This is a genomic window from Cryptobacterium curtum DSM 15641, from assembly GCF_000023845.1.
Lineage (GTDB): Bacteria > Actinomycetota > Coriobacteriia > Coriobacteriales > Eggerthellaceae > Cryptobacterium > Cryptobacterium curtum.
Genome location: NC_013170.1, coordinates 634,386 through 692,056, shown reverse-complemented (window position 1 = coordinate 692,056; position 57,671 = coordinate 634,386). Strand labels below are relative to the sequence as shown.

49 protein-coding genes and 3 tRNA genes (2 of these 52 cut by a window edge) are annotated in these 57,671 nt (G+C 50.5%); 8 read left to right on the top strand and 44 right to left on the bottom strand.

Translation table 11 applies throughout. The features are described from left to right. The 3 genes in view from CCUR_RS02910 to CCUR_RS02900 are tightly spaced (at most 12 nt apart) and all read right to left on the bottom strand, a layout consistent with a single transcriptional unit that may run on beyond the window. A protein-coding gene (locus tag CCUR_RS02910; protein ID WP_012802993.1) for an O-antigen polysaccharide polymerase Wzy family protein crosses the window boundary here: on the bottom strand, window positions 1–1,844 show its 5' portion. Its footprint begins 22 nt before the window's first position; the window shows 1,844 of its 1,866 coding nt (coding positions 1–1,844); it begins with the start codon at window positions 1,842–1,844; the stop codon falls past the left edge of the window. Between the two features lie 12 nt (window positions 1,845–1,856). Continuing rightward, a complete protein-coding gene (locus tag CCUR_RS02905; protein WP_425358080.1) occupies window positions 1,857–2,720 on the bottom strand; it encodes a LicD family protein in 864 nt (287 codons plus the stop codon). Then, window positions 2,717–3,772 carry a glycosyltransferase family 2 protein gene (locus tag CCUR_RS02900; protein WP_012802991.1) on the bottom strand — a complete coding sequence of 352 codons (1,056 nt, stop codon included), beginning with the start codon at window positions 3,770–3,772 and terminating at the stop codon, window positions 2,717–2,719. The genes CCUR_RS02905 and CCUR_RS02900 overlap by 4 nt, the downstream gene beginning before the upstream one ends. Before the next feature lie 109 nt (window positions 3,773–3,881). Here CCUR_RS02900 and CCUR_RS02895 point away from each other — a divergent pair, with 109 nt between their 5' ends. After that, window positions 3,882–4,754: a LicD family protein gene (locus tag CCUR_RS02895; RefSeq protein WP_012802990.1), complete on the top strand. Its 873-nt coding sequence runs from the start codon at window positions 3,882–3,884 to the stop codon at window positions 4,752–4,754. 89 nt (window positions 4,755–4,843) lie between these two features. Here the strand turns inward: CCUR_RS02895 and CCUR_RS02890 are convergent, their stop codons facing one another. The 6 genes from CCUR_RS02890 to CCUR_RS02865 all read right to left on the bottom strand — a co-directional run bounded on the left by CCUR_RS02890 (window position 4,844) and on the right by CCUR_RS02865 (window position 12,556). Then, the gene (locus CCUR_RS02890; RefSeq protein ID WP_012802989.1) at window positions 4,844–6,403 is read right to left on the bottom strand and encodes a lipopolysaccharide biosynthesis protein; all 1,560 of its coding nucleotides are present in this window, start codon (window positions 6,401–6,403) and stop codon (window positions 4,844–4,846) included. Between the two features lie 73 nt (window positions 6,404–6,476). Continuing rightward, window positions 6,477–6,896 (bottom strand): glycerol-3-phosphate cytidylyltransferase, encoded by a 420-nt coding sequence (gene tagD, locus CCUR_RS02885; protein ID WP_012802988.1) that lies wholly within the window; start codon window positions 6,894–6,896, stop codon window positions 6,477–6,479. A 365-nt stretch (window positions 6,897–7,261) separates the two neighbouring features. After that, on the bottom strand, window positions 7,262–9,103 hold the full coding sequence (locus CCUR_RS02880; protein ID WP_012802987.1) for a polysaccharide biosynthesis protein: 1,842 nt from the start codon (window positions 9,101–9,103) through the stop codon (window positions 7,262–7,264). Window positions 9,104–9,329: 226 nt separating this feature from the next. Beyond that, window positions 9,330–9,404 (bottom strand) — tRNA-Glu (locus tag CCUR_RS02875). Window positions 9,405–9,521: 117 nt separating this feature from the next. Continuing rightward, complete coding sequence (eutH, locus tag CCUR_RS02870) at window positions 9,522–10,730, bottom strand: ethanolamine utilization protein EutH (protein WP_012802986.1); 1,209 nt, start codon at window positions 10,728–10,730, stop codon at window positions 9,522–9,524. Further along, window positions 10,721–12,556 (bottom strand): phosphotransferase, encoded by a 1,836-nt coding sequence (locus tag CCUR_RS02865; protein WP_012802985.1) that lies wholly within the window; start codon window positions 12,554–12,556, stop codon window positions 10,721–10,723. The genes eutH and CCUR_RS02865 overlap by 10 nt, the downstream gene beginning before the upstream one ends. 448 nt (window positions 12,557–13,004) lie before the next feature. Here CCUR_RS02865 and CCUR_RS02855 point away from each other — a divergent pair, with 448 nt between their 5' ends. Both CCUR_RS02855 and CCUR_RS02850 read left to right on the top strand, forming a co-directional pair. Continuing rightward, a complete protein-coding gene (locus tag CCUR_RS02855; RefSeq protein WP_012802983.1) occupies window positions 13,005–14,660 on the top strand; it encodes a DEAD/DEAH box helicase in 1,656 nt (551 codons plus the stop codon). 263 nt (window positions 14,661–14,923) lie between these two features. Further along, entirely contained in the window at window positions 14,924–15,265 is a 342-nt protein-coding gene (locus CCUR_RS02850) for a NifB/NifX family molybdenum-iron cluster-binding protein (protein WP_012802981.1), read from the top strand. A gap of 440 nt (window positions 15,266–15,705) precedes the next feature. On the opposite strand, the gene rplT is transcribed toward CCUR_RS02850, so the two are convergent. The 19 genes from rplT to CCUR_RS02760 form a co-directional block, all read right to left on the bottom strand. After that, window positions 15,706–16,059 carry a 50S ribosomal protein L20 gene (gene rplT / locus CCUR_RS02845; RefSeq protein ID WP_012802980.1) on the bottom strand — a complete coding sequence of 118 codons (354 nt, stop codon included), beginning with the start codon at window positions 16,057–16,059 and terminating at the stop codon, window positions 15,706–15,708. A gap of 21 nt (window positions 16,060–16,080) precedes the next feature. Beyond that, entirely contained in the window at window positions 16,081–16,278 is a 198-nt protein-coding gene (gene rpmI, locus CCUR_RS02840) for a 50S ribosomal protein L35 (protein ID WP_012802979.1), read from the bottom strand. Window positions 16,279–16,281: 3 nt separating this feature from the next. Further along, on the bottom strand, window positions 16,282–16,872 hold the full coding sequence (gene infC, locus CCUR_RS02835; RefSeq protein WP_174249818.1) for a translation initiation factor IF-3: 591 nt from the start codon (window positions 16,870–16,872) through the stop codon (window positions 16,282–16,284). Window positions 16,873–17,132: 260 nt separating this feature from the next. Continuing rightward, window positions 17,133–18,545, bottom strand: coding sequence for a signal recognition particle protein (gene ffh, locus CCUR_RS02830; RefSeq protein ID WP_012802977.1), 1,413 nt, complete (start codon window positions 18,543–18,545; stop codon window positions 17,133–17,135). After that, window positions 18,535–19,689, bottom strand: coding sequence for a signal recognition particle-docking protein FtsY (gene ftsY, locus CCUR_RS02825; protein ID WP_012802976.1), 1,155 nt, complete (start codon window positions 19,687–19,689; stop codon window positions 18,535–18,537). Before ftsY ends, ffh begins: the two co-directional genes overlap by 11 nt. A gap of 3 nt (window positions 19,690–19,692) precedes the next feature. Next, on the bottom strand, window positions 19,693–23,247 hold the full coding sequence (smc, locus tag CCUR_RS02820) for a chromosome segregation protein SMC (RefSeq protein WP_012802975.1): 3,555 nt from the start codon (window positions 23,245–23,247) through the stop codon (window positions 19,693–19,695). 3 nt (window positions 23,248–23,250) lie between these two features. Continuing rightward, complete coding sequence (gene rnc, locus CCUR_RS02815) at window positions 23,251–24,090, bottom strand: ribonuclease III (RefSeq protein ID WP_012802974.1); 840 nt, start codon at window positions 24,088–24,090, stop codon at window positions 23,251–23,253. A 62-nt stretch (window positions 24,091–24,152) separates the two neighbouring features. After that, window positions 24,153–25,175: a phosphate acyltransferase PlsX gene (gene plsX / locus CCUR_RS02810; protein WP_012802973.1), complete on the bottom strand. Its 1,023-nt coding sequence runs from the start codon at window positions 25,173–25,175 to the stop codon at window positions 24,153–24,155. Window positions 25,176–25,443: 268 nt separating this feature from the next. Then, window positions 25,444–25,623, bottom strand: a complete 180-nt coding sequence (rpmF, locus tag CCUR_RS02805) for a 50S ribosomal protein L32 (RefSeq protein WP_012802972.1) — start codon at window positions 25,621–25,623, stop codon at window positions 25,444–25,446. Window positions 25,624–25,760: 137 nt separating this feature from the next. Next, window positions 25,761–26,324 carry a YceD family protein gene (locus CCUR_RS02800; RefSeq protein WP_041225204.1) on the bottom strand — a complete coding sequence of 188 codons (564 nt, stop codon included), beginning with the start codon at window positions 26,322–26,324 and terminating at the stop codon, window positions 25,761–25,763. A gap of 17 nt (window positions 26,325–26,341) precedes the next feature. After that, a complete protein-coding gene (locus tag CCUR_RS02795; protein WP_012802970.1) occupies window positions 26,342–26,818 on the bottom strand; it encodes an ATP synthase subunit B family protein in 477 nt (158 codons plus the stop codon). Window positions 26,819–27,322: 504 nt separating this feature from the next. Continuing rightward, entirely contained in the window at window positions 27,323–27,595 is a 273-nt protein-coding gene (locus CCUR_RS07705; protein ID WP_012802969.1) for a TetR/AcrR family transcriptional regulator, read from the bottom strand. 42 nt (window positions 27,596–27,637) lie between these two features. Beyond that, window positions 27,638–28,228, bottom strand: coding sequence for an MFS transporter (locus CCUR_RS07595; RefSeq protein WP_217189882.1), 591 nt, complete (start codon window positions 28,226–28,228; stop codon window positions 27,638–27,640). Then, a complete protein-coding gene (locus CCUR_RS07590) occupies window positions 28,198–29,193 on the bottom strand; it encodes an MFS transporter (protein ID WP_217189881.1) in 996 nt (331 codons plus the stop codon). The genes CCUR_RS07595 and CCUR_RS07590 overlap by 31 nt, the downstream gene beginning before the upstream one ends. 185 nt (window positions 29,194–29,378) lie before the next feature. After that, window positions 29,379–29,909 carry a pantetheine-phosphate adenylyltransferase gene (gene coaD / locus CCUR_RS02780; RefSeq protein ID WP_012802968.1) on the bottom strand — a complete coding sequence of 177 codons (531 nt, stop codon included), beginning with the start codon at window positions 29,907–29,909 and terminating at the stop codon, window positions 29,379–29,381. Then, window positions 29,906–30,472 (bottom strand): 16S rRNA (guanine(966)-N(2))-methyltransferase RsmD, encoded by a 567-nt coding sequence (rsmD, locus tag CCUR_RS02775; protein ID WP_012802967.1) that lies wholly within the window; start codon window positions 30,470–30,472, stop codon window positions 29,906–29,908. The genes coaD and rsmD overlap by 4 nt, the downstream gene beginning before the upstream one ends. 2 nt (window positions 30,473–30,474) lie before the next feature. Next, window positions 30,475–32,700, bottom strand: a complete 2,226-nt coding sequence (locus CCUR_RS02770) for an ATP-dependent DNA helicase RecG (protein WP_012802966.1) — start codon at window positions 32,698–32,700, stop codon at window positions 30,475–30,477. A 26-nt stretch (window positions 32,701–32,726) separates the two neighbouring features. Beyond that, complete coding sequence (locus tag CCUR_RS02765) at window positions 32,727–34,358, bottom strand: DAK2 domain-containing protein (protein WP_012802965.1); 1,632 nt, start codon at window positions 34,356–34,358, stop codon at window positions 32,727–32,729. Window positions 34,359–34,422: 64 nt separating this feature from the next. Next, a complete protein-coding gene (locus tag CCUR_RS02760) occupies window positions 34,423–34,770 on the bottom strand; it encodes an Asp23/Gls24 family envelope stress response protein (protein WP_012802964.1) in 348 nt (115 codons plus the stop codon). A gap of 270 nt (window positions 34,771–35,040) precedes the next feature. Here CCUR_RS02760 and rpmB point away from each other — a divergent pair, with 270 nt between their 5' ends. Then, window positions 35,041–35,232 (top strand): 50S ribosomal protein L28, encoded by a 192-nt coding sequence (gene rpmB, locus CCUR_RS02755; RefSeq protein WP_012802963.1) that lies wholly within the window; start codon window positions 35,041–35,043, stop codon window positions 35,230–35,232. A gap of 257 nt (window positions 35,233–35,489) precedes the next feature. Here the strand turns inward: rpmB and CCUR_RS02750 are convergent, their stop codons facing one another. The 14 genes from CCUR_RS02750 to CCUR_RS02685 form a co-directional block, all read right to left on the bottom strand. Further along, complete coding sequence (locus CCUR_RS02750; protein WP_012802962.1) at window positions 35,490–35,840, bottom strand: hypothetical protein; 351 nt, start codon at window positions 35,838–35,840, stop codon at window positions 35,490–35,492. Between the two features lie 72 nt (window positions 35,841–35,912). Further along, window positions 35,913–36,380: an SsrA-binding protein SmpB gene (gene smpB, locus CCUR_RS02745; RefSeq protein ID WP_012802961.1), complete on the bottom strand. Its 468-nt coding sequence runs from the start codon at window positions 36,378–36,380 to the stop codon at window positions 35,913–35,915. Window positions 36,381–36,383: 3 nt separating this feature from the next. Next, the gene (locus tag CCUR_RS02740; RefSeq protein WP_012802960.1) at window positions 36,384–37,619 is read right to left on the bottom strand and encodes a M20/M25/M40 family metallo-hydrolase; all 1,236 of its coding nucleotides are present in this window, start codon (window positions 37,617–37,619) and stop codon (window positions 36,384–36,386) included. A 128-nt stretch (window positions 37,620–37,747) separates the two neighbouring features. Further along, a complete protein-coding gene (locus CCUR_RS02735) occupies window positions 37,748–39,022 on the bottom strand; it encodes a S41 family peptidase (protein ID WP_012802959.1) in 1,275 nt (424 codons plus the stop codon). Between the two features lie 42 nt (window positions 39,023–39,064). Next, on the bottom strand, window positions 39,065–39,979 hold the full coding sequence (gene ftsX / locus CCUR_RS02730; RefSeq protein WP_012802958.1) for a permease-like cell division protein FtsX: 915 nt from the start codon (window positions 39,977–39,979) through the stop codon (window positions 39,065–39,067). Next, window positions 39,972–40,814, bottom strand: coding sequence for a cell division ATP-binding protein FtsE (gene ftsE, locus CCUR_RS02725; protein ID WP_012802957.1), 843 nt, complete (start codon window positions 40,812–40,814; stop codon window positions 39,972–39,974). Before ftsE ends, ftsX begins: the two co-directional genes overlap by 8 nt. 48 nt (window positions 40,815–40,862) lie before the next feature. Further along, on the bottom strand, window positions 40,863–41,840 hold the full coding sequence (locus CCUR_RS02720; RefSeq protein WP_012802956.1) for a transketolase family protein: 978 nt from the start codon (window positions 41,838–41,840) through the stop codon (window positions 40,863–40,865). Between the two features lie 4 nt (window positions 41,841–41,844). Further along, window positions 41,845–42,672, bottom strand: coding sequence for a transketolase (locus CCUR_RS02715; RefSeq protein ID WP_012802955.1), 828 nt, complete (start codon window positions 42,670–42,672; stop codon window positions 41,845–41,847). Between the two features lie 139 nt (window positions 42,673–42,811). Continuing rightward, the gene (gene prfB, locus CCUR_RS02710; protein WP_012802954.1) at window positions 42,812–43,906 is read right to left on the bottom strand and encodes a peptide chain release factor 2; all 1,095 of its coding nucleotides are present in this window, start codon (window positions 43,904–43,906) and stop codon (window positions 42,812–42,814) included. Window positions 43,907–43,989: 83 nt separating this feature from the next. Next, on the bottom strand, window positions 43,990–46,827 hold the full coding sequence (gene secA / locus CCUR_RS02705; RefSeq protein WP_012802953.1) for a preprotein translocase subunit SecA: 2,838 nt from the start codon (window positions 46,825–46,827) through the stop codon (window positions 43,990–43,992). Window positions 46,828–47,010: 183 nt separating this feature from the next. Next, window positions 47,011–49,734 carry an AfsR/SARP family transcriptional regulator gene (locus CCUR_RS02700; RefSeq protein WP_012802952.1) on the bottom strand — a complete coding sequence of 908 codons (2,724 nt, stop codon included), beginning with the start codon at window positions 49,732–49,734 and terminating at the stop codon, window positions 47,011–47,013. Window positions 49,735–50,205: 471 nt separating this feature from the next. Beyond that, window positions 50,206–50,282 (bottom strand) — tRNA-Glu (locus tag CCUR_RS02695). Between the two features lie 3 nt (window positions 50,283–50,285). Next, a tRNA-Gln gene (locus tag CCUR_RS02690) sits at window positions 50,286–50,359 on the bottom strand. Between the two features lie 360 nt (window positions 50,360–50,719). Beyond that, complete coding sequence (locus CCUR_RS02685; protein ID WP_012802950.1) at window positions 50,720–51,658, bottom strand: NYN domain-containing protein; 939 nt, start codon at window positions 51,656–51,658, stop codon at window positions 50,720–50,722. A gap of 388 nt (window positions 51,659–52,046) precedes the next feature. On the opposite strand from CCUR_RS02685, the gene CCUR_RS02680 reads away from it, so the two are divergent. Further along, the gene (locus tag CCUR_RS02680; RefSeq protein ID WP_012802949.1) at window positions 52,047–53,402 is read left to right on the top strand and encodes a CCA tRNA nucleotidyltransferase; all 1,356 of its coding nucleotides are present in this window, start codon (window positions 52,047–52,049) and stop codon (window positions 53,400–53,402) included. 169 nt (window positions 53,403–53,571) lie between these two features. Here CCUR_RS02680 and recN read toward each other — a convergent pair whose 3' ends face one another. After that, window positions 53,572–55,308, bottom strand: a complete 1,737-nt coding sequence (gene recN / locus CCUR_RS02675; protein WP_012802948.1) for a DNA repair protein RecN — start codon at window positions 55,306–55,308, stop codon at window positions 53,572–53,574. 236 nt (window positions 55,309–55,544) lie between these two features. Here recN and dtd point away from each other — a divergent pair, with 236 nt between their 5' ends. Beyond that, complete coding sequence (gene dtd, locus CCUR_RS02670) at window positions 55,545–56,027, top strand: D-aminoacyl-tRNA deacylase (RefSeq protein WP_012802947.1); 483 nt, start codon at window positions 55,545–55,547, stop codon at window positions 56,025–56,027. Between the two features lie 69 nt (window positions 56,028–56,096). Further along, window positions 56,097–57,038, top strand: coding sequence for an EFR1 family ferrodoxin (locus tag CCUR_RS02665; RefSeq protein ID WP_012802946.1), 942 nt, complete (start codon window positions 56,097–56,099; stop codon window positions 57,036–57,038). On the opposite strand, the gene CCUR_RS02660 is transcribed toward CCUR_RS02665, so the two are convergent. Further along, window positions 56,956–57,414, bottom strand: a complete 459-nt coding sequence (locus CCUR_RS02660) for an RrF2 family transcriptional regulator (protein WP_012802945.1) — start codon at window positions 57,412–57,414, stop codon at window positions 56,956–56,958. The genes CCUR_RS02665 and CCUR_RS02660 overlap by 83 nt on opposite strands. Window positions 57,415–57,630: 216 nt before the next feature. Here CCUR_RS02660 and CCUR_RS02655 point away from each other — a divergent pair, with 216 nt between their 5' ends. Continuing rightward, window positions 57,631–57,671: the 5' end (the start) of a YbaN family protein gene (locus CCUR_RS02655; RefSeq protein ID WP_012802944.1), read on the top strand. 355 nt of this gene lie beyond the right edge of the window; the window shows 41 of its 396 coding nt (coding positions 1–41); its start codon is at window positions 57,631–57,633; its stop codon lies beyond the right edge, outside the window.

Here is a 57,671-nt window from a genome sequence, read left to right as displayed (position 1 = left end):
AGTATGGCACTAACTAATGGAATACCAAATGAATTAAACGTTGCAGGCGTACCGCGCGCTGGATTGTCAACAAGATGTCCCGCACCAGCCTGAGAACCTACCGCAAGACCTGAGCTAGTAATCGTGTCGTGTAGAGGGACTTTACCTGATAGCCGAGGTGCAACTGTCATAAGCGAAGGGATATGAGTGGTGCAATCTTTTACCCACCCACGCATAGCAAACGCCACTAGTGCCGCAAGACAAATAATTAAAACTACAGCCAAAAGAAACCGTGTCGTAATCATAAAATCAATCCATTCACCGGCATAACCGCGCGGCATATGAAAAACAAGCTGTGACGATATAAGGGCAATCATACCCCAGAACCAACTGCGGCCAATCGAGCGTGAAAGCGCTCCTAAACAGAATGAAATAACGAAACTGCCAACGGCAATACCGCCATACCCAAAATCAGCATAGAGCTCAAGCAAATAAGATGATCCATATCCTTCGCCACCCAGATAGTTTGGATGCGCGAAATATGACATGGCATGAGCATATGAATTGCCATACAGGGCAAGATCAGGACTGTTTGCTGACCCTAAATCATGAAAGCCAAAAAACGTTGTTCCAATAAACCCTTGGGTGAAATTGGTAATCACGCCACCCATACTGTAGAACTTAAAACCGAGATCTTGAATCTGTCCATTTACATCGAAGCCATGCCCCAGAATGGTAAAGCTGACTCCCTGCTTATAAAGCGCATCGACAATTTGACGGGCGAAGGTAAATTCGGGGTTCGCTTTGTCAGAACGGATGTAGTCCATCATACCCAATGCGAAAATACCCACCGGTATCAAAATAACCGCCGCAATAACAACACGGCGCGTAATCCAGCGCTCATCAGTGTCGATAATCTGACGCAACACGCAGTAAAGCGCCGCGAACAAAACGTCGATAACAAAATCCGCACGCGACCCAATCATGAGCATAGGAATAGCCGTTATGATGAAGGCAGTTAGTGCAAGAGTAGCCGGGCGTCGACGTGGCAGCGTAGCCAAATATCCGCAGAGCATATAGGGCAGCATGACTTTCAGTAAGTCAATTGACCACGGCACGTAATCGCTTGTCGAAGTGAGATAGAATTCCTCGTAATGCATGCCGCGCATATGCACAACAAGAATTGCTCCTTCAGCAAGTGCTCCAACCAAGCAAACAATAAAAAGCAATGCCGTCGCAATGCGCAAACAGCGCACCTTTTCTGATGACGCCAGCGTATTCGTGAGGCCCGCTAGAGAAAAGCGTACAGACAGCAGACGGGCAGATTCATGACGAAATACCCGCCCATCAGCGTGAGTCTCAGCTGCACTTTCCCCTTGTTGATCGGCCTGCTGTAAAGCATCACATACGAGTGTTGGGCGTAATTGTGCGCGCTGTGCTACGCGGCGTTTGTTGTATGAGACACAGGCGCTAAACACCACATCACCGATAAAGCAACAAGCAAGCGAGATAAACAGTGCAGCAAGCGCAAAAAAAGTTGCTTCTGGTGAAGAAAGCTTCCACGTCAGCTTTTCATCAAATTCGGCAATAAGCGGGCGCGAGAGCAGAAAAAGGGCAATGCCAGCATGCAGAAATAAAAAAAGCAGACGATCGCGCAGATTCAGGCATGCATAGAGAACATTTGCCACAAACAAACACGCCACACCAGCAAGCATTACATCGAAATCAAAAAGATACCAACCAGCCGTAAAAATAATAATCGCTAAAGGAAGAAGAGCCGCCTGAAGAGAAACGGCTATTCCTCGTAAGCTGCCATGCGCTAGTGTAATGGTGTAGCGTTCACTTGTGTTTTTGCGGGCCTTCATAGATCAACCCACTTACAACACTTCGGAATTGTGGTAATTGCGCTCATCTATCGGAGGCGGAGACATATAGTCCTTGCCATAGATAATAGTAAGCACTTTATACATCTGAGCTGGTGCGGTGAAGGGCTCCCCTTCAAAAAGAATTGGTGCACCCTCCCCCATAGCCTCGCGCGGAAAAACCTCACGAAAACCCTGGGCAGCATACATATTGATACAGCGTGTGGATTCGTCGTATGGATACTTTCGCAGCGCATCTTCCATCTTCATAAAGATGCGATGATAATCGTGTCCAAATGGATGGATATACCGGCAAAGAAATCCCAGAATTGAAACAAGCTGATCTTGTGGAAAACCACGCTTACGTTTCGTATCCACCACATAGTCAAATTCTGTGGTGGCATCCATGACTTTCCAGAACATAAGACGCGCCTTATGCAGACAGCTTGCCAGGCCAGGTGCCGGAAATCCATCAAGCGGAATGATATCGATCCAAACATCTTGCTTGAGTTCAACATTTGCCGAACGATTGATGATCTGCATCTTCGATGAGGTAATTTTAGCCATTCCCTGTCGCGATGACTGATCATGATGGATGCTAATAACCTTTGTATCTTTATCAGTAAACTCAGCCTCAGCCAACTCTAAAAAGCGATCGTAGTCAGGTCGCGGCACGCCCAGGTCAACATCATCATCCCAGGGAATAAAGCCACCATGTCGCACTGCGCCAAGCAGGGTGCCGCCGATCATGTAATAACGAATGTCATGCTTTTTGCAAAACGCAACAAAGCGCTGCATTAAGTCAAGTTCGCAAAGCTGGAGTTCACGCAGCTTGCCCGTTGCAACATCTGCATACTCAGCTTCAGCCAACAGATTCACTTCCTTCCGCAGGCAATGCCCGCCAATAAGCCTGCACTCGTACCAATGCCATAGCTTACATGGATACAAGGAAATAGCAGTGGTAAAGCAAGAAAAACAGCAAAGCGACGATCGGTTTTCATAGCAGACCGCACCGCAAGAACGACGCAGAGAGCAAGGTATAGCACGACGCAGCCTACAAGGGGAATCCACCACGAAGTAATCGCAGCGCTCAGCGCAAGCACCAGCGCACCAACTACCATAACAAAGGGGGCAAAATGATAGGCATGAAGACATTTTGGCTGGATAAAAGCGGTACGGCCAACCCAGTATCCATTGCCATATTTTTGGTGCATCATGCCGCCGAGTGTATTGCGTGCCACCTGCGTTGAATGAATGCGTGCATCAAATCGGATACGAAAACCAGCCGTGCGAATGCGATAGCAGTAATCATTATCTTCAGTGCGTAACAGACGTTCATCATAAAGTCCCACGCGCTCGATAACTTCGCGTCGAAACGCCGGCAGAAAAACCGCTGAGGTATATTTCTTCTCACTCCCCTGCCGATAGTCAGCAACAGAACTGCCAAAAGCTGATTCTTCAGCCATCAACAGGGTACGAGTCCAAGGGGTATCGGGCGAAACGGTAGCCGGACGCGATCCGCCGCACACATACTCGCCTTCATTGAGCACGGTCACGTTCATCCGCACGAAATCCGACGGAATGCGCGCATGAGCATCGATACGCAAAAACGCATCGCCCGAAAAGGCACGCAGAGCAACGTTCCATCCCGCCGGAATAATACGCGCCGAATTATCAAGAACACGCACGCTCTTAAAGCCGTTATCCACCCCGGAATATGTTTGTGCAAACTCTTCCATTATGGCGCGGGTATCATCCGTTGAAGCGCTATCGACAAGGATTATCTCGATGTAAGAGCGCGGAAAATCCTGAGCAAGTACATCGGAGAGGATATCAGGGAGCGCATCATGCTCGTTATAAGCCACAATTCCCAGCGTTATCAGCCCAAGCGGCTCGCGCGCAGAATCTGGTGACGTTTGAATCGAATCCATATCTCCTCAGAACTTGGTATTCATTCCACGTAAGTGCCTATAATACTTCATGCAAACCACCTGATGCGAGTCTTCAGAGTATTTCCGCTCGCGCTGTGAAGGGAAGCATATGAGGAAACTAAAACTCGATGAAATTCGTGCTATTCAAATGGATATCCTGCTGAGGGTCGACAAGCTCTGCCAAGAAGAAGACCTTGCATACGAACTCGCGTATGGCACGCTTATTGGCGCAGTGCGACATCAGGGATACATCCCGTGGGACGACGACATCGATCTTATTATGCCCTATCCCGATTATCGCAAGCTCATAGACATCGTGAATAAACAAGGCACCGGTGGCATTCTTGACGGACGCTATCGCTTTGCGGCGGCACTTGTTGAGTCGGATTTGCCCTACCACGCTTCATTTATGAAAGTATACGACAACCGAACACGTGCCGAATCTTCAGCCTTGAGGAGTAGTCAAGGCTTTCGCGAAGGGGTATTTATCGATATATTCCCACTATCAGGACTTCCTACTAACGAAGCGGATCGGACCGAAGTGCTTGAGCGTTTTCGACGCATTAACGACGGTCGCTATTACTGCGTCACAAAGCCACAACGCTGGGAGTTTAATCCACTATATCCAAAACGAGCGGCAAAAAATGCATGGGGTTACTTAAGCGCCCGCTTTAAGCCCGCTTCTTGGTGGGTTGCTCGCTGCGCTGACGTACTCGAAAACTTACCAGCGCCAGATGATTCCCCCTGGACCTGCGTACTGCCCAGTTGGGGAGCAGACGGTAAAACCTTTCTTGAAGGAAACCCCTGGTTTCCCACGAAGCGTGTTTCGTTTGAAGGACACGACCTTCCTATCCCAGAAAACTATGATTTTATTCTACACCGTCAATATGGTGATTACCGAAAGCTCCCACCAAAGGAAGAACAGGTCACCAGCCATGATCAAGATTTTTATCTTCTGGAAGAAGGAGACTTGGAGTCGTAGTTCTTTCTGGGCTTACCTGCTTGCCCGACTTGCCACGATATCCCGTGTAATGGTCAAATTCAACAAGGTGAGCAGTGTGTTGTGTAGGTTTACCCCTGCGCTTTGTAAAACGGCAGTTTTGCTATAACGTGGTTAAAAATACGAGCAGCAATACCAAATGCCTCGCGGGCGGGTCGTGTTCGTCCAAACACCAGAACAACAACACCAGCCGTAATTACCATACCAACAAGGCCGTTAACTAAAAAGCCAACAATGCCCGTAAGAGCCATGTTGGTACACAGCCAGAATGCTGCAAGCATCGCGACAACGCAGACTAAAACGTAGAGGGAAAACATTCTGATATAAGCCCGCAAGGGCATATGAAAACCGTGACGATACACAGCCCACGCCTCATACACCGTTGAAATACCGAGGGACGATATCATCGAAGCAATAAGAACACCGGCCATGCCGTAAGGCTGCACCAGAATAATCGCTAACACCGGAAGAAAAATCGCCTCAAGAACCGCTTTCCATTTTGTGATCCAGTAGAGACCGTACGCACTTGTAAATGTCTCGCCTGCTGAACGCATTCCTTTTACAAAAAACAACAGCACAATAAGAATAACCAGGTAATCAGGAAGACACCAATCTGAACCGACCCACAGCGTAATAAAGGAATTGAAAGAGCACATCATTCCACCGGCGACCCCGCCGAAGACGAGGGCATTTACGAAAAACGCAGTTTGAAAAACTTCATACTGCCGCTGTTCGCCCTCACGCACTCCAAGATCGCCCACGCTGGCAATAATAGAATCAAATACTTTTGCAAGAATGCGCTCCATCGCCTGAATAACCAAAAGGTAATTCCCATAGAGCGACGTTGTCGCTAAGCCAACGAACGACGTGATAACCAGGTTATTCACGGGTGTTGAAGCAACACCGGCAATGCGGTGCATCATCAACCCCACAACATTTTTTTCGATGCTGCGCAAAATACCCCGGTCGAGCGGCTTGACGTCCTTTTCCTTAATGTAGGGATACATTCGGTTGGCCGTTAAGGCGATCACGATATTCTGGAAGAGTGTGGAAGCGATCATACAGATAAGAAACACCAGGTAATTATGGGTAATCACCAGTACGGCTATCTGGAACAGACACATAACTGTGAGAAATGAATACTGAATCAAATAGACAATGTAGCTCTTCTGATCAGCGTTAATCAGTGAGCCTTTATAGGAAAAGAAGTACGAGATACCGGTGTTGAGCACAAAGCAGAAGAAATATACCTCAAGCAAGGGGATATCAGGTGCATCAGCACCTAACAAGAGGCGCACATTGGGTGCCAAGATAATACCCAGCACAATAATGACGATGCCGATAACAATATATGCCCGCTTGAACAGGCGCATTAACGACTTAACAACTTCTTTATTGTCTGTTGCCAAAGGTTCGTATAACGCAAATACAATAGCGCTTCCCACGCCCAGATCGGCGAGAGTCAAAATAGTAAGCAGACTTGCAAACAGTGTTTCAAGTCCCACGAATTCTTGCGCAAGCGTCGCAACAAATACGGCACGTACGACAAAACTTGCAAGTGCATAGAGTGCCTGTCCGCCCCACGCAGCAAAAACATTTTTAAGCGAGTTGGCTACTCGCGAGGAAGCCACGTCAATACGCCTCACAGATCGGCTGCAGGCAAGCGCAAGCAATTATACAAGTAAGGCAATCAGGCAAAACCAATCAATCCTCAACAAGCGGTGACAAACCCTGCGAACCTAAATCGGCTTTAATCTGAGTTGTTGAAATCTCAGGAGTACGCGGAACATAGACAACTTCAACACCGGCTTCTTCCAGGAAGTTAAAGCGGTCTTTCCAATCGTCACCGATTACAAAGGTATCAATATGATACCGCTTGATGTCCGAAAGCTTTTGATCCCACGAAGTTTCAGGGATTACCAAGTCAACAAAGCGCACCGATTCGACAAGCGATTTACGCTGTTCGTAAGGAAAGTAACATTTCTTGCCTTTGGCTTCCCAATTGAATTCATCCGTCGAAACAGCAACGATCAGGTAGTCCCCCAACTCCCGTGCCCGTTTCAAGAGATTCACATGGCCGTAATGGAACAGATCAAAAGTCCCATATGTGATAACACGTTTCACGGCACTACCCTCCAAGTCTGACACCCAAGCACTTTCACATCATGCTTAAGGTAAGAGATCACTCTACTTGAGGAGAGGAAAAAAGCAACTGCACAAACTGAAAGAACAGACGACTTTGCAGCAACAGAGGCACTCAGCTGATAAATCTCCACTCTGACACCGTAGTGCGCAAACCTGAAAACAGGCTGAAAGAAATAGTTTAAGCAGATGGAGTTTGGAAACTAACCCGGTATACATGCTGTTGACCACGACGCCACCGAGAAAGGCACTAAACCCTCGACATTAGCACCCAGCTAAACCGTCCAAAACCCCGCAATGTTGACCACGACAGTCCCCAAGGAAAGCATCAGGCCGTTAGGCTGACGTTAATTTTTTGTAATCGTATACGTTGGAACAGCCTGTTCGAGTACACGCAAAGCGGTCGCGTCATCGGCACTCATTGATTCTTTCAGCGAAACAAGCTTCGCCTCAACCTCTTCAAAACTGACTTCTCGACCGGTGGAAATCATAATGCCTGATAGTTTGGTAGGAAGCGTATTTTCCTCATTCATCAGCAGCTCTTCGTACATTTTTTCGCCAGGACGTAAACCCGTGTAGACGATTTCGATATCTTTACCCACCTCAAGACCAGACAGCTGAATAAGCGCGCGTGCCAGATCGACAATTTTTACCGGCTCGCCCATATCAAGAATAAATATCTCACCACCAGTAGCCATACCACCGGCCTGTATAACCAAACGAGATGCTTCGGGTATGGTCATAAAGAAGCGCTCGATACCAGGATCAGTAACCGTTACCGGCCCACCTTCTTTAATCTGCTTTTTGAAAATGGGAATAACGCTGCCATTTGAACCGAGCACATTACCAAAGCGCACGGCAGCAAACACCGTATTGGACTTCTGCGCATAATGTTGGATGATCATCTCGCCCATGCGCTTGGTAGCACCCATAACTGACGTGGGGTTAACAGCTTTATCTGTTGAAATAAAAATGAAACGGGCAACGCCAAATTCATGAGCCAAGCGCACGGTATTAAGCGTGCCAAAAATATTATTTTGTATCGCTTCGCGTGGACACATTTCCATAAGCGGCACGTGCTTATGAGCAGCTGCATGAAAAACGGCAGCAGGATGATACTTTTCAAATACGTCACGCAGGCGCGATTCGTCGCAGATGTTACCAATCTCAACCTGAACATCAATGTCGTCGTACTGCTCTTGGATAGAACGCTTAAGCAAATAGGCATCGTTTTCCCACATGTCGAACACGACAATACGGGCTGGTGCCACCGGGCACATCTGACGACAAAGCTCTGAACCAATCGAGCCAGCGCCACCCGTAACAAGAATGGTCTTGCCCGCAATGTAACCGCTTACCAAGCGTGTGTTTAGCACAACCTCTTCGCGCCCGAGTAAGTCAGCTACATTAACATCACGCAGGGCAATATCATTGATCTCATCAAGTTTGAGCTCGCGTACGTTAGGTAACGTACGCAGCTGGCAAGTAGTTTGCGTGCAGATGGAATAGATGCGCTTGCGGTCGTTAATAGATGCCGACGGAATAGCTACGACAATCTGTTCGATACCAAAGCGCTCAACCAGTTCGATGATGTCTTCGCTGGTTCCTGCTACACGCACGCCATGCACACGCAAGTTGCGCTTCTTTTTATCATCGTCAACAGCGACAATAGGTTCGCCCGGCATCTGCGGGTCTTTTGATGCCATGCGCATAATTGCTAATGATCCGGTTTCGCCAGCACCAACGATAAGCGTACGAGGACGTTCTTCATCGGCATGAGCGCGCTCGATTTCACGACGTTTGCTGCGGAGAACGCGGAAAAACATGCGCGAACCGCCCACGAAAAACACCATGATAATCAGGGCAGCCACATACACGCGGATGGGAATCCATTGGCCAGCAAGCCAAAGGAACACTGCTGTTACTAGGGTAGAAAGCCCTACGGTGAATGTGATACGCAGGGCATCGTCGACCGAAGCATATTCCCATAAGTCGTTATACAGCCTGAAAGCGGCAAAAAAACCAAGGTTGATAACTACGGCGACACCGAGCAAGAAATAAATCTCATGAGTAGCAAACACTTCATCGGCAAGACCGGTGATAAGTGAAGCGAAGAAATACGAGAGGAACGTAGCGGCGATATCACACGCGATTAAAAGTGCCGTCCTCTTAGTGAAACGGATCTCCATAGCGTCTTCCCTACCTGTCGGTTTCAATGCGGGCAAGCTCTTATGCGCCTGCCGAGCCACATTGCCTGTGTGCTCAATAAGCATACATGCTGGTATTATACGCACTTAGCTGCACACGATCGAGAAGAGTTCTAGTACATCCGTCTGATATGCCACTTGTGCCGTATAGCTCGTACCATATAGATCCATGCAATGAAAAACCCGGGCGAACCCGGGTCTATTAGCATGGTGCCCCCACCGAGAATTGAACTCGGGTCTCAGCCTTGAAAGGGCCGCGTCCTAACCTCTAGACTATGGGGACGTATATTGATGTCTCTTACGAGACAGCCTGGCTATTATACGAGGATGTTATGCAACCTGACAAGAGGTTTCCTTATCATTCCCTGCTTCATATTTTGACCACATGTGTATCACTGCTCTACGCGCCAGCAGCTTCATCGAGTTTTTCGAGTTCTTCGGCCTTCTTTACCGCAAATACGTAGCTAAATGCAATCGCCGCAATACCGCCTGCCATCTTGCCTACCAATACCGGAACAATAAGGGTTGGCTGGAAATTCGCGGTAAACGAAAGATGATCGCCAAACAAAAAGGCGCAGCACACAGCAAACGAAATCACAATTACTTTATCACGTGCTTTGAGATCTTTGACCATCGAAAGCGCCGCCAGTACGTTAGCTGATGCCGCCAATAGACCCGCTGTTGCGTCAGAGGAAAGGCCAAATAAGCCACCGATTTTGGCAAGCGGAGCAGCAAGGTAGCGCTTGATTAAATACACAAGCGGGAACACGCCGCACAACATCATGCCAATAGCACCCGATACCTCAAGTGCTCTGAATTTATCGGCATCGTCAGCAATAATCGGTTCAAATCCGAAGCTTCCAAACAGCGTTGTAAAGATACCGGTAAAGTACTCAATAACCACCAGTACGAAAACAATCTTAAGGGCACTTTCCATGACCCTACCAAACACAATAAATCCCCTGATCATCGCATCAGGCTTGAACTTTAAGCCCGCTGCTAGGGTAAGACAGATAATAATCAACGGAATAAGATTTAAGCCGATCTGACTGAAGCTCAGCGCAAGCTGATAAGCCGCTTCAGCATTGGTAGACACCGCTTCGCGCACCACCGGATGACTAAAAGCGATAATAACGCTTGCAACAAGAACACCAATAGGAATAGCCAACAGCCCACTCATTACCCCAAGGGCAAGGTATTTACGATCGCGCTTAACCAGCATCTTTAAAGCAACAGGAATGGTAAACACGATTGTCGCACCAGCCATGTAACCAGTCATCATGGCCATAATCCAGCTTTCACGTGTCTGCGCAAGCGCATCGGCAAGCTGATAGCCACCCATGTCAACGGCGATAAAAGTAGTTGCAGCCATAGCAGGGTCGGCACCCAGGGCACTATATGCCGGACCAAAGACAGCACTCACAAAGGCGGTAAGATATGGTGCTGATGCCATAATGCCTGCCACCGGCAGAAAGATCGGGCCAATAGCATCAATGCCGGCGACAAATTCTTTACCTAATTCGCTTTCGGGTTTAATAACCGATGCAGCACACCCCACTAAGGCGCAAGCCATAATCAGATAGACAACCGCAGTGCCAATCAATTCCATAGTGTTCCCCTATTCGTTATTTCTCGTATGTTTTTTGAAGCAGTACGGCCGCCATCGCCTTTTGCTGCAGCAATAAGCTTTTCAGCACGGATTCCATAATCTTTGGCATAGCGGTACCACAGATACAAAAACTCGCCGACAGACTCCCCGCACATTTCCTTATAGAGCGCCCACACAAACCAATAGAAGCTGGCGATAGAAATGTAGGATACGCAGTGCACCAGTTCGTCAGGCGTCAGAGGTCGCTCAAAATAGAGCTCGAGCACCTCTATAGCCTCGTCGTAGCTGTAATCGCTGCAACAAATGAATACGCCGAGGTCACTTGCGTAATCAGACATGCCGGAATATTCCCAGTCAATAAGGTCAATACGATCCTTTCCCACTAAGAAATTCGGCGCATAAAAATCGTTATGGCAGAGTACCGGTGCAACACCTTGCGCGGAAACGACGTTATACAGACGCTGTGCTCGCTCAACCAGTTCGGGGTAATCGCGAAATGATGCAGCACGTCCCCTATCAAGTAAGGCAATCGTCTGCCGTGTCTTTTCGTTCAGATTGAACGTGAAATCAGATGTCACACCACACGAATGCAGTGTCCTCGCGATCTGCATCGCCTGTGCTACCTGTTCGTGATTATGATAATCAAGCATTTCACAATCAACGAGATAGTGCGAAATTTTCCAACCCTCAGTAGGGTCCTCGTAGATGAATGTCCCATCTATCCCCAGATCGGCAGCGACCTTCTGAGAAAATGACTCGCTTTTCCTACTGATAATTTCTTCGGTTCCAACCCCTGGATGACGGTACACATAACTGCCGCCCTGCGCAGAAAAGCGAAATGAAAGATTCGTAAGCCCCTGCTTAATTGGCTCGATATCCGAAATATCCTCACGCTTACAGTGCAGAACCGAGCAAATATGATCAAAAATAGCACTATCGACATTCGTCAGAAAATCGTGATCGAATGCCTGTACTTCCGCAAGCGAGTCGAATTCGTAAATCACCGTGGCATCGTAGGGCCGCATGACCATATCAAGTTCTTTAACGTGTTCACGATAAATGTCTTCCCACAATTTTGGTGCGGTTTCAGGAAGACGATAAATTGATTCAAGAATAGAAATGAACTGCTTGGAAAAGCGCCGGTCAAAATAGGCATGCCCCAACATACTCCACCCGCACGGACCGCCAATAGAAACCGACCGAATGCGATTGGCAGGCCCCAGCTCCATCACGTATTCATCGGTTGGACCATCTTGATACACGCCCGCATAATAGGCGCGATACACATAGGGTTCAAACACGTTTTCGGTAAAGTAATCGTCAGATGAACAAATGTAGGTATTTCCCAGTTGGTTGCGCACGAGCATGAGCGTCGAGTTGTTGTTGCGCTGTCGGTATTCTTCGTTCACGCGAATCTTAACGCCAAACAGATCCTCCAGATAAAAGAACGACTCCTTCATATACCCCACGACAACGGTGATATCAGTAATACCAGCCTGTTGCAGTTGGCGAATCTGGCGTTCAATAAGCACTTCCCCACGCACCATCAAAACGCCTTTGGGGCGCTCATAAGAAATAGGCGCAAACCGCGATGAAAGCCCCGCAGCCATAATGATGGCATTATCCACGCGATAGGTCGAAAGCTGTTTTTCTCCCGCAGGCGTTAATTGAAATGCGTTGATGAGTCCCGCTTCTTGAAGCGATCGATATGCTCGATTAACCGCCCCCAACGAAAGATGACGGCTGCGTGCGATATCCCGTTGTGTCTGCGGAAAATCCAGCTTCAGCGCAACTAAAACGTCGAACTCGCTTTTTGAAAGCTCCATGAGTCTTACCTTCCGACAAACTTTGGGGCCAGATACGCCCGCTGTTTTATGAAGGCACATACATTCTCTAACCGCGAAACGATATTGCTCGCAATTTTGAGCCAGCACTTTTGAGGAGCGCTGCGCATGGTTTTTAACGATACAGGCGATCGAATGCAGCACAGTATAGCAGGATGTTCACGAACATATATGAAAACCATTTTTGTGAACATTCGAGCGACAAAACATAAAAGCGCAGACGGTATGCTTATTCGATGCGTTTCAACACGAACTGAATCAGGTACTTCCCCGCTTCGCTATAGTGCTCGGTGCTGCTTGTATCGATTTCGCCTGTGAGTACGTGATTTCACCTATGGATACATCACGTAAATACCTTCACCGGCAAACGTCCAGAATCGCCGCTAAAGCACGTTTGTTTTATTCCCTTCTTTTAAAGGAAGCGTTATTCATGTCAAAAACTTTTCACGACCTCGGCCTTTCCGAGAAGGCCTTGGCCGCTGTTGACCTGCTAGGATACACCGACCCTACCCCCGTCCAAGAACAAGCCATCCCCGCTGTACTTGCTGGACGCGACGTTATCGCTGCCGCAAAAACAGGTACGGGTAAAACCGCTGCATTCAGTTTGCCGACGATGGATCGTCTTGGCCATGCGCGACATGGACAAGGACCACTTTTACTTATTGTTACCCCCACACGCGAACTCGCGCTGCAGATAGAATCGGTCTGTCGCACGATTGCCAAACGCAGCGGTCATCGAGTTACCTGCGTTGTCGGCGGCGTGTCGTACAACCCGCAAATCGATAGTCTCCGTCGCGGCACCGATGTGCTTATCGCCACACCAGGACGCCTTATTGATCTGATGAATCAAGATGCCGCCCATCTCAATCAGGTGGAAACGCTCGTTCTTGACGAAGCCGATCGCATGCTTGATATGGGATTTCTTCCTGATATGCGCCGCATTGTTGCTGCTTGTCCCACTCAACGCCAAACGCTCCTGTTCTCAGCCACTATTGATTCAGCTATTGAAGACAACATGGCACACCTGTTGAACAACCCGGTGTTTGTCGAAATTGCACATCGCGGTGAAACGGCTGACACGATTGAGCAGTACCGCATTCCTGTTGATCACCGTCATAAAAACGATCTGCTTATTGCGCTATTAAACGAACGGGGCGGCACGCGCATTATTGTATTTGCCCGCACGCGCCATCGTGTTGACACCTGTGTGCGTAAGCTGCGTAAAGCGGGATTCGCCGTTGAACCTATCCATTCCGACCGCAGCCAAAACCAACGCAAGCGCGCTATTGAAGCACTCGAAGCTGGCAAGTGCGACATTCTGGTAGCTACCGATGTGCTCGCACGCGGCATCGACATACCCAACGTCAATTATGTTGTAAACCTCGACATGCCTGATCAGGTTGAAGATTATGTCCATCGCATTGGCCGCACCGGACGTGCAGGCGAAGCTGGATGCGCCATATCGTTTGTGACCCCGGAAAATAAAGCTATTCTCCGCGACATTCAAAAGCTTATTGGAAAAGACATTCCCGAAATGTCCGTCGAAAGCTTCGATTCATCGGCAAGTGATAATGCTCTTGCAGCAAAAGCCACCCGCGCAAATGCGCAAAACGATCCCGAGCTTGCTACCGCGGCGCGTGAAGATAAAAGCCGCAAAAAAGCAAAGAGTTCTCGTAGCTCTCGTCGTGAGCACAATACAGAAGATCAGCGCGCAGGTGGACAACAGAGAGGCCACAAAAACCCTCGAGGCAATAAGAGTAATAGGAATAACTCCGAGAGGCACTTTGACGAATCGGAACGGAGTGAACAGCAGGGCACGCGGCGTGGACGCACACGCCGCGACCAGCGAAATGAATATGAAAACCCGCATAAAACGCGCGGCACTGCCAAAAAGCAGCGTAAGAAAAATCAACGTGCTGGAGCAGCTCATGAAAGCGAGCGAAACCGTAAAGGCCGCAGCGCTAACGACGTGCGTGGCGATTTCCGCAAAGGACGCACCACTAGTAACAGCCACGGCGATTTTCGTCCGGGACGCTCGCAACGGGCTCGACGCGATGCTCAGCACCGGCGCTCACAGCGAGGATAGCCCCAGCTTTGCTGTGCACAGTAAGAATCTACCTTACTAATCGACATTCGCAGTAAGAATAGCGCCGCGTTTCATCATTCCTTTTTCGCGACCCTTGCCGCATGCTTTGTATTTATCCCCGTTGAGCGGCAACACACCCGTATAACTCCTGCGCAGTGTTATGTTTGCCCTCAGGTTCGTCCACATCGAATCTGAGGGCATTTCCATAAGCTCCCATGTGAGTCCCCATGCATGGTAGGACCTATCGGAATGGAGGAAGGAACATGCGTATTGCCGTGGCAAGTGACGGCTTAGACGTCGCTCAGCATTTTTCCCAGTGCCTGAATTTCAATTACTACACAACGCAAAGCTATCAAATAATCGACTCCCAAAACATTCCTGCCCAAGGGCTTTCTGCCGAAGAATACGCCCAACTGATGGAAGGAATCGGCGTTGACGCACTCATCGGCAATAACATATCACCAGATGCACAAGAAGCATTTTCCCTTCGGGGAATCGATATTGTCTCGTCCGCATCAGGACGTGCTATTGATGCCGCTGCAGCTTACATTGATCGCTGTGCCGATGTTCTTGTAGCTGACGTTCCCCAGGACGACGACGAGTAGAAAAGCGTCGCCCACATCAGGTAGCGACAAAGAACAGGAAAGAATTAGGACAAGTTTTTGCTCAATTTTAGATAGAGGTTTGTCACGAAAGTGAATTACACCCCGGAATTCTCAGTCGTTCTATTGACTAGCACTACATCCACAATGTAGATTACTAGACAGTGAAACGCGTGCAGTTTCGATTTGAGCTGCAGGCAAGAGAGCCGTCAGGTGTCTTTGGCACTTGGCGGTTTCTCTGTATCTAGGAGGCATCCCTTGAATTGTACTAACCCTAAGCCTTTCAAGACTACGGCAAAATAAAGTTAGACTACCAAACTACTTCTCTACCTGCACTATCAACCGACTATAACAAGATCTGCTGAATAAAGAAACGCCCTCTGCATCTTCATCCGATGAGATGAGTTTGCAGAGGGCGATGCAATTAAGTGCAGTAAGAAAAACTACAGGGCTTTTCCAGCTACCTCAACGAGTGCTGCAAAGGCAGCCGCGTCGTTAACAGCCATATCGGCAAGCACCTTACGGTCAAGTTCGATGCCCGACTTCTTGAGGCCGTTCATGAATGTGGAGTAGCTCATACCGTTCAGGCGAGCGGCAGCATTGATGCGTGTAATCCACAGACGACGAATCTCGCGCTTCTTGTTGCGGCGATCACGGTATTGATACTGAAGCGAATGACGAACCTGTTCTTTTGCAGCGCGATACGAACGGGACTTTGCACCGTAGTAACCCCTTGCACGCTTCAGGACAACACGGCGTTTCTTATGAGCGTTAACTGCACGCTTTACACGAGGCATGATTCATATCCTCCTTGTGGACTAACGGATACCAAGATTGCGGCCGATCATCTTCTGATCAGCATGAGCAAGCTCGGTCTCGTGACGGAAATTACGCTTACGCTTCTGGCTCTTCTTAGTCATGATGTGGCTCTTAAATGCCTTAGCATGCATAATCTTGCCAGAACCGGTAACGCGGAAACGCTTGGCGGTGCCGCTGTGGGTTTTCATCTTAGGCATGGTTTATTCCTCTTCCTTCCCCTGCTTCGCTTTGCCGCCCTTGGCGACTACGTCTTTCTTTTTCTTAATCGCACTGGCCAACGGAGCGATGACCATGTGCATGTTACGGCCTTCCATCTTCGGCTGAGCTTCGATGGCTGCCATGTCCTTCAGATCGTCCGCAAGGCGTTCCAAGATGCTTAAACCCTGTTCTGGATGGGCCATTTCGCGGCCGCGGAACATAATGGTGATCTTGACTTTGTTGCCCTGCTCAAGGAAGCGAATAACATGCTTCTTCTTCGTGGTGTAATCTCCCACGTCGATCTTCGGGCGGAACTTCATCTCTTTGATTTCAATCTTGCTTTGGTTCTTGCGAGCCTGCTTTGCCTTGATGGCCTGTTCGTACTTGAACTTGCCATAGTCCATGACGCGGCATACGGGCGGTTGAGCATTTGGAGCAATCTCTACCAGATCGAGACCTGCCATATCGGCAACATGTTGGGCCTCCTCGGTGGCACAGATACCCATCTGTTCCCCGTCGTAGCCGATCAACCGTACTTCACGCGCAGTGATGGCTTCGTTGAGCCGTGGCTCTTTCGCAGCTATCGCAAACACCTCCTTTTGGTAGCTTTCATCTATAGCTGACAAGCAAAAACCCCGCGGCGCATGCCACGGGGCGGACGAATATCAATGCGATATGCGAGCGACCCATCAGCAGCATAAGCGCCGAACTAGGTGGGGGTTTATCACCCCGCTTGAAACAGCTTTTGCATAATAGCACGAATGGCATAACGAGCGAACGGCAGGTTGCAGATACGACAAGGCATCATATTATTTCCACCCAAAAGATGACAACCGGAATACGTGTAAGGACGTTACATCTGCCCTATCATGTCTTGCAGCTTTTTCAAATCGACAGCACCCATTCCGCCCATACCAGGAAGAGTACGGCGACGTTTTCCTTTACGCTTCTTGCCTTTTTTCCCGCGCGAAGAGACCTCTTCGGTGGGCATAAACTGCTTCATCATCTTCTTTGTCTCGTTGAATTTCTTCATGACCTGATTAACATCAGTAACCGTTACGCCAGCGCCACGAGCAATACGTGCCCGGCGGCTTCCGTTAAGCACGTCGGGATGCTCGCGTTCTTCGGCGGTCATGCTAAAGATAATGGTTTCCATGCGGTCGAGAGCACTCATGTCAACTTGCCCCTGAGACAAGGCTCGATCGCCACCAGGCAAGGCTGAAACGAGTTTTTGTATGCCTCCCATTTTGCGGACACGCTTGTTCATCTCAAGAAAATCGTTGAGATTGAGCTGCGCTTTTAACATGCGCTCAGCCGCTTCATCGGCGAGCTGATCTTCTTGAAGCTGTGCCGCCGTTTCGATAAGACTGACAACATCACCCATGCCTAAAATGCGCTTGGCAAGGCGGTCGGGATGAAATTCTTCGAGTGAATCAGGCTTTTCGCCAGCGCTAATGAACTTGATTGGCTTACCGGTGACTTCGCGTACTGAAAGCGCGCCACCACCTCGTGCGTCACCGTCCATTTTGGACATAATGACACCATCGAAGTCCACGCGTTCAGCAAAAGCAGCAGCAACGTTGACAACATCCTGACCGGTCATGGCATCAACAACCATAAGAATCTGATCAGGGTTGACCGCGTCTTTGATGGCACTGGCCTCAGCCATCATGTCTTCATCAACATGCAGACGCCCGGCCGTATCGACGATTACCACATCACGTAAATGGTCGATGGCATCCTGCACACCTTCACGAGCAATAGCAACCGGGTCTTTTCCTTCACCACGATAGACACGCACATCAATTTCGTCACCGAGCGTTTGCAGCTGATCGGCAGCAGCAGGTCGATACACGTCGCACGCAACTAGTAAGGGGTTGCGATTGCGCTTCTTCAGCAGGTAGGCCAGTTTTGCAGCAGCGGTTGTCTTGCCTGAACCCTGCAATCCAACAAGCATGATCACGTTTGGAATGCGGCTCGTAAGCTCCAGGCGCGGTGAGTCGCCGCCCAATAGCCCCGTAAGCTCGTCAAGTACAACCTTAACCACATTTTGAGCAGGAGTGAGAGAATCAAGTATTTCTGCGGTAAGGCAGCGTTCTTTCGTGCGCGCCACAAACGACTTTACTACCTTGTAGTTGACGTCGGCTTCAAGCAGCGCCAGACGAATGTCACGCATAGCAGCATCAATATCTTCTTCGGTAAGCTTGCCTTTGCCACGCAAGCCACCAAATATGCCTTGAAGGCGCTCAGAAAGGCTATCGAGCATCGTCTTCCCTCTTTCTTCCACGCCACTTGAACAGGCGCCTGAAGCGTCCTTCTTGCGGCTTGGGTTCTTCTGCGTAAGTAGTGTCTGGTGCTGCTGTGGCGAACGATTCAGCGGCCTGTGTAACCCGCTCAGGCTCAGGCTCAGGCTCAGGCTCAGGCTCAGAAGGAGCCTGGCTGACTAAGTTGGAAGATGCAAGGTTTTCTGTGGCTGAATCTCGAGCTTCCCCGTCGGTTTCATAAACCGCTTCCGCACCGATAAGTGCTGCAGCAAAATCGTGTGCGTCGAATTCTTGCAGGTCATCTAGTTGCTCGCCGACACCTACTTTGACAATGGGAAGGCTCAATTCGTGTGAAATAGCCAGCGCAATGCCACCCTTTGCTGTACCATCGAGCTTCGTTACGATAAGGCCATCCAAATCAAGTGCTTTATCAAAAGCGCGTGCCTGTGAAAGACCGTTCTGGCCAGTCGTTGCATCAATCACTAACACGGTGCGTACCGGCATAGCAGCCCGGCGGCGCACCACGCTAACCACCTTCTGCAGCTCGCGCATGAGATCGTCAGACGTATGCAAACGCCCAGCGGTGTCAATAAGAACCAGATCGCTTCCGAGCGCTTCAGCCCGCTCGATCGTGTCGTAGCATACACTAGCGGGGTCGCTCCCGCGTTCGCGCTCGACAATTTCAACCTGCGAACGACGCGCCCATTCCTCAAGCTGCTCAATAGCTGCCGCACGAAACGTATCGGCGCTACCAAGCAAAACCGAGCGACCATGCGCTTTTGAATGTGCAGCGATCTTACCGACCGTCGTCGTTTTCCCCGCCCCATTGATGCCGACAAACAGCACAAGCACCGGGTTTTCTTCGAAGAGCCCCTGCCCCTCTGTAGTGAAAGATGATGCAATCTGATCGGCAAGCGCATCCATAACCGCATATGCATCGGGAAGCGCATGGCGCGTTGCTTCAACACGCAGTGCCTCAACAATATCCAAAGCAGCTGGCGCACCTACATCAGCTAGGATAAGAGCTTCTTCAAGTCCTTCCCAAAATTCTTCATCGACAGCAGGTCCACGATCGAGCAATACATTCATACGCTCGGTAAACATCTGACGCGTGCGGGACATCCCCTGTTTCACGCTTTCGAACATCTTTTATCCTTCCGCGTAGCGAAGCGCCTTATCAAGACGCTGGCTCATCACCTTGGTAACACCATCGGCCTGCATCGAAATGCCGTACAGCACATCGGCCATCTCCATCGTGCGGCGCTGGTGTGTGATCATAATAAACTGCGTCTCGTGACGGATTGAATCAAGATATGCTGCAAGACGCCGCAAATTTGTATCGTCAAGCGCTGCTTCAACTTCGTCGAGAATATAAAATGGTGTTGACCGAGTTTTATATACAGCAAAGAGCAATGCCAGCGCAACCAGTGATTTTTCACCGCCCGACATAAGGGACATTTTTAGAATGCGCTTGCCTGATGGCTGTGCATTCACTTCAACACCCGTGTTTTCCATGTCGTCAGGATCAACCAATTCGAGCGACCCCGATCCACCAGGGAACAACACTTCAAAGATGCGGCGGAAATTATCATCAACGCGTGCGAAGGTATTGGCAAAGTCATCCTTCATACGCTCGTCAATAATAGTAACAATACGCGCTAGGCTGCGACGAGCGGTTAACATATCTTCGAGCTGGGTATTCAAATAGTCGAAGCGCTCTTTGAGTTGCTCATATTCCTCTGCGGCATCAGGATTAACCGTCCCCATACCATCTATTTTCCGCTGTAGTTTAAATGCAGATGCTTCCGCCGTACTCCGGTCATCCAATTCCGGAAGGGAAAGGGCTGTTTCTAAAGGTGTGGCACATTCATCGACGATTGTCGAAATAGCCGCTTCAACACGCATCTCCAAACGGCCTGCTTCAACACGTAAATCCGAAAGATGCTCGTTGGCTGTATCAAACGCATCGTGCGCTTTCCGAACTTCTTCACGAGCCACATTAATCTGTTCGTGAAGTGCTGCGGTTGCTTCCTGCGAAGCAACGGAAGCTGTCTCAAGCCGCGCGGCCCGACTGCGGGCGGCCGCGCAAAGAGTCTCAAGAGAAGTAAGTAATGGGTCGATACGACTGGCAGCTATCCCCTTACGCTGGATGCCTTCGCTCAACGACAACTGAGCGCGGCGTGCCTGTTTGATATCCTGCTCGCGCGCAATCAGGATACGAGCCGCGTAATCGGTCCGCTCTTTAGCTGTAGCACTGGCAAGTTTTGCTTCAGCGAGATTGGCTACTGCTCGATCAGCCTGGCTGCGCACCGGCGCCAGTTGGTCACGAAGTTCGTTTATGGTCGAGGTGGCCTCGTCAATAGTAACCGACAATGCACGAATGCGATCATCAAGAGCAGCGGCATCAGGACGTGAAGCATCAAGTGCCGCACGCGCAGCGCGACGTGATTCAGCAAGAGATTCAGCCTCGCGTTCAAGCCCTTTTAGGTCTTCCGCAGCACGACGAGCATCTTCAGCTGCCGAAGCAGCCATGCCCTTTGCCTGCGCGAGCGCCTGTGATGTCTCAAGATTTTTTGCCTGGTGCTGTCGTAAATTATCTTCAGCTGCTACTACCCGCTGTTGCGCCGCAGCAAGCGCCTTTTCAGCACTATCTGCCGCCTTTCGCGCTTCTTCAAGACGACCATGAACTGATAGAGCATCTCGCGCGCTCGATCCTTCGGCATCAGCCCTCAACAGATGAATTGTGCCGGTAGGTAATGCCATAACACCGTCAGGCGTTACTGCACGCCACCCCGCCCGACATGCGCCACGCGCATCATCAAGGGTCTTGCACACAAGTACATCGCCAGAAAGCGACTGAAGCGCTTCCTGAACAGTGGGATCCGCTTCCACGTAGTCAAGCAAACACACCGCACCAGAAGGGGCATCGGACAAAGACTGAGCCCGAGTATCAACCTGGGCTCCATAGGCAACTGAGATACTCCCCACGGTATCAGCGGCCAAGGCACGATCGATAAGGTTGAAGGCCTCAGATTCATCACGGGCAACAAGCGCCCAGACATCATCGGCAAGTACTTGACTGACCAGTGGTTCCATTTGGCTGTCGGATACTCGAATCGCTTCAAGAATACGTGCGGGGCCCGATGGTTGAGCGGCGGCATTAGCGCCCCACGCGCGCAGCGGGTTTTCTTGCGTGCGTGCACGCTCAAGTTCCTCAAGCCCTTTAAATCGCGCTTGGGCACTGTCACGATCGTTACGGGCCTGGTCAACAACACCACGCGCTTTATCGCGTTCATGAAGCGCCTTGCCCACAGCCTCACGGGCTGTCTCGTCAGACACACGTGCTGCTTCGCACGCTGCTTGAGCATCCACCTGTGCTTCATCGGCTACCTGTGCTGTACGGCGCGCAGCTTCGAGACGTTCGGTTAGCTGCGCTGTCTGCGTAGAAAGCATTTCTTCAGCCGCTTCATTTTCAGCAAGCTGCTTGAGCATCTGCGCCTGGCGAGCGCGCGCTGCCTCTAACTGAGCCAACGCATCGCGTCGCGCACGGGTGGCTTCATCGCTTTTCTGCTGAAGCACTCGTTTGTGCGCCTGTATTTCATCCGCTTCATCTTGTGCGCGCTTCAATGCTGCATCGGCTGCCTCGCGCGCCTGAACTGCTGCATCGGCCGCTTCACGCGCTTCCTGCTGACGTCCTTCGGCTTCTTGTAAGCGGCTCGTACCTGCTTCAAGGGAAAGCTGCATTTCAGCGAGGTAAGAAGCAAGCGAACGCTTCTTTTCACGCAATACAAGGACATTTGAGTCGAGCTTATCCGATATGCCTTCCGCCCGACGAAGCAGTGCTGTCGCCTGACCAGCATCAGCCGTTTCAACCTGCAAACGATGTTGAAGTGTCTCGGCTTGCTTTTCGGCGTGCTCTATAGTGGCACGCATATCTGAAAGTTTATCGGTAAGCTGGGTATCACGCGTACGCGCTTCATCCCACGATACTTGCAGTTTACGTAAATCATCAACAGAAAGACCAAGCTTGACCTGCGCGAGTTCAGCAGAAACTTCTTTATAGGCCAGCGCACGACGTGCTTTACGCTCGAGCGGACGCAGCGTTCGTTCAACCTCTGCCACAATATCGCGCACACGCGTCAAGCTCGCATCCATACGTTCGAGCTTCCGTTCGCTGCGCGCTTTGCGCTGCTTATGCTTGAGCACGCCAGCGGCCTCTTCAATAAGGGCACGCCGATCTTCAGGACGACTCTGCAATATCGAGGCCAAATGCCCCTGCGAGATAATCGAATGGGTACCGGTTCCAAGCCCTGAGTCATGCAGAATGTCGAGCACATCCATACGGCGGGCAATCGTTCCATTAATCAGGTATTCGCTTTCGCCGCTGCGATACATGCGACGGGCAATGGACACTTCAGAATATTCCACCGGAAGCGTGCCATCAGTGTTGTCTAATATAAGCTCCACTTCGGCAACAGACACTGGTTTTCGCACCGCTGAACCGGCAAAGATAACGTCTTCCATTGCCTGACCACGTAGGTTTTTTGCATTTCGTTCGCCTAAAACCCACAGCACGGCATCAGAAACGTTTGACTTCCCCGACCCATTAGGGCCCACTACAGCGGTGATACCTGGCTCAAACGACAAGACACTGCGATCTGCAAACGACTTGAAGCCCTTAAGAACGAGCGACTTCAGATGCATGCGTTACTCCCGCCCTGCCGTGTTCGATGCCACCGTATCCGGTATCGGCTTTTCGCCCGTATCGTTATCTTGAGAATGACTCGTAGCACCCTTCTTGCGATGTTCAGCTTTATCTTTACCCTTATCTTTATGCCGCTTATGCTTTTCGTCGGGCAGATGGGAAAGCGCTGTCTGAGCCGCCTTGCTCTCCGCTTCTTTCTTCGTGCGCCCAACCCCTCGCGCAAGCGCTTGCAGGCCCGCATATACCGCTGCAACAAATGTACGATCATGCGGTGGCCCCTGCGTTTCAATAAGTTTATAGGTAGGAGTAATGCCATCCTCCTGCAGTTTTTCTTGCAGCGCACTCTTAGGATTTTCCGGTTCGCGCGCCATGTCAATGCTCATGTAACCAAGCAGGGTTTGAACAATAAAGGAGCGAGCAACTTCCATGCCGCCATCCAAATACAAAGCGGCCACCACAGCCTCGTAGACATTTTCGAGTGCTGAATGCAGACCACGACGACCAGTACCTGCTTCAGACTGGCCAAAGATAATAAAATCGGCAAATCCCAATTCATTAGCTACCTGGGATAACGAAGATCCAGCCACGAGAGACACCTTAATGCGTGTCAGGCCGCCTTCGTCAAGATCGGGAAACCGATGAAATGCGGCATCAGCAACGACAGCCCCTAAAATGCTATCGCCTAAAAATTCAAGCCGTTCATAGGAAAACTTAACCGGCATGCCCTCAACTGCAGAGGGATGCGTAATAGCCGATAACAAAAAGTGCTCATCTGAAAAGCGATACCCTAAAACCTCTTGAGCGCGATCGAGTTTTTCGCGCTGTTCATCGTGCGTAACCATATCCCGAAACCGATCTCGCCCTCTCTGCGTCATCGCAGCGGGCGATCTTACCTACCGCTGCTTTATTTTCCCTCGATAATTGTACCCGAGGCAGTTTCAGGCAGAATCGTTTGCGCGATTATTTTAGAAACCCCCAGGCGGGCAACGCGTGCTGAAGTAAGCACCCCGTTTTTGACTGCTTGCTCGTTTGACGAGCCATGCCCCACCATTATTGCACCACGCACTCCGAGCAGTGGCGCTGCACCTGTTTCGTCTGAGGAAAGAGACCGTTTCAAATCAACAAGTCCCCCTTTTACCAGAGCAGCAGCAAGCATGGTAAGAGGATTTGCCCGAAAGACACCAGACAAGGCACCCATCAGCGTGCGAGCAGTGCCTTCGATGGTCTTCAAGCAAACATTGCCAGTAAATCCATCGGTGACAAACACGTCAAACGAACCCGCAAGTACATCGTTGCCCTCGGCATTACCCGCAAAGCCAGGGAACTTGTCTTTCAAAAGCGCGTGAGCCTCTTGAGCTAGTCGACTTCCCTTTGCTTCTTCAGACCCGATATTCAAAAGCGCAACACGTGGATTTTCGCGACCAAGCACCGTTTTAGCATAGATCGACGCCATCTGGGCGAACTGGAGCAGATATTCAGGCTTACAGTCGGCATTCGCTCCACAATCACAGAGGATAACCGGTTTCGCAGGCGATGGAAGAACGGTACAAAGCGCCGGGCGAGCCACCCCCTTAATGCGTCCAACCACCATCGTACCCGCAGCTAATACCGCACCGGTTGATCCAGCCGAAAAGAACCCTTGCGCACGATCTTCCTTCACAAGGCGACACCCCACCACCAGCGAAGAATCACGTTTCTTCCGCACGGCCGTCGCTGGATGTTCACCCATCGCGATTTCTTCGGTTGTCACCTGAGCTTGACAGCGCTCATGCTCGCGTGCAAACGGCTCTACGATATCGGCCGGCCCGCAGAGAATAACCTGCAGGTGCGAATCCTGCGCAAGAGCGGCTGCGACACCAGGGAGTACCACCGATGCGCCAGCGTCTCCACCAAGGGCATCAACTGCTATCGTAACGGTATCGTTCATGCTCAAAGCCTCCTTCGAGGGATTCAATCATCGGGCTTATATATTGATAAATTCTATGACGGAACTCGTATGCCGTTATACCTACTATCGGCACTTATCTGTACTGCGCCCGTGCTTAACCCTGTGCACTATGGCTGTACACTTCAGCATTAACACCCGGCATCTATCTTATTTCCTGGTCAATTATTCCTGGTCAACTGTGTGCAGGTATGAAAAATCCCCCGTACGCGATAAGCACGCCGGGGGATCCATATACCAACTAAAAAGACTAAGCCGTCTCAATGACCTCACGGTCGCGATAGAAGCCACAGCTTGGGCATACACGATGCGGAAGCTTTACTTCACCACACTTGGGGCAAACGCTCCGAGCGGGCTGGGCAATCCTGTCGTGAACGGAACGACGGGCATGGGTGCGAGCACGACCCTTTTTCCCTTTAGGTACTGCCATTGGACTCTCCTTCATTGCGACGGATGCAAACCCGATTGGTTTAAATCCGATTAGTCTTCTTGTGAACACGCAAGCGATGATATTAGCGCACGTCCGTTTTGAATGCAAGGATCGTCCATCGATATTGCATAGTGTCGTCAGTCTTCTTTCGGCTGCCCTAAATCAAGTGACTCAAGTGCCGCAAACGGATTAGCTGCCTTTTCTTCTTGTTGGCGCGCTGCCGCACGACGTGCAGCGCAATCGCATGATGCCTCGTTGAGATTAATGCCACAATCCGGACAAATTCCGCGACAATCAGGACGGCAAAGAGGAACAAGCGGAATATCTACCAACAGCGCCGCAATAATTAATGGCTCAACATCAATTATCCGGTTCATTGGCAGAACATCATATTCATCCGAATCCATGTCAGTTGGTGCAGGTGTACCCGGCAAAAGGTAGCACCCTTCGATAGTGCCCGTCAGTTCAATCTCAAATTCATCAAGACAACGCGCACAGGCAGTATTGCCTATTCCCGATACCGTGCCATCTAAAATGAGCATCTTTCCCGTGCTCTGCACCGTAATAGACCACTTTAGTGGGGCGGTAAACCGATACCTATCAGGATTAGCGTCAAGGCAGGCAAACTCGCAAGTGCCCTCAAACGAAGAGCTCTCCGCCTGAGCGAAGAGCTCTCGTGGTATTTCGATATATGCCGGCAAGAAAACCCTAGCTCGACCTACCGAGCAGTGGTGCCAAGCGAACTGGAATTAAGACGCTCACGGCAGCGACGCACGTTGCCAAGCAGCGTGTCGAGGCTCTGTTCAACGTGACCGAAAACTTCATCAGCGTAATCTTCTGCACCGGCGCGGGTTTCACGCTCAAGTTCGCGGGCGTCAGCCATAATCTGGTCGGCCTGCTGTTGAGAAATCCGAACGATTTCCTGTTCGCTTGCGATGGTCAGTGCCTGGCTGCGCGCATCTTCGATCATGCGGTCAGCCTCAGCTTCGGCATCGTCAAGCAAGCTCTGGCGCTCACGGACGATCTGGCGTGACTGAGCAAATTCACTCGGGAATGAGTCGCGGATGTCATCAATAATCTCGAATGCAGCGGCTACATCCACCTGCCGCAAATTGCCCTTACCGAAAACGGGCTTGGCATCCTCCAATAGAATGGAAAGCTCCTCGAGCAGACCCAAGACTCCTGTTTCGTCCATGTTGTTCCTTCCAGATGCTGCATTACAACTGCGTTAGTTTCGATACACTCAAATAGCCGTGTCATTCTACCATGCGCGCAAACGCGTGCAAAATGGCAAGCGAGCTGTTCACTATCAGCGCACAATATTCCCCTGCCAAATGTTTATTTTAATGGATAAGAGCTGTATACCGGGCCATCGTTTGTGTATCAACCTCAATACAGGTCCATCATTTGTGTATCAGCTTCATTGGCGAGTGTCTGTAAGAGTTGCCTATCAGCGTTAATCCCACCCTGTCGAGACCATTCACACATAACCTCAACCCAGTACATTACTATAGCAGATGCCATCAAACGCATCGAAAACTCACTAGCATTAGCTGCGCGCAATGAATCGGGAAAAGTGTTTTCACGATATCTGTCCAACGAGAAATACGAGCGTACAAGGCTTTCAGAAGCGTAGGATTTTTGTGCACAACGACAAGTCGAAGAGCGATGTCAGACAGCCCTTCAGAATCAGGTTTTTCTATAGCCACCTGTAAAACAGCATGGGCAATTTCACAGGGTAAAGGTCTTTACTTGAACTTTTGAGCGCCTCTGCAGCAGCTATAATAGCATTGCTATCAGGCGACATTCCCAAAACAACATCTTCCTTAGAAAGAAAGTGGCGAAAGAACGTCATGGTGGAAACCCCGACAGCTTGAACAATATCCTGAGCCGTCGTTGTATCGTACCCATGCTCAGAAATGAGTTTCAGCCCGCAGGTGAGCGGGTAGAACGAAGGCGCTGCGCCTGCCAATCTGCCCGCGCCAGCATCCCGTGTGCTGCAGTGTCGTGCGTATCAGCTTGCTCGACTTCTCACATGGTCTTCTTCTCGCTTTGCTCTCGATACAAGTGCAATGCATGCTGCTAGTAAAAGAAGTGCACTAGCAGTGATGCAGAATGTTATTAGAATAGCATGGGCATACGCACCACTGGCCGCATCACGGATTGCTTGCGCGTGCGTTGCGTCTTGATTAGCTGCTTCAAAGGCCAAAGCGATAGACGCAAATCCCTCTGCTGCACTCCCCCTGCAGGCTGTTACATACAATGATCCAACCAGCGAACCGAGCGCGCTAATCCCCACAAGGCATCCAATCTGCTGAAAGGTAGAAATAAGGGCAGCAGCTCCACCAGCTTGCTGTTCTGACACGTGTTCAATACCCCAACTTTGCATGACGGGTAACCCCATGCCCATACCCAAGCCACAAATACATTGACCCGCAATCAAAACAGGATAGCTTGCTCCTATTGTTGACAGAGCCATACCAACCAAACCAAGAGCAATGCAGATGAGACTCCCGATACACGCCCCTCTTTTTCCTACCCGATCGGCAAGATGCTTGACTATAACGGATCCCGCTATAGCAGCACCAACCATGGGCATAAACATAATCGCACCCAACAGCGCTTATTTTCAAGTGCTGTTTCAGCATACGTCGGCAGCACAAACAATATGCCCGCTATCGCCAAGTTAAGAGCAAATAACGCCACCAACGAAGCTAAAAACGAAGGGGTGCGCAACAAGTCGAGTTCAGCAAGGGGGTTTAAGGAATGCGTATCGTGATACACGAATAAGACTGTCGCAAGTAATCCCGCCAGTACTAAACCCCACGAATCAGGGGTAGACAGTGAAACCTGTGCATTAATAAGACCCGCCGAAAGTAAAGAAAGTCCGACAAGCGCAAAAAACACCGATGCAAAGGGCAATCGAACGAAGCGTGTCTTTCTTCTGCAAGACAGTTGACCAGAATGTGGCAACAATAGAGCATTAAGCAACGTAATGCCGATAAAGGCCACGAAATCGAAGACAAAAATAGATCGCCAATCAGCAAAATGTATGAGTAGGCCACCAAGAATCAAACCGAACGGTGCGCCAAGAGTCATCGCGATAGCTCCCAGCGTAAGAGCACGCATCTGCTTATCTGATGCGAAAAGATGTTTTATGATGGCAGGTCCCATAGGCACATAAAATCCCGCCCCTAGGCCCATGAGTCCTCGCGCAATGATGGTCGTTATAGAGTTGGACGCAAAAATCCCTATGAAGGACGCAGCGATAGACGCTCCAGTACCTAACAGAAGCGTCCGCTTGGCGCCCCACCTGTCGCCTAATGACCCCGATATCAGCATGAACGCTGCAAAAATCAAGTTATACGACGAAACCATCCACTGCTGTTCTGCCTGACCGGCTGCCAAAGAAACAGAGATTGTGGGTAGGGCAATATTAAAAGCTGTCGTATTAGCGAAACAAACAAACATGCCAAGACACAGTCCACCCAAAGCGCGCCATGACTGTTGCACTGTAAAGGCATTCGACACCTCTGACACGATTTGGCTGTTATTAGACCTTGTACCCATAGTCACTGTCTCTTTACACGTATTACTATGTTAGTCACTAACATAGTAATTGTTCAATAACATATAGATGTCAAGAGAGGTAATTACCTCTTTTAGAAGCGTTATTTTTAGAATAGTTTCCCATATTTAGAAAGGCTGCTAGTCCTGAAAGGAGCAATAGATCATTTGATATAAAGGAAAATTAACTACTTACAATCGGTACGATCAAGATGATATTTTTCACACAGCGCTTCATACACGCAAGGCGAAACAAACTGCTCAAAGGGGCCATTGAGGCTCGCAATTTCACGAACGATGGACGATGAAAGGTACATATATTGCGGCGGTGACATGATAAACACTGTTTCGATATTGCGTTCAATTTCATAGTTCATCGCCGTCATCTGAAACTCGTATTCAAAGTCGGTGATAGCACGCAACCCCTTCACCACGACATCAGCCTGCATCCGACGCGCAAATTCAACAAGAAGTTCGCTAAACGGCTCAACGCGAACATTACTGATATCAGCGGTTGACGTACGCACTAACGACACCCGCTCCTCAAGCGTAAATAAGCGCCCATGGCCACCCTTTGCAGGCGAAGCGGCGACGGCAACAAGCACCTCGTCAAATATCTGCGCCGCGCGGCGAATGATGTCGAGATGTCCTTCAGTAATAGGGTCAAACGTCCCGGGAACAAGAGCGCGTCGTTCGGGACGCACTGATGGCGTACTCATATGGTCCTCCTGAATAAGTCAACAACGGTGTCTCCATACACCTTTGAAGTAGCTAGCGAAAGTGTCTCAAGGCGCGTAAGTTCAGCGTAAGAGCGCCCAGCATCATGCTCATAGGCGATAAGAGCATCATCTGCCAATTGCTCGGCCGCTTCTAAACGCTGTAACAAAGTAGCAAGTAAGCGCGCATCAAGCGCATACGGCGGGTCAAGAAAGACAATATCATAGGGTGTTGGCGGATGAACAACAATGCGACCGAGCACATCGCCCCGCACAATCTGAAACGAATCATCGGTAATAAACGCCGTATTTTCCTTGATCGCCTGCAATGCTGCACGATCTTGTTCACACAGGCATGCCCATCGCGCACCGCGCGAAAGCGCTTCAATCGCAAGCGCGCCACTGCCAGCAAAAGCATCGAGAACGATTGCGTCGTCCCAGCCCCCACGTGCCGAAGCGATGGTGCTCATGAGCGATTCACGCACGCGATCGGTTGTCGGCCGCGTGCCACGACCCGCAGGAGCTACAAGACGTCGGCCACGATATATTCCGGAAATCACCCGCATGATCAAGACACCCCTTCCCCATGAGGTGAAAAGGTACGAGAGAGTTCAAGACGCAGTGCGGCGTGGTCGGGCTGTGACAAATCGGGGTCAGCTTCAATAAGGGTGCGCGCATCGCGATATGCCGTCTCGACAATCGCCCGATCGCGTATGACATTCACCAGACGCAAGGATGATGCTCCGTGCTGGCGGTTTCCTAAGATATCGCCTTCTCGACGAAGTGACAGATCGAATTCTGCCAGTTCAAAGCCATTTTCAGTACGCTCCATAGCCGCAAGACGCTCAAGGGCAACAGGATTTTTTGTCGAAGATATCAGGCAGACTTCCCCCGGAACATCGCCACGACCAACGCGACCTCGTAGCTGATGGAGCTGCGATAAGCCAAACCGATCCGCATCCTCAACAATCATTACCGTCGCATTCGGCACATCGATACCAACTTCGATAACCGTTGTTGCTACCAGCACATCGACTTCACCTGCAGCAAAACGCTCCATTGAAGCGCGCTTTTCCGTGGCGGGCATACGGCCATGCAACACACCAACGCTATAGCCGCAAAATATTTTCTCTTGGAGAAAGCGAGCTTCTTCACGCGCAGCATGAATATCGTCATCATGCAGGTCGCCTTCATCTTCAATAGCAATACGCGCGTACGCATATCCCTCTTCTTCGTCGGCAGCAGCCTCACGCGTATGCTTGGTCTGCGCGTCTGAAGCGGGCTTGCCAATAAGCGGACACACAACAAATACCTGGTGACCCGCATCAAGCGCATCACGTGCAATTTCGTACGCTTCACCCCGGCGTGAATGAACAAGCACCCGCGTGGTTGTTCCAGCGCGGTTGCGCGGGCGCTTTGTGAGGTAGGAAAGCGTCATGCCACCATAAAGTGCCAGAGCAAGCGTACGCGGGATGGGTGTGGCAGTTAAGGTAAGGTAGTCACAGCCGGGGCCCTTTTCCCGTAAAGTACGGCGCTGCTCCACCCCAAAACGCTGCTGTTCGTCAATCACCACAAGCGAACAGGAACGTGGTGCAATATCGGGTTCCAGCAGCGCATGTGTTCCAAACAGAACGGTAAGCGAACCGTTTGATAAACCTTCTCGAATGCACGCACGCTCATCGGTAGGAGTCGAAGCGGTCAGAAGCGCCCATGAAACGCCTGCTGCATCAAGCAAGGAACCAGCACTCGCGGCGTGCTGTGCCGCTAATACTTCGGTTGGCGCCATCATAAGTGCCTGGTTGCCAGAATCGGTAGCAGCAGCCAAGGCAAAGAGTGCAACAGCGGTCTTACCGGTTCCGACGTCGCCAAGCAGCATATGACTCGCACTTGTGGGTGCTGCCATGCGATGAAGAATTTCATCACGAGCAACCATCTGTTCTTCAGTCAGGGTAAAAGGAAGCGCTTTTGCCAGCGCACGAACAGCCGGACCGTCAATGCGATGCGCTATAGGAGATGCTCCTTGTGCTTCAGCACGCTGGCTTATCATCAGATTGAGCTCAAGCAGAAATACTTCCTCATACGCCAAACGACGCCGAGCCAAGCGCGCTTCATCCATAGTATGGGGAAAATGAATGCATTGAAGAGCAGTCTGGCGGCTCATAAGTCGATACTGTACGCGCAAATCAAGAGGCAGCGGATCGTCAAGGCCAGCGCAAAGCGAGAGCGCCGATGAGACAAGCCGACGGACCCATGCCGCAGTCAGCTTACCACCAGCAGGATGGATAGGAATAATAATGCCTTCAACCGCATCAAGCGAGCCCTCAACCACTTCAAGATAGGGATTTGTCATGCGCTTAAAGCCGTAAGAAAACTCTATTTTACCTGAGAGAGCAACGGTATCGCCCTCATGAAGCCGATCGGCAAGCCATGGCTGCCGAAAGCAGGTAACCAAAAGGGTACCCGTTGCATCGCGCAGGGTGATTTCAACCAAATCAAGACGTGGTTTGGGACGCTTCAGTTTTATCTCGTGAATCCATCCAGCCACTGTGCACGACTGACCAATCGTGGCAGCTGCTATTGTTGTGCGTTCACTCATATCGAGATAGCGGTGTGGAAACCGATCGATTAAATCACGTACGGTACGTACACCCCAGGAAGCAAGCACCGACGCGCGGCCAGCCGATACTCCTTTTACCTGAGAAACCGGTCCATCAAAGGCAAGCACAGCAGAAAGGCGGCTGGAAGCCAAAGCTCGCGCCGCCTTTCGTTGCGTTGTGTGTTTATCTACGCCCATACACCTTCCCTGCTGGCTGGACGGAACTATTCTAGAGAAAACACGATTGGATAGAGAGGCTGATCACCTCGATGCGCATCAACTTCCAGATCGTCATAGGTCGACTCAATGGATTCAACAAGCGCGTTAAATGCATCATCGGTCATTTCGTCACCCGCAAGAATAGTGAGCGTGTCATACTCGTCGGCTTCAAGATGCTCAAGCAATGCCTCAACCGCATCGTCTACCGTCTGCGCAACTGCCTCGATGGAGCCATCAGCAATACCGATAACATCGCCTGCCTTAATGGGGTTACCGTGAGCATCCTTGGCGTCTTTGATAGCAGTTGTTACTTCGCCCGTTCGAACGTCGGCAAGCGCATCAGTCATCACACGAACGTTTTCTTCAAGACCGCCGGTTGGGTTGCAGGCAATAAGCGCAGAAAATGCTTGGGGTACACTTGTTGTCGGTACCACTTCACACGGGATATTGGAAACCTCAGCACAACTTTGAGCTGCCATGATAATGTTCTTGTTGTTCGGCAAAACAATAACCGCATCGGCATTGACAGAATTTACTGCATCAAGCAAATCCTTCGTTGAAGGATTCATCGTCTGCCCACCGGATACGACGTAATCAACACCAAGCGACTCAAGAATTCGCGCGTTGCCTGCGCCAGCTGCCACCGCGACAAAGCCAAGCGGTTTGTGTTCGCGTTGCTGCTCTTCGGCAAGTTTCGCCGTGCGATCAGCTGCTTGAAGCTGCATATTATGAATAAAGACCTCAAAAATTTGACCACGTTCAAGGAAGTAGGCAAGAACTTGGTCAGGATGATTCGAATGAACGTGAACCTTGAACTTCGGGTTGTCCCCTACGCACAGTTCACAGTCGCCCATCGTGGCAAGAAAGTCCAGCGCTTCATTTTTATCGAGCGTATCTGAATCAACAAGAAATTCGTTGCAATACCGATAGGCAGAGCCTTCCCAGTCGTTAATCTGCTCGATAGCTACCTTCGGTTCAGCCGATCGCGCAATGGCAAGTTCGTCACCAAGAGGAGCTTCCCGCCCTGTTAGGGCGGCAACAAAGCTGTCTATCAAGATGGCAAGGCCAAATCCACCTGCATCGACAACGTTGTTTTCCTTCAGCACTGCGAGTAGGTCGGGTGTGCGCTGTACCGATGCGTATGCTTCGCTCACAATAAAGGAAAGTGCCTCTTCAAGCGGCATTTTCTTCTTGTTGGCACGATGTGCAGCAGCAGCGGTATCCTTCAAAACCGTGAGAATGGTACCTTCAACTGGCTTGCGAACAGCCTGAAACGCCGTGGTAGATGCGGTATCAAACGCATGATCAATCGAGGGCACGTCAAACGCTTCGCATTCGGCGGCCCCTTCGCAGAGGCCACGCAGTATTTGCGAAGTAATAACACCCGAATTACCACGCGCGCCCATAAGCGCACCGGTAGTGATTGCACGCCGTATATCAGCCCCCGAGGCGCCAATGGGAAGAGCGGCCAGATTATCGACAACCATCTTCACCGTAAGCGACATGTTTGTTCCCGTATCGCCATCGGGCACGGGAAAGACATTGAGGCGATTAACCTCATCTTTGCGCTCGCCCAACGCCTTACTCGCAGCTGCTATGGCATTGAGAATGTCGTTGGTCGTATAGGTTTCTGCCATGTTGTTGTTCTCTCCTTGCGAAACGGTGCTGCTTAAACCGACAGGCACCGCATTTAAACGTTGCCTATTTACGCACCTTGACACCCTGGACATGCACGTCCACACCCGCAAGAGGCACTTGAGCATAGTTGGTAAGGGCAAACGTCACCGCTTCAATAAGGTTTTGTGAAACCGTGTTGATGTTTGTGCCGTATTCAATAACGACATACAGATCTACATGCACGCCTGCTTGGCTCGTATCAACCACGACACCACGGCGCAGACGGCTCGCGGGCAGGATTTTGGCAATACCATCAGCTGCTGTTGGCGCAGCCATGCCCACTACGCCATAGCACGAGAGCGCTGCGTTACCTACCAAGTCAGCTAAAACGTCATTGGCGACATGCAGATCGCCGGTAATCGATTCCGCCATGCGATCATCCTTTCATGATGCGCGCGTTATTGTTACATCCTATAAGTTCGATTGCCCAGTATAGCGCATGGACACCCTCCTCTTGCCCTTTGACCTGTTATCACGTGGTTCTCCACAAGCCATTTGCGAAGGAACCGTGAATGCGCTGTCACACAATAGGAAAATGATTTGGCCACCAAAGCGCTTCCATGGTATATTTCGTAAGCTGTTTTTGAAACGCTTAGTGCCTTATAAAGGCAAGCTGAAATCATATCGTCTGGAGTGATTCGAATGTCCAAGGTTTGTGAAGTATGTGGCAAGACCCCCGTCGCTGGGCGAAATGTGAGCCATTCACATCGCGTGACTAATCGTATGTTCCACCCGAATGTTCAGCGCGTCACCATCAAAGATGACAAGGGTCGCGTTCGCAAGGCTAACGTCTGCACGAAATGCCTGAAAGCTGGAAAGGTTGAGCGCGCATAAGGACTAAGCGCTTTGAAACTTTGCTGTTAAGCGTCGAAGTCTTACCGTAAAGAACTTTTATCGTTCACGTAAAACCGCCCTACCGGGCGGTTTTTTCATGCTTGGATCAAATCAAACAAGAGGTGGTCTCCGGACGATTTCTTGGACACATCAGGCCGCATATGAGGTAAAGGACAAAATATGCGCCCAATAAAGGGGTGTTGATGTAGGTCGATATCCTTTTTCATACCTACGCAAACTGCAAGATAAAGAACAAATTACTTGAGCCAATTGCCGATGCTGAAGAGCCCTTTTATGTCGTCGTAGGTTTCCTTGAGTTCACGCGCTGCAGCAACCCCTTCGCGAGCAATATCGTTGAGATTATCAGTTGTCTCCTGAACGTTATCGTAGGAAAGTGGATTATCCTCGCCTGCAGATTTTGCAGAGCTGTCTCCGCCCCTCTCTTCCCCTTCTTCTAACTCTTCTTCGTCCTGCTCATATTCCTCTTCATATTCTTCAACGACTTCATAGTCCTCGAGATCGTCGTCGGATACCTCGATTTCATTGCCGTCTTCATCGACATAGACGTAGACAACCTCTTGCTCGGTATCTTCATGTGTGGCAGACATAGCGTCTCCTATCGTGTCTCAGTATCTCTCAGGATCCTGCCAGCTGACACGTCATATTCACAGCAACAGCAGTTAATAGCGACTTCGCTCTTTAAGTGTTCTCTCAACTTCGCGTGCGGCATCCCGTCGACGCAAATCCTGACGCTTGTCATAAAGCTTCTTACCACGGCATACCGCAAGCTCAACTTTAACCAAACCATTCTTTGCAAAGTACATCTTCAGCGGGATAAGAGCTCGACCACGTTCGCGCGTCTGCTCTTGCAGCGTCCGTATTTCGTTACGATGCAAGAGGAGTTTACGATTGCGATCAGGGTCGCGATTCGCAAGGTTGCCGTGACTGTACGGTGCGATATGAAGATTCATCAACCACACTTCTCCGCGCCGCACCAACGCAAAGCAATCGGTGAGCTGAGCATTGTTTTCGCGCAGGGAACAGACCTCGGTGCCTGCAAGCTGAATGCCGCACTCGTACGTCGAAAGCACTTCATATTCATGACGCGCCGATCGGTTCCGCGCGATAAGTTTTTCTTCGCGCGCCATCGTTTACATCCCCGGCACAAACGAAACGTCAGCATCTAAATCGCGAATGAACCGCGCAAGAAGCTTAATACAGCCATCCACATCGGACAGATTGATGACTTCCGTCGGGGTATGCATATAGCGCAGTGGCAACGACACCAATCCGCATGCTTTACCTCCACGTTGAATCTGCATTTCCCCTGCATCGGTGCCGGTTACACCCGGTTCAGCTTCTATCTGATAATCAATTCCTTCAGCCTGCGCTGCTGCGACAAGACGATTAAAGACAACAGGATTGATATTCGGACCCCGCGCAATAACCGGTCCACCGCCACAGACAATGTTGCCGTGTTTTGCCTTATCAATACCGGGATAATCAGTGGCATGCGTTACATCGAAAGCCAGGCACACATCGGCATCCACGCTGTAAGCGCTCGTGAGTCCACCGCGCAAACCGATTTCTTCCTGTACGGTAGCAGCAAGAATGAAATCAGCCGCTGCACGTGGACCGCGTGCCAGTTCGCACGCTACGCCAATCCCAATAAAAACGCCTGCTTTATCGTCAAAGGCACGCGACACGGCCATACCATCGCCGAAGCGCTCAAAGCCAACTCCGTACGTTACGGTATCGCCTATCTGTACGCGCTGTTTAACCATATCAGCCGGCATACCAAGATCAATAACAAGCTTTTCGAAAGGAGCCACCTGCTTGCGTTCATCGGCAGGTACCAAATGAATTGGTTGGCGGCCAACAACTCCGCGCAGGGCTCCTTCGTCAGTGTGCACATCCACCCGCAATCCAGGAAGCAGACCAGCGTCAACACCACCAACCGGTTTTACACTGAGAAAACCCTCGTCAGAAATGTAATTGACCATAAGGCCAATCTCATCCATGTGAGCAGCAATTAAAACCGAAGGAACACGGGGTGCTGCTTCATCTGATGCTGTTGCCGCGGTGACTTCATCTGATGCTGTTGCCGCAGCGGTCTCATTCGTCACGCCTGCTGTCTCGGCCTCATTCGTCACGCCTGCCGCTTCTTCACCAGAAGCTCCGCCATCTGTCTGTGCAGATAATGCTGCGTCGTTGGGAACACCTGTCCCCCGCACGCGTGCATGCACCGAGCCCATGACATCGGTATCGATTTCATCAGCGACATCGGCTAAGCGCTCTCGAACAAGACTTGCAACCAGGTGCTCGCATCCCGTTACCGAAGGTGTTGCTACCATAGTTTCGAGGAATGAAAGCTGCTCTTCGTTCATTGCATCTTCCTTTTCTTCCTGTGGTTCTTTGTTATCTATTGATTACACCTGCCCTGATGGCTTTCGCAATCTCGTAATCATCGCGCCATTATAGCAGCGAAAAGCCGCACGTAGTGAAGCGCATGCCTCTATTCGCGCACAAGCGACTGAGCAGTCTCGACTGCAAGATTTTTCTGGGTGTCAACCGAATCATCATCTCCAGGCTGTACCTGCACATCAGGTGCAATCCCAACTTTGTCGATCGTGTAGCCTAAGGGAGTCAAATAATAAGCTGAGGTATAGCGCAGTGCACCACCAAACGACAGTTCTTTAACAGACTGGACCGACCCCTTGCCCATGCTCTGCACGCCAATAAGCGTTGCACGTTTATTGTCCTGCAGAGCACCAGCAAGCACCTCAGCCGTACCAGCAGTATTTCTGTTCACCAGCAGGACTAGTGGCGCATCAGTAGCTGTATTGCCAGTAACTGTTCGGTTCGTTTGAGCACTCTTGGTATTAATCTGAACAGCAATACCGCTTTTCACAAAAAGCGATGCCAAATCAACCGCTTGCGTGAGATAGCCGCCGGGATTATCGCGAATATCAAACACATACGACTGCGCACCTGAGTCCGCCAGGTCGGTGATAGCATCAAGTACCAAAGAATCAGAATTTTGCGTAATCTGAGTAAGCTTGATGTACCCCACTGAATCAATCAATTCGGTGGTGACATTCGGTTCGTCATAGCGAGTGCACGACAAGGTAACCGTATATTCAGATCCGCCATCAGCATCAGGACTAGATGGGCGGCGAAAAGTAATAACAACCGAAGAGCCCGCTTCGCGCGTTACCGCTTTCGTTGCTTCGGCTGCGGTCCACACACCATCGGTTCCTCTATCGCCGTCAATCGATACGACGTAGTCGCCTTCTTGCACACCGACTGACTCTGCTTCTGACCCGTTAAATACGTCAACGGCAAATGCCTTGCCTTTGCGTTCTGAAAAGAGGATGCCAACCCCTGCATAATTTGCCGAAACGTCCTTAAGATACGTTGCGTAATGAGTGGCATCGTAATAATGCACGAACGAATCATTCGTTGAGGACGTTAATGCGTTTAAAACATTGCTGGTTGTCGCATCGAGATCGTAAGAATCGACGCTTTCCTTATTTAAGATGCCCTGTATTTCGGCAACTCGTGCTGAAAGGGAATCATACGTATTACCAGATACCGTCATACCGGGGTTGAGGTCACCTGAACCAGACGTATTACGCATACCCAAACGATCAAGCACCGCGTCGTTACCGCGCAGGATAAACCCACCCACAAAGGCAAGAACAATGCACAGCAGGCTGACCATGAATTTGATCAGCCTGAGATTGTGTTTTTCACTATATGATGCGCTATCGCGCGTTTTGCGCAACATCGGCTTTAAGCCCCCTTTGTAAGCTGCGCTACGCCTTCAGTATTACACCTTCAAGTAACGACGCATAGCCAACGTGGAGCCAAGCAGACCAATGAGCAGACCGCTTACCAGAAGAGTCAAATAAATCATAAGGAAGGAAGATTCCGGAACGCTCACCGGCAGCCACGGTAGTGCGCTCTGCATCTGCGGCATTGCTACGCGATGCAGTACTTCCATCACGAGCATGGCAAAGCCAGCACCGATAATCGCGTGGAGCGCACCCTCCATCAAAAATGGCCCACGAATGAAGTTATTCGAAGCACCTACCAGACGCATGATGGCAATCTCTTTGCGGCGCGCAAGAATCGATAGACGAATCGTATTGTTGATAAATACGAAGGCGATAAAGATCAGCAGCGCGACTAGGGCCATACCCACATAGCGTATGTAATTGGTTACCGTGAAAAGCTTTTCGACCGTCTTCTGACCATATTTCAGCGAATCAGACGGATCGTCGGCATTGTCGGCAATCTTCTTAAACGTGGCATTCGATTCGATCTGGCTTGCCACCGTTTCAACCTGTTGTGCTTCAGAAAGTTCAACATCGATCGAAGCAGGAAGCGGATTTTGACCATCAAGCTGTTCGACAATTTCGGGGTTACCGGTCATCGAATTCTTGAAGTTCTCAAGTGCTTGATCCTTTGTGGTAAAGCCAACTTTTGCAACCCCATCAAGGCCACGAATATAGCTTTCAACTGCATCGATATCTTCTTGAGAAGCATCGTCAGAAATATAGGCTGTCACCGACACCTTATCTTCGACGGATTTAACAATGTTATCGACGATAAATCCGCCAATAAGGAAAATTCCAATAATCAGTAGCGAAAGAAAGATCGTAACGATCGAACCCAACGCTGTTGAAAGGTTACGCGCGAAACCCTTAAGAGATTCGCTAAAGAAGTAGGCGAAACTAGACATCGAAGCCGTACACCCCCCTATCCTGGTCGCGGGTGAGACGGCCTTTTTCCAATGCAATAACACGACGACGCATGTTATCAACCATTTCACGGTCATGCGTGGCAACGAGCACGGTCGTGCCCGTACGGTTAATGCGTTCAAGCAAATCCATAATGCCGCGCGATGTCTGAGGATCAAGGTTACCCGTTGGTTCGTCACACACCAAAAGCGGTGGACGGTTCACAATAGCGCGAGCAATACTCACCCGCTGCTGCTCGCCACCAGAAAGTTGATCGGGACGTTTGTCGAGTTTGTCCTGCAGACCCACCAAGCGCAGTACTTCAGGTACCTGCGTGCGAATAACATGGCGAGACTTACCGATAACTTCCAATGCAAAGGCGACATTTTCAAATACCGTCTTATTGGGAAGCAGCTTAAAGTCCTGAAATACTGTGCCAATATTGCGACGCAGGTAGGGCACACGCCAGTTACGCATGGTTGCAAGATCCTCGTCGGCGATGTAGATATGTCCTTCAGTGGGCCTGACTTCGCGAATGATCATGCGGGTAAGTGTGGTCTTACCCGAGCCAGAATGGCCGACGAGAAAGACAAATTCACCAGCAAAAACCTGCAGCGAAATGTCATAGAGAGCGGGCTTGTTTGGTTGCGCGGGGTACACCTTCGTCACGTGGTCAAATGTGATAACCGGCGTGCCGCTTGGTTGCGGTGTTGCATCAAGGTCGAGATCGGGAAGCGTTGAAGACAGCTGAGCTGTCACCTGCTTCGCTTGATTCTGTCGCTCGCCCGCAGAGTGAGCTGCATGAGCAGCAGCCCCTTGGATGTCAGCGTTCGTCACAGAATACTCCGTTCATATCGTTGCTTATGTAAAGCTTGACTGATTTTATCAGAGGGTTTTACGAGCAACGACGCTTTCCACAGCTTCAACAATGGCAGCCGCATCTAAGCCGAAATAGCTCATCAACTCTTCAAAAGAACCCGATTTGCCAAATCGGTCGCGCATGGCAACAAAACGGCATGGAACGGGATATTCCTCAGCAAGCAATTCAGCTACTGCAGAACTCAGACCACCATGTACCGAATGCTCTTCGGCAACGACAACGCATCCTGTTTTACGTGCGCTGGCAATAATAGTCTGTTCATCGAGGGGTTTTACGCTAAAGGCATCGATGACCTCAGCGGTAATACCCCCCCTTTCAAGAATGTCAGCAGCCGCAAGTGCTTCACGAATTTCAACACCGCACGCAATAATGGTGACATCTGTGCCTTCTCGCAAGACGTAGGCGCGCCCACATTCAAGTTCAACCTCGTCGGCATATACAGCGGGAACCGCTGCGCGGCCCATGCGTACATACACAGGGCCTGGCGTGGTAGCTGCCAGTTTGAGAGCAGCACGGGCAGATGCATAGTCAGCAGGCACCAAAACCGTCATATTCGGCAAGGCACGCATAAGGGCGATATCTTCAAGCATCTGGTGACTGCCACCATCTGGGCCAACCGAAATACCGGCATGCGTGGGGCAAACTTTGACGTTGAGGCGCGAATAGCAAACCGTGTTACGAATTTGATCGTAGGCACGCCCCGTACCAAACACAGCAAAACTGCCAGTAAAAGCGACATTGCCAGTCAACGATAGTCCGGCGGCGACATCAATCATATTCTGTTCAGCGATGCCCACATTGAAAAAGCGTCCCGCACCCTCGGCAGACTCAGCAAACTTTTTTAGGGTAGTCGATCCTGAAAGATCGGCATCAACCGCCACAACAGGCACGCCAGCGCTTGCCAATTCAACTAGTGTTGGACCGAAAGCAGCGCGGGTAGCTTTCTTGAGAGCAGCCTGTTCGGATGTTGCAAACTGTACCATGGGACTACTCCTTTGTACGGGCGAGATCTGAAAGGGCACGGGTAAGTTCTTCCGCATTGGGTGCCTTACCATGCCAGCCAGCCTGGCCTTCCATAAATGACACGCCCTTCCCCTTGATAGTGTGGGCAATTACTGCCTGAGGGTGATTAGATGGCGATGACTTCAAAGACATCAAAAGATCCCTAACCGCCTTGACATCGTTGCCATCCACTTCGGAAACATCCCAACCAAAAGCATGAAACTTATCAGAAAGAGTGCCGGTCTGTACGACGTCGTTTACTGCCCCATCGATCTGTAGACCATTCGCATCAACAATGGCAACAAGTGATCCCAGGTGTTCATGAGCGGCAAACATCGCTGCTTCCCAAACCTGACCTTCTTCGCATTCACCATCGCCTAACAGGCAAAATACGTGTACATTGCTGCCATTAAGACGCAGGCCACACGCCATACCAGCTGCGATAGAAAGCCCTTGACCCAGCGAACCTGTTGACACTTCAACGCCCGGTAACAAGCTGCAATCAGGGTGACCCTGCAAGCGCGTGCCGAGTTTGCGCAGTGTCATAAGTTCTTCGCGAGGAAAATAACCTGCATGCGCCAGTGCAGTATACAAAGCAGGGGCAGCATGACCCTTCGCTAAGATAAACCGATCGCGAGAAGGATCATCAGGGTGCTCAGGGTCATGAGTAAGCACCCCCCCGAAATACAGTGCTGCCAAGATGTCGATACAGGAAAGAGATCCACCTGGATGCCCACTTCCTGCCTCTGCAATCATCTTGACAATGTCTACCCGCATATCGTCTGCGATAGCACACAGTCCTTGTGGATCCATGGTGTTCCTTCCCGGAAAGTTTCAGATGAAGACCTCGTAACTGAAGCCTGCGGTACGTATTGTGCCATGTCGGATGATGGTGATCTATACCGATTTGCCCGCCCTCACGGCATACCAATAAACCGACTGAAAATTCTTGTTAAGCCCCTCGTGATGCATTCCATCGATGATATCCAATAACAAACTGATCAAGATCTCCGCCTAAAACAGCATCGACATTGCCCGTTTCGATGCCGCTGCGTAAGTCCTTCACCATTTGATAGGGATACAGCACATAATTGCGAATTTGACTGCCAAAACTATTCTCGCGCTTCTCGCCGCGCAGAGCTTCAATTTCTTCCTGACGTTTGCGTTCTTCAAGTTCAAACAAGCGAGCGCGCAAGATACGAAACGCCGCTTCTTTGTTCTGAAGCTGCGACTTTTGATTCTGGCAGGTCACAACGGTGCCAGTAGGAATATGAGTGAGACGTACGGCCGAATCGGTGGTATTGACACATTGACCACCTGGTCCACTCGCCCGGTACACGTCAACGCGCACATCAGCTGGATTGAGATTGACCTCGATATCATCAGGCAACACGGGCATCACTTCGACACTCGCAAAGGTGGTGTGACGACGCTTTTTATCGTCGGTAGGCGAAATACGCACCAGCCGGTGAACGCCGATTTCACTGCGTAGCATGCCATAGGCAAAACGACCTTCGATCTGAAATGACGCATGTTCTATACCGATAACCTCCCCTAAGGGCGCATCGAGAACACGTACCTTCCAGCCACGATTTTCGGCATATTTGGTATACATATGAAACAGCATGTCGCACCAGTCTTGAGCTTCAAGACCGCCTGACCCTGGATTGATCGTAACGATGCAATCCCCTTCGTCAAAGCGATTGCCAAACCATGATTCAATCTCGAAATCATCAAGAAGACGCGATAGCTCATCGGCAGCTTTTTGTGCCTCAGTAGCAAAATCAGGATCATCCTGTGCAAGATCGAGTGCACACCGCCAGTCATCAAGCAACGTATGAGCATGTTCATACGTATCAAGCAGCGTACGAATATCGCTTGCTTCCTTTGACACCGCCTGCGCACGGTCGATATCATCCCAAAACCCAGGTTGAGCCGTCTGCTGATCAAGCTCAGCCAAGCGCTGTTTTCGCGCATCGATATGAAGAAAACTGTGCGCTTCGGTAAGGCGTTCAGCCGCCTTGTTTACCTCAACAGAATCCGCCATGGGACCCTATACCTTTCACCCGATCGACAAGTAACACATCTATACCCCTTAAGCTAAGTGCCTGAAAGGGGTTAGACGTTTTGTCAATTGCGGGCAGTGAGGTTAGCGCCATGGCATTTCTTAAATTTCTTACCACTTCCGCAGGGACAGGGGTCGTTACGCCCCACATTGGCGTAGGGGTCGGTCTTATCCTTCACGTATGTTTGCGGTTTTACCACTTCACGTGGTACATTCGGCACAGCCGCAGGAGCACCATGGGCAGCACGACTTGCCGCCGCCACGCGTTGCGCAGTTGACAGAGAGCTGTCATTGAGTGTTCCTTCGGGAGACGAATAGCTCATCGAGCGCTCGGTGGGATCCGCTTCCTGGTTCTGGGGCACTTCTTCTCGTGTAGCAATCTGCAAACGCAAAACGGTGCGCAAAAACGTTTCATACATGCCTGAGGTCATCTCACCAAACGCACGGTGCGCTTCGTTTTTGTATTCTACCAGTGGATCGCGCTGACCAAATGCACGCAGCCCAATACCTGTTTTGAGATAATCCATATTGGAAAGATGATCCATCCAGCGCGTATCAATGATGCGCAGCATGATCTGTGACTCAAGACTCTTCATGATCTCGTCGCCCAAAATCTCACGCTTTTCGTCGAATGCACTCACCAGTTCTTCGGTAACTGCTTCAATAAGCGCTTCAGGATCATCTTCGTGATCGATATTTTCAGCTGAGAACGAATTACGCCCGTCCATCTGAGAAACCCACAGATCGACCGCGCGCATATCCCAGTCGTCCGATGGCGAACGGTCGGGACAGTTTTCTTCCACGACCGTACGAGCAGCCTCTTCAGCGATTTCAGGGATACGCTCAGTTAAGTCTTTACCATCAAGAATGGCATTGCGCTCTTCATAGATGGCTTTGCGCTGCAGATTCATAACATCGTCGTATTCAAGAACATTTTTACGGGCACCAAAGTTGATTGTTTCAACCTGGCGCTGCGCACTTTCGATGGCTTTCGAAACCATACCTGCCTGAATAGGCATATCTTCAGGCATATCAGTGCGCTCCATCATGGACGCCACCCGATCCATGCGATCGCCCCCGAACAGGCGCATGAGATCATCTTCCAACGACAAATAGAATTGTGTTGATCCCGGATCGCCCTGACGGCCGGCACGACCACGCAACTGATTGTCGATACGACGGCTTTCATGACGCTCGGTGCCAATAACGCACAGTCCACCAGCAGCTAAAACGCGCTCATGTTCATCGGTGGTAATAGCACGGGCCTCAGCTAACGCTTGGGCGCGATCCGCTTCAGAAGGAGCTACGGGTTCCGTTTCTTCTTCTGCTTCAACATCGGGTTTGAAATCAGGATCGATATCGGGGTCAAAGCCGCGTGCACGCAGTAGATCGTCTGCCATCACTTCGGCATTACCACCCAGTAGGATGTCGGTACCACGACCGGCCATGTTTGTTGCGATAGTTACCGCACCGACACGCCCAGCCTGTGCGATGATATGCGCTTCGCGCTCGTGGTTTTTAGCGTTGAGCGTTTCGTGGGCAATACCGCGCTTATCAAGTAAACGTGAAAGCTTCTCGGAATTCTCAATGGAAACCGTACCGATGAGGCAGGGTTGACCCGCTTCATTGCGGCGTTCAATGTCGTCGGCAACCGCATTAAACTTTGCATCAATTGTACGGTAAATAAGATCGTTTTCGTCTTTACGCGCAACCGGGCGATTCGGTGGAATAGCCATAACCGGGAGCTTGTAGATCTCACGGAATTCAGCATCTTCAGTCATGGCTGTACCGGTCATGCCTGACAGCTTTTCATACAGACGGAAGTAATTTTGCAGGGTAATGGTCGCAAGCGTCTGATTCTCTTCTTTAATGGCGACGCCTTCTTTAGCCTCGATGGCCTGATGAAGACCCTCTGACCAGCGACGGCCTTCCATAATACGACCCGTAAATTCATCAACGATTTTTACTTCACCATCTGCCACCACGTAATCTTTATCGCGATGGAAAAGGAATTGAGCTTTTAATGCCTGCTGAAGATGGTTAGGCATCTGCCCTGAGGGATCGTTGTAGAGATCTTCAATACCCAAGCGGTTTTCAATCTTGACAAGACCTGTTTCAGTTGCGGTAATCGTGCGCTTTGCTTCGTCCATTTCGAAGTCGATGTCGCGCTTGAGACCTGGCATTACGCGGGCAAAACGACGGTAGGTATCAGCAGCTTGGGTGCCTGCCCCCGATATAATCAACGGGGTACGCGCTTCATCAATGAGGATTGAGTCAACCTCGTCGACCACAGCAAAGTGATGACCGCGCTGTACGCGACGATCGGCACGCGTAACCATGTTGTCACGCAGATAATCAAAACCAAACTCGCTGTTCGTACCATATGTGATATCAGCCTGATAGGCAGGAATCTTCTGCGACGGCTGCATACCATTTTGAATAAGGCCTACCTTCATACCGAGGAAACGGTACACACGCCCCATCCATTCACTGTCGCGTCGTGCTAGGTAGTCGTTGACCGTCACGATATGAACGTTGTTACCGCCGAGCGCATTGAGATAACCGGCAAGTGTCGAGACAAGCGTCTTACCTTCACCGGTTTTCATTTCGGCAATCTGTCCGGCATTAAGCGCCATACCACCGATAAGCTGCACATCAAAATGACGCAGCCCCAGCGTACGCTTTGACGCTTCGCGCACACAAGCAAACGCCTCAGGCAGGATAGCATCCAGGTCTTCACCTGCCTGAACGCGTCCACGTAGCTGCCCCGTTAACGCACGGAGCTCATCGTCGCTGCGCTTTTCCATAGCGGGTTCAAGGCCATTAATAACCTCAACAATGCCGTGATACTTTTTAAGCTGACGACCCTCACCAACAGTAAGAATCTTCGAAAGAAAACCCATGCGGTCACAGGCCTTTCTCTTCAAGACACGCTGTCAAAACCATGCTCCGCAAGCATGCTCTGCGGCAAACGCGTACACAATACTGGATAGCTTTTCTACTCTAGCACACCGCATATCAGTGCAAGGGAAATACATACCAGCTTTCACCTGCAAAGAACAAGACAGCAAAGATACTCAAGCTTACTACGCTATGACCCCAAGAGAATTCCCTATTATTTCTTCGTACAGCGCATTCATTGTCTTCGAGGCATCCAGCCCAAATGCACGCATCATGTCCAGATAGCGTAACCATGTTTCCACCGCCGCCGGACGCTGACCGCAACGAGCTTGCAGGCGCATGAGTCGTCCGTGACAATCTTCACGATGGGTATCCCATTCAAGTGCTTGCTCAGCAACGCTGAGAGCTTCCTGCAGGCAGTCCGCTTCCTCAAGCCGCTGGGCTGCATGCAGTGCCGCATCTACCGTACGCCCCTGCCACAAGCGACGGGCACGGGCAATGGGTTCGTCTTCAATATTGCCGGGCAGGAATTCACCTGCATACTGCAAGCGCAAGGCATTAAATGCATCCACAATGGCCGCTGGTTCAAGATGGTCAAATCGCAGACTACGACAGAGTGCACCCACTTGGTCACAATCGCTTCTGACCAGCGAAGGAACCAGCGCCACCACACCTTGAGCTCGCTTGAGATACGGACAGGTACCATCGGGAAGCTTTAGGGCACCACGCAGTTTTGAGAGCACGCTGTACATATTGCGCCGTGCTTTAGCCCCATCACTGCGCGGCCACAACATGAAAGCAATCGTATCGCCCGGTATATCCTGCCCCGGATACAGCAGGAGAATCGCCAACAGTGCCCGCGTCTTTTGCCGACTCAGTCGCGCCATATCAACTGGCTCTTCCCCATGAGATACCGAGAATGAACCGAACAAGCGCACCTGTAAAAGAGGTGTTATATCAGGCGGATTGTCTACCGAAGAAGCAGTTGCCATCGCATTGGCAGTACTTGAAGGTCTCTGAGTGCAATGGGTCGCTCCGAAAGTCGCGTGATTTGATGTAGTAGAAACAGAATAATCCAGTGTGGTAGAAGCACAACGAGTGAATTCCTCTGAAACAGACATGCGCGAGCTTCCCTCTGAGGCAAATGCTTGTGAATCTTCTTCGTGCGCAGATAGAGAAGAATTTTCCTTGAGTCCAGCGAGACGAAGGCTTTCCTTTGATGTGGGCGTATGGAAATCTCCTTCTGGAACGAGGCGCGCAAACAGTTCACGCTGCGTATTAAGTTTCGCCTGAAGTTTTTGACACATGTCACTCATCGGCACTGCTGCAATACTGGCTTTATCAAGTTGCAATTCAGCAAGTAACCGATGCAAAAAGATAAAACCAATTCCTCCCTCTGCCTGCGGTAAGGTGTGTAAGTACTGTGCTATCGATGCACACGTGTGACTGTCGCACGTACCACGTACCCGCAGCAAACAGGCAAAGGCCCACGCCGCATCGTCTGAAGTGCTATCCGCATCAAGATGACGAGCCACCGAAAGCAGATCGAGCTCTTCGTTTTCTGAGTGCATAATGTGCTGCCAGAAAACGAGCAGGGCGCGCACTTGGCTGGAAAGGCTTGATTCACCGCCCACTGACGCAAGAGCATGTGCTGCTTCCGTCAACGAAAAGTCTCGTAACACTTCTGCGGAATGTTCTGGTGCCATAAGCGCGGTCGACGCGCAGCGCAGGCGCAACGATAAAGAGCAGTCAGAGCGACGGGCAGATTGCAGCAGTTTCAAAGCGGCTGTTTGATCACCTGCCATAACGCGGCGTAGCAGAGAACCCACTTGAAGATCAATATGTGATCCCTCACGATAGCGGGTAAGCGTCGCAAACACCGCTTCTGCCGGCGCAAGAGCCCCTGCACCTGCCATAACATCTTGCCAGCGACGAAGCCATTCTGATCGCTTTGAGGGCGAACAAAGAGCAGCTACGAAACCACATGCGCGCTCAAAGCGTCTTTTACGCATGAGAATATCAGCCACTCTTCCTACCAAAACATCATCAAGACCCAAACCCGAATCGCCAGCATCGCTCTGGAAATAAGGAGCGTAAGCACGAACAATGGAAGCCAGAGGGAAACCCTTCGCCGAGAATGTTGAAGTGGTGGCATTGAACTGGATAAATGGCAGCGATTCTACATTGATATCCGTGACATCAAATGAGGTATTAAGCACACAGGCGATCTCATCCGTTGTCGCTTCCTCAAGCGACAGAACAACAAAAGAAAGCACCGCCCTATCCTGCTGCCCATCAGCAATAAGCGCATGAAGAAACCGTTCATATTGCGGCGAAGAATGTTGCGCGAGGCCTGCTACTCGATCGATAAGGCGAAAGGATGACTCCGTTCTTAGCGGTCGAACACCAAGCGCACTGCATTCTTCATCAGTGCAAAGCAGGTCGCGCGACCCAATGACGACACAAGAAGAGCGAAAAGCTGCAAGTGGATCAGTACCTGGTGTTGCAGCAACCACTACCTCACGACCTGATGTAACCATCGTTTGGCAGAATTCCCAAAATTTCTGAGCGCGATCTTTTCCTAAAGATGGCACATCATCAAGCACTACCAGCCCACCAGCGGGAATAACCTGCGGAAAGTCCTGCATAAGACTTCCGTCATCCAGATCGCGTAAGAGGCAAGCACTCTTTCCATTGACCCACCAAACATCATTGAAAGCAAAGACGAAACGAGCATAGCTACAGGCAAGAGAGCTCTTACCAAACAGTTCTGGTGCAACCAAATAGCGCACGCGAGTTCTGTCGGCCATCATGCGAGCAAGAAGAGCATTCCTGAAGAGCATTTTTCGCTCTGAGAATTGCTCCGGCGCTGAACCGTTACACGCACAGTGCTCTAGAAAATCGTACATAAAGATCCTCCTTCATCTTCAAGGGAGGTTATGTGGGGAGAGGATTCAATTGTAGTCCTTGGTTGGCTTGCTGCAATACATTAATTTGAATTTGTATTGTTATTTGATGCATATAAATAAAGGATGCAATCACTTTTAAAAAATATTGCCGCCATGAAGCAACAACCTGGCAGATATCTATCTACCTATTTACATTAGTGTCCATTATGCGTATAGCAGGCATCATATCTGTAGGCCTCCGGACGATTTCTTAAACAAGCAGAAGCATGAGAAGAGATTGCCGTGTACAGCGAAGGGTTCAAAGCAAAGGCTTTGAAAAGGCACTGCTGCGCGATAATCGCCAGTAGAAAGGTACTGCGGAAGATTCAAAGCAAAGATCCTGAAAGGGACCAAGATGCGATCAGATGTGACCAAAAGCAACGACAGAACGTGAAACAGGTCAGAGCTATAAGCTTCTGACCTGTAAAAAGTTGGTAGCCCGTACGAGATTCGAACTCGTGATCTCCGCCTTGAGAGGGCGATGTCCTAAACCGCTAGACGAACGGGCCTTATGGCTGGGGTAGCAGGAGTCGAACCCACACATACGGTACCAGAAACCGCTGTACTACCATTATACGATACCCCATTGGCTTCGTTGCATGCGTCCGCGTGCAACGCGGGAAGACATGTTACGTATTAAGCACGGCATCGTCAAGGGTTTTTCCCGCAAGATACGAGTAAAACTCCTCCCGTTCACTCACCTACCCAAACGTCGTTATCATCATTACCCTTCACCAGAGCGCATGCAAATGACCAGGTTCCTTATATTCTATTAGCTCTCGAAACAATAAGGATATCTATACATGGATAAAGTAACTTGGATTATCTAGATACTAGATGGCAATTTTCTTGCAAAGAATTTTAAGGCCATGTGCAATCACTCTTGGCTTGGATAAGAACGATTTAACAGATGCCTTAGAATCTACAGCAATAAAGTACTGCAAGTCTATTCGCAATCGATTACAACACGCGTGCCCGATTCATCGTCGACAAGCAGAACTCCCTCAACATCGCGAATGAACTTTGAAAGCTTGGAGTAGCCGTAGTCCTTCACGCTGAAATCCGGAAATGACGAATGAATAAGACCGCCGAGATACCCAAGGTTTACGCCCTCTGCGCCAGCACGACGAGCAAGGTCAACCACGAAAGCATCGACTTGATCACGTAAGCGGTCGGTGTCCTTCAGGCTAACGAAGACCGCGTTGTCACGTCGGTCAAGCTGAAGATTGTCAAAACTCTCAAGGAACTTGGAAAGCTGACTATACCCAAAAGAACGCACGTCGAAGTCGGGGTAGACATTAACAAGTCTACTTCCGACCGATCCTAGATGCTGTCCTTGGCCATTACCCTCGTTAATGATGTTGACAATCGCATCCGCTACATCGCGTTTGCTAATAGAGTTTTCCCCAGACGGAGCGGGCGTTTCTCCATCGTCGGTATCAATAAGCAGCTCAAGGCCGGTAAACACGGTACAAGCACTTCTAAACGAACGGGGAGTCTTCTGCTCTCCCATGCCTACCACCGTCATACCTGCATCACGCAGACGGCTCGCGAGACGCGTGAAATCGCCATCGCTCGACACAATGCAGAACCCCTCTATTTTCCCCTCGTAGAGAATGTCCATCGCATCAATAATAAGGAATGAGTCAGTGGCATTTTTACCTTTCGTATTGGGGAACTGCTGCATAGGAGTCAGCGAATAATCGGCAAGTACATCTTTCCACTTCCCCATTTGACTGCTGGTCCAGTCACCATAGATGCGTCGATACGTTACCTGACCATGACGGCTGGTCAGTTCATTCATAATACCTTGGATATATTTTGCGGAAACATTGTCGGAATCGATAAGCAGTGCGAACGGCTTGCGCTCAGTCTGATCGGGCATAACCCCCAGCTTTCTCGTGTGGTCTTAATACTGTATTAGTTAACGTACTTTACCGTACTGTTGGATACATACTTTATTGCATCGCACCCATCTGTGATATGCAACCTCTGTTATGTTGCGTTCATTTTAGCGCATGGTATCCGTGGCAGAAAAAGCTATGTACTGATGGGTGCTCCGAGATGCCTTTTCGGGTTGCTACAAAACACTACTTCAGATATATCTAACGATTACCCGTAATTCACCCTTGCTAATCTCTTATCCGAACAGCACAATCAAAATGAAAAGAAAATCGACTGCACTATATATTCGTCTTTTGACGTATAGCAAAGTCGCCAACGATAGACGCGGCACCCTGTTCACTCAAACGTCAGGATAGATCTTGAACAACATGCTCGACACACTTATGAATCCGCCGGTTCAACGCATCATTGAAACGCTTGAACAGGCTGGTGTTGAAGCGTGGCTTGTCGGTGGATGCGTGCGCGATGGCCTTATAGGACGACCAATACATGACATTGATATTGCTTCATCGGCCTCCTGGCAAGAAACTGTCAGGCTCTGTCAAGCAGCAGGAATGACCACCGTTGAAACGGGAACTCAACACGGAACGGTAACCATCATCGCCGATGGAACCCCCTTTGAAGTAACAACATTCCGTGGCGAGGGACAGTATCAAGACGGTCGCCATCCTGAATATGTTTTCCCGGTTGATAGCATCGATGAAGATCTTGCCCGGCGCGATTTCACGATCAATGCCATGGCGTGGAACCCCTCTCGAGGTTTGCACGACCCCTATGGCGGGCAGGCAGATGCAGCTGCAAAAATTATACGTGCCGTCGGCAAGGCTCAGCAGCGTTTTGATGAAGACGCCTTACGCATTTTGCGTGGCGCGCGGTTTGCCAGTCAGCTTGGCTTCACCCTTGAGACAGAAACCGCACACGCCATGAATGAAGCAGCGCATAATTTAGCACGTATATCAGCGGAACGCATTGCCGCTGAAATGGATGCGCTGCTCAAAGGGTCCTTTGTACATGATGCGCTTATGAATTGCGCCCCTGTTATCTGCGCGGCAATCCCTGAACTATCCTGCACTTGCGGATTTGATCAGCAAAGCAAGTATCATTCGTTCGATGTGTATGAGCATCTTGCCTGGGCCACTCAACAGACACCTAAGAAATCACTAGTGCGTTGGTGTGCCTTCCTGCATGACATCGGCAAGCCTGCCACCATGGTTGTTGATGAAGCGGGCGCGGGGCATTTCCCTGACCACGCAGCTGTTGGTGAAGCAATGGCACGCAATCTATTGAAGCGACTTCGGTTCCCCACGCGATTCATCCACGATGCTTGCCTACTCATTCGCTATCACGACATACCGATTGCACCAACACCGCGCGCCACTAAGCGCATGTTGCAACGTCTTGACGGACGAGAAGATCTCTTCCGCGATCTCTGTGCTTTAAAGCGCGCCGATTCACTCGCACATGCACCGCAATGGCGCGGAGGGACAAAGGCGGCTGACGCTGCTGAAAAGTGCTTAGATGCCATCATTGAGCAAAATGCAGCGTTTAGTCGATCAGCACTTGCAATTAATGGAAACGATGTCATCAAACTTGGTGTGCCAGCAGGGCCTGCCGTCGGAAAGGCACTTGATGCAGCGCTTAATGCAGTTATCGACGAAACACGGCGTAACGAGCGTGATTCCCTCTTGGACCTTGTGCGGGAATTGATGGTTAAAGGTATTTGATCAGCGCATACGCCGTCAACTACCACTGCTGCCATATCAACACACATGCCACGAGTGCGCCCTACTTATCGCACATAGCCATATCGTATAAACCCATAGTACATGCACTGAAGACAGCAGCAAGACTCTCGGCATCCCGCACCCCGAACGAAAAACTAAAACACGTGCTTTAAGCCGTTGCTTTATATTCGGTCGCTTCGGCAAGCAATTCGCGTGCGTGATCGAGAGCCGCCTTTCCTGTGTCCCCAGACAACATACGGGCTATTTCAGAAACACGGTCTGATTCTGAAAGTGCCGTAAGCGTTGTTTCGGGCGTAGAACCCTGTGTCTTACGCACAACATAATGAGCATCGGCATACACCGCCATCTGCGGTAGATGGGTAACAACAATAACCTGATGCGTCTTGGCAAGGTCGACCAGCAACGCGGCAAGCGAGCGAGCTGCCGCACCACCTACGCCAGCATCAACCTCGTCAAATACGAGTGTTTCAGATTCGTCGACTGCACCAAGAACAACCTTGATAGCAAGCATGACGCGGCTTACTTCACCACCAGACGCAATCTTTGCAAGCGGACGAGCGGTCATGTCCGTGCCGGGACGGAATAAAAATTCCACCGCATCGCTACCCGCTTCTGTCCACTTTTCCCGCGCAAGCATCTCAACCGCACATTCAAGCTGAACGCCACCAAGGCTCAGACGCTCCATTTGAGCACAGACTGCTTCGGCAAATTGAGGCGCTGCTTTACTGCGTGCATGGTGTAGCCGTTCTGCAGCACGTGCAAGAACGTCCTCGACTTGTTCTTGCTGTGCTAACGCTTCGCGAAGCCTGTCGTCAAGACCATCAGCAAGCGAAAGGGTGCGGCGTGCATCATCGCGCGCAATAAGCACCGCTTCCATCGTGGGGCCCCAGCTGCGCATAAGATCTTGCATAGCCCCCATACGGTCTTGTAAAACTGCCAGACTGCCAAGGTCGACATCGATCGCATCGCCGTATGAGCGAATATCGCGAGCTACATCTTCGACAACATACAACGCCTCTCGCAAACTCTGCGCAAACGCCGCCAACGATGGATCAACCGTCGCTGCCTCGTCAATAAGAGAAGCTGAGCGACCAAGTGCATCAAGCGCAGCGTCGTCGGCTGAAAGTGCAGCATGCGCACCTTCAATAGAGCGCGCAAGCGACTCGGCATTTTCGAGCAGTGGCAATCGAGCTGCTAACTCTTCGTATTCACCCGGTTGCGGATCAACCTCATCAATGCGCCGCACGATAAAGCGCGCCCGTTCAATAGCATCATCGGAAAGATCACCGGTATGCTGTATCTCTTCCACCACTCGCGCTGCCTGCGTGGCAGCTTGATACGCTTCAGAAAATTCCTTCTTCACCGAAGCAAGATCATCCTGCGCCCACGCATCAAGTAACGCACGGTGGTTTGATGAAGAGAGCAGCTTCTGGTGCTCGTGCTGCCCGCAAAGATCGATAGTTTCCCCAACGGAATCGGCCAACTGTCCAACACTGGCAATATGTCCGTCAATATGAACGCGGCTGCGCCCTTCGGCCGACAAGGTGCGCTGCACTACTGTATCGCCATCAACATCAGCCGATTTGTCGGTATCAGCATGAGTCAGCTTGCGAGTATCAGTATCAGCAGACTCATTAGCATTGCCATTACTAGAAACACGAGAAGCGCTTGCAAGTGAACATAACCGCGCTTCTACGGAAAGACCCTGGGAACCCTCACGTACAAGCGACGCATCCGCACGACCGCCTACAATCAGGTTGAGAGCGCCGATTAAAGCTGTCTTACCTGCACCGGTTTCACCCGTAATGACCGTCAGTCCCCGAGCAGGCAGCAGCATGGCATCACGGATAAGCGCAATATTTTGCACATGCAATTCATCGATCATAGCTGCGCTTGTTCCTTCCCATTCAATACACTCCCGCCACAGAGCAAGCAACAAACTGCCCAACTAAAAGGCCTCTAAATACGAACAAGTGTATCATATACTCTATTCGGGACAGATTGGTGGGCACAAACCTGTCCGCTACCTGTCTTTTTTGCAGCACGTATCTGCTCTATCCAGCTGGTTGATATATTGAAAACCACTTAATAATACGCTTAATACTGAAGAAAGGATGATCTATGCGCGCACTCGTACAACGCGTCAATTGTGCGCAGGTATTCATCGACGACGATACCGACAAGACACTAGCAGGAATTATTTCTGGCGAGCCTAATCGGGCTATCGAAAAGGGCATCGTCGTACTTCTTGGTGTTGGGCATAACGATCGCGAAGAAGATGCCCACCGTTTATGGCGCAAGATATCTTCGCTGCGCATTTTTGAGGATGATACACACAAAACCAACCTGTCGCTTGCTGAGGTGAACGCCCAGGCACTTATCGTGTCACAGTTCACGCTTTTCGCTGACGTCTCTCATGGTCGTCGACCAAGTTTTGCCCGTTCGGCATCGCAAGAACAAGCGCTTTCCCTATATCGCTTCTTCTGTAAACAGGTTATCGACACGCTCCCGTCTGCTGCGTTTGGTGAATTTGGTGCTGATATGCGCATCGCTCTAGAAAACGATGGGCCGTTTACTATCTGGATAGATACCGACGAGCTCTAGGCTGAATAGTAACAAACCCGTTATACTAAACGCTCGCAAGACGATATCGGAAGCCACAGCGAGACACGCATGATTTTTTATTTCACCGCAACGGGAAATTCACTCGAAGCGGCTCAAACCATAGCTGAAGCAACCCATGACTCCTTAGCTGACATGGGGTCTGCCTTTCGTCAGGGGACCTTTGGATTCCATGTTGAACAGGGCGAAAACCTGGGCTTCATATTCCCTGTTAACACCTTCACCACACCCGCACTTGTTGATGAATTTCTTCGCTGGCTGTGTTTTATTACGCCCAATGGAAACGACTTCGTACCCGGTTATTGCTATTGCGTAATCACGTGCGGTGTATTTGTCGGCAATACCGCTGGTTTCTTTGCAAAGATGCTCGCAAAGTATCAGCATATTAAGCTTGATGCATCGTTCTCTATTCGAAACGTCAATAACTGCATCATACTCACCGGGCCAGGATCGACGCGCAAACAAAAGCGTTTGAACGAAGGCGCACATCGCACCGCGCGCAGTATCGCTTTCCAAATTGACAGCAAACGTATGGTGCATGCAGAAGATCGCAATCCTCTTGGTCTTGTACTCAGTGCATTCACCGGTAAAGAGCATAAGCCGTCATCGACGCGGCGCTTTTCGCTAAACCGCGGGCGCTGCAGTCGCTGCGGTATATGCTGGGACATTTGTCCTACTAATGTGATTTATCAGGATGAAGACGGCTTTCCCACGTGGGAAGCTGATCGCTGCACACGATGCTTTGCCTGTTTACAGCGCTGCCCGCTTGAAGCCATTCAATACGGAACAAGCACGACGCGGCGGCAGCGTTACACAAACCCTATCCTTGATGCAAACCCCACGTTCACCGCGGCTATTGCGCAAAGTGTCGACATGTCTATTCCCGAACCCGAAGAAATTATTCATCCTATTAACGGGAATGACGAAGAGGAAATGCCTCCTGCGCACGAGACGCAGCCTGCTGTGCCTGGGCAACCAGATCTGCCAGCGTAACACTATCGACATAGCGCTCGATCGCTTGGTCAAGACCCTCCCAGAAGGCAATAGTTTCGCAGGCGCCCCGATGGGGACAGATGCCAAAATCATCCTCGAGACACGCTACAGGCGCATAGCCGCCTTCGCTCACGCGAAGAATGTCACCCGCTGTAATATCCGTATCCAAGCGCGCTAAACGATAACCTCCATGTGCGCCGCGCGTGCTTGTTAAAAGTCCGCCATGGGTCATTTGAGCAGCAAGTTGCTCCATGTATTTAACTGAAATTCCCTGTCGTTTAGCCGACTCACGCAGCGGCACTGGACCAGCAAGCTGATGCTGCGCGACGTCAATAGCCAAGCGCAGGGCATAGCGTCCTTTCGTCGAGATCTTCATCCGTCCGCCTTCCCTTCTTTTCCTGTTAGTATGACATGAAATAGGGTTCATGCCCATGCGACAATCGTGCGCTAAAGCATATGCTTCGTTGGATATGGTAATCGTACGTTTGAAGCACCGGTTTCGTTGGATGCCTCATCCAAGGATGTTTATGCTTTTGAAACGATTCGTTTTGCCTTAAGATCTATCGCGAACGGGAGTCGACAAGGCTTATGCATGAATATTAAGAAGATCCTCTACCTTATACTTGGCTGTCT

Bases quoted from the DNA above. Each gene is read 5' to 3' on its own strand.
- CCUR_RS02900 (WP_012802991.1), bottom strand. From the start codon at position 3,772: ATGGATTCGATTCAAACGTCACCAGATTCTGCGCGCGAGCCGCTTGGG.
- CCUR_RS02895 (WP_012802990.1), top strand. From the start codon at position 3,882: ATGAGGAAACTAAAACTCGATGAAATTCGTGCTATTCAAATGGATATC.
- CCUR_RS02880 (WP_012802987.1), bottom strand. From the start codon at position 9,103: ATGGAGATCCGTTTCACTAAGAGGACGGCACTTTTAATCGCGTGTGAT.
- eutH (WP_012802986.1), bottom strand. From the start codon at position 10,730: ATGGAATTGATTGGCACTGCGGTTGTCTATCTGATTATGGCTTGCGCC.
- CCUR_RS02865 (WP_012802985.1), bottom strand. From the start codon at position 12,556: ATGGAGCTTTCAAAAAGCGAGTTCGACGTTTTAGTTGCGCTGAAGCTG.
- CCUR_RS02855 (WP_012802983.1), top strand. From the start codon at position 13,005: ATGTCAAAAACTTTTCACGACCTCGGCCTTTCCGAGAAGGCCTTGGCC.
- CCUR_RS02850 (WP_012802981.1), top strand. From the start codon at position 14,924: ATGCGTATTGCCGTGGCAAGTGACGGCTTAGACGTCGCTCAGCATTTT.
- rplT (WP_012802980.1), bottom strand. From the start codon at position 16,059: ATGCCTCGTGTAAAGCGTGCAGTTAACGCTCATAAGAAACGCCGTGTT.
- rpmI (WP_012802979.1), bottom strand. From the start codon at position 16,278: ATGCCTAAGATGAAAACCCACAGCGGCACCGCCAAGCGTTTCCGCGTT.
- ffh (WP_012802977.1), bottom strand. From the start codon at position 18,545: ATGCTCGATAGCCTTTCTGAGCGCCTTCAAGGCATATTTGGTGGCTTG.
- ftsY (WP_012802976.1), bottom strand. From the start codon at position 19,689: ATGTTCGAAAGCGTGAAACAGGGGATGTCCCGCACGCGTCAGATGTTT.
- smc (WP_012802975.1), bottom strand. From the start codon at position 23,247: ATGCATCTGAAGTCGCTCGTTCTTAAGGGCTTCAAGTCGTTTGCAGAT.
- rnc (WP_012802974.1), bottom strand. From the start codon at position 24,090: ATGGTTACGCACGATGAACAGCGCGAAAAACTCGATCGCGCTCAAGAG.
- plsX (WP_012802973.1), bottom strand. From the start codon at position 25,175: ATGAACGATACCGTTACGATAGCAGTTGATGCCCTTGGTGGAGACGCT.
- rpmF (WP_012802972.1), bottom strand. From the start codon at position 25,623: ATGGCAGTACCTAAAGGGAAAAAGGGTCGTGCTCGCACCCATGCCCGT.
- CCUR_RS02795 (WP_012802970.1), bottom strand. From the start codon at position 26,818: ATGGACGAAACAGGAGTCTTGGGTCTGCTCGAGGAGCTTTCCATTCTA.
- CCUR_RS07595 (WP_217189882.1), bottom strand. From the start codon at position 28,228: ATGTTTATGCCCATGGTTGGTGCTGCTATAGCGGGATCCGTTATAGTC.
- CCUR_RS07590 (WP_217189881.1), bottom strand. From the start codon at position 29,193: ATGGGTACAAGGTCTAATAACAGCCAAATCGTGTCAGAGGTGTCGAAT.
- coaD (WP_012802968.1), bottom strand. From the start codon at position 29,909: ATGAGTACGCCATCAGTGCGTCCCGAACGACGCGCTCTTGTTCCCGGG.
- rsmD (WP_012802967.1), bottom strand. From the start codon at position 30,472: ATGCGGGTGATTTCCGGAATATATCGTGGCCGACGTCTTGTAGCTCCT.
- CCUR_RS02770 (WP_012802966.1), bottom strand. From the start codon at position 32,700: ATGGGCGTAGATAAACACACAACGCAACGAAAGGCGGCGCGAGCTTTG.
- CCUR_RS02765 (WP_012802965.1), bottom strand. From the start codon at position 34,358: ATGGCAGAAACCTATACGACCAACGACATTCTCAATGCCATAGCAGCT.
- CCUR_RS02760 (WP_012802964.1), bottom strand. From the start codon at position 34,770: ATGGCGGAATCGATTACCGGCGATCTGCATGTCGCCAATGACGTTTTA.
- rpmB (WP_012802963.1), top strand. From the start codon at position 35,041: ATGTCCAAGGTTTGTGAAGTATGTGGCAAGACCCCCGTCGCTGGGCGA.
- CCUR_RS02750 (WP_012802962.1), bottom strand. From the start codon at position 35,840: ATGTCTGCCACACATGAAGATACCGAGCAAGAGGTTGTCTACGTCTAT.
- smpB (WP_012802961.1), bottom strand. From the start codon at position 36,380: ATGGCGCGCGAAGAAAAACTTATCGCGCGGAACCGATCGGCGCGTCAT.
- CCUR_RS02740 (WP_012802960.1), bottom strand. From the start codon at position 37,619: ATGAACGAAGAGCAGCTTTCATTCCTCGAAACTATGGTAGCAACACCT.
- CCUR_RS02735 (WP_012802959.1), bottom strand. From the start codon at position 39,022: ATGTTGCGCAAAACGCGCGATAGCGCATCATATAGTGAAAAACACAAT.
- ftsX (WP_012802958.1), bottom strand. From the start codon at position 39,979: ATGTCTAGTTTCGCCTACTTCTTTAGCGAATCTCTTAAGGGTTTCGCG.
- CCUR_RS02720 (WP_012802956.1), bottom strand. From the start codon at position 41,840: ATGGTACAGTTTGCAACATCCGAACAGGCTGCTCTCAAGAAAGCTACC.
- CCUR_RS02715 (WP_012802955.1), bottom strand. From the start codon at position 42,672: ATGGATCCACAAGGACTGTGTGCTATCGCAGACGATATGCGGGTAGAC.
- prfB (WP_012802954.1), bottom strand. From the start codon at position 43,906: ATGGCGGATTCTGTTGAGGTAAACAAGGCGGCTGAACGCCTTACCGAA.
- secA (WP_012802953.1), bottom strand. From the start codon at position 46,827: ATGGGTTTTCTTTCGAAGATTCTTACTGTTGGTGAGGGTCGTCAGCTT.
- CCUR_RS02700 (WP_012802952.1), bottom strand. From the start codon at position 49,734: ATGTACGATTTTCTAGAGCACTGTGCGTGTAACGGTTCAGCGCCGGAG.
- CCUR_RS02685 (WP_012802950.1), bottom strand. From the start codon at position 51,658: ATGCCCGATCAGACTGAGCGCAAGCCGTTCGCACTGCTTATCGATTCC.
- CCUR_RS02680 (WP_012802949.1), top strand. From the start codon at position 52,047: ATGCTCGACACACTTATGAATCCGCCGGTTCAACGCATCATTGAAACG.
- recN (WP_012802948.1), bottom strand. From the start codon at position 55,308: ATGATCGATGAATTGCATGTGCAAAATATTGCGCTTATCCGTGATGCC.
- dtd (WP_012802947.1), top strand. From the start codon at position 55,545: ATGCGCGCACTCGTACAACGCGTCAATTGTGCGCAGGTATTCATCGAC.
- CCUR_RS02665 (WP_012802946.1), top strand. From the start codon at position 56,097: ATGATTTTTTATTTCACCGCAACGGGAAATTCACTCGAAGCGGCTCAA.
- CCUR_RS02660 (WP_012802945.1), bottom strand. From the start codon at position 57,414: ATGAAGATCTCGACGAAAGGACGCTATGCCCTGCGCTTGGCTATTGAC.